Here is a 56,481-nt window from a genome sequence, read left to right on the forward strand (position 1 = left end):
TTGGGCGGAGCGAAGCGGAGGGATTGGGCGGAGCGAAGCGGAGGGATTGGGCGGAGCGAAGCGGAGGGATTGGGCATCAGGAAGAAAGAAGACTTTAATTTGGGGCAGTCTAAAGTTTAAAATTTCAGATCTAAAATCTAAAATCTAAAATCTAAAATGGTTTTTGTTTGTGCCGAAAATTAGCGTTTGCATTCCTACTTGCAATCGAGTGCATTTGCTGGCTAGTGCGATCGCCAGCGTGTTAGATCAAACTTATACAGATTTTGAATTAATTGTCTGCGATGACGGCTCGACTGACAGCACTCCGCTGTTAATGTCAGAATTTGTAGGGCCAGGAATTCGCTACATTCGTCACCCGCAGAATATCGGTAAAAGTAATAATATGCGATCGGGCTTTGCGGCGGCAAGGGGCGAATATTTTATCAAATTTGACGATGACGATCGCCTGAGAGCGCAATTTCTAGAGCGGACATCTGCTATTTTAGATAAAGACCCCAGCATTGATTTTGTCAGTACCGATCACTGGGCGATCGACATTCACAACAATATTGACGAAGCCGAGACTAAACTGAATTCGCAGCGGTGGGGCCGCACCGATTTGTCGGCTGGAATTATTGAAGATTTGCTCTCGACAGTTTTTCTGAGACAGAGTTTGCAAATAGGGGCGACTTTGTTTCGCCGCCCCGCGCTGCAAGAAGTAGGATTTCTGCGGCCGAATTTGCAAAATTGCGAAGATAACGATTTGTTTGTGAGACTTGCAATTGCGAACAAAAAATGCTATTACTTGCCAGAGTTATTGATGGAGTATCGATTTCATGCAGAACAACAAGGAGTCGATCGGGCAATTCCGTATTTAAGCGATAAATTGCGCTATTTGACCGGCTACGAATTTGAGTCAGAGCAGCTCGAAACAGTCAGGCTCAAAAGGCTCGCGGGAACTCAATTAGCGCTTGGTTTGCGGCTGATTGAGGTGGGTGAAACTGCAAAAGGGCGACAAATGGTGCGAGCTGGAAAGTCAGTTTCTGAGGCGAAAATGTGGGCGGGTTTGGGATTATCGCTGCTACCCGTGGAGTGGCGGGGGAGGGCGTTTGAGTTTGTGCGGGAGTTGATAAAATAACCATCAATCAGAGTTATAAAACTCCTGACTCTAATAGCTCTAAATATACAAACTCAGGAGCTTTAACTCCCGCTTCTTCTCTAATTTTCACCAGTCTCGGAGACTCAAAAAATGCCCTGGCATCTGCTATTGATGTCCAGCCACTGAAATGAACAATTTTGTTTGGTTCATTTTCATACTTTAAAACTTGATACGATCGCTCGCCAGCTTCTTTTCGCAGGTTCTCAGCATTGTGAAATACTTTTTGCCAAGCTTGATAATTTTCTACTTCATGAATAATTAATACATACTCCACAGTCATAAAATCTATTTTCCTATTGATTTTGTTATGCTGTAAATTATAATAGACGACTGTAAAGTAGTAAACCGTGTCCGATCGAAGTTATTCCTAAATTATCGTGTCTATATTTTCTGAAATTCCCACTGTGTGGTTGCAAATTTCCCTCGTGGGAGCCTGGTTGGGTGTGATTTTATTGGTAGCTGAGGGGTTAAACCGCTTTACTGCTGTCGGTGCAGAGGTATCGCGGAAGGTGGTTCACATCGGTACTGGGAACGTGATTTTGCTGGCTTGGTGGCTGCAAATACCGGGCTGGGTGGGAATTTCGGCGGGGGTTTTAGCAGGTGCGATCGCCCTAATTTCCTACCAACTGCCGATTTTGCCCAGTCTTAACAGTATCAACCGCAAGAGTTTCGGGACTTTTTTCTATGCTGTGAGTATTAGCGTTCTCGTCGCTTGGTTTTGGCCGCTGCAACATCAGGAATACGCTGCTTTGGGCATTTTAGTCATGACTTGGGGCGACGGATTGGCTGCTGTCATCGGCCAGAAATACGGCAAACATATTTATCGAGTTTGGGGAATCCAGAAAAGTTGGGAAGGTTCTGCAACTATGTATTTAGTGAGTTTTGCTGTTAGCAGTTTGATTTTGCTAACTGCAGGCGGCAATATTTGGCAAACTTTGGTTGTGTCCGCTATTGTGGCTTTGGTTGCTGCTACTTTGGAGTCGGTTTCTAAGTTGGGAATTGACAATTTGACTGTGCCGATCGGCAGTGCGGCGATCGCCTTTTTCCTGAATCAGTTTTGGGTAATTGGTAATTGATAGGTTGGGTAGAACGAAGTGAAACCCAACCTACAATTAGTATTAACAGTCAACAGTCAACAGTTAACAATTAACTGTTGACTGTTGACTGTTGACTGTTAAACAGAATGCCTTTCCCTGCATCGCTAGAAACTCCCCGATCGGCTGCTCATTTTTCCCATTTAGAACCTTTGGGTGGCGTACCTTCAAAAGGCTGAACGCCAGTGTTGGGATAATCGTCATCGCTGCGTCTAAATATCCGCGAGGCTGCTTCCGAAACGTAACGCATTGCGTTTACAACAGATTTATAAAGATTCATAAAATCCGCCTCTCTTGTGTGGCTTGGGATACTTTTAGATTACTCTTATTTTTTGCATTTGGATCGCTTTAGCAATATTTGTTCTAATTACTTATTAGTCTGCAACTATCGAAGCAAGCTGAAGATGATGAAACTAGCTATTTTGGATTAAATGAGGAACGGCTAAACAAACATAATTTCCATACCCCCACAGCACTTTTAGCAGCCTGGGATCTAACACTCACCCAGAACGCGGGCGGGGCCTTCAACCCGGTTTCTGCGTCAATATCTCTCGATTAGATGCAGGATTTTTCTCAGAAGCCGGGTTTTTTGGGTTAGTCCTAACTGAGTTATTTTTATTAATTCTACCATAATACTCCGCGCCCCCTACACATAAACAAGCATTTTAGCGTCCAAAAACCGAAATGTTTATACTGCGCCATGCCAGGTTTATCAAAAATTTACAAAAATATATGGTGTTAGTCACTATAATTAAATAAAGAAGCTTGTCCGGGGTTTGACCATGAAAACTGCCACTGAGAGCCTGTACCTCAAAAATTTTGAGGAAATCCAAGAAGACCAAGAATTGACTGTTTCCTCAGCAGATTACAGCCTGTTGACCGATCTCTACCAGCTAACGATGACGGCTTGTTACGTCGGGGAAGCGATCGACGATCGCCCTGCGAGTTTTGAATTATTCGCCCGCCGGCTACCAGAGAATTTTGGCTACGCGATCGCGATGGGTTTGGCTCAAGTTATCGACTATCTGGAGAAATTTCGGTTTTCCCAGTCGCAAATTCAAGCTTTGCACTCCACCGGAATTTTTGCTGGCGCACCGGAGCGATTTTGGACTCTACTTGCCACAGCCCGCTTTACTGGGGATGTTTGGGCGGTTGCGGAGGGGACGGCGGTGTTTGCTAACGAGCCTCTGCTGCGAATTGAGGCTCCTCTGTGGCAAGCTCAGTTGGTAGAAACTTATTTGTTGAATGCGATCAATTATCAAACTTTAATCGCGACGCGGGCTGCGCGGCTGCGGGATGTGGCGGGCCCGGATGCTAAGTTGCTGGAATTCGGGACGCGCAGGGCTTTTGGGCCGCAAGCTGCTGTGTGGGCGGCGAGGGCGGCTCTGGCTGCTGGGTTCGACGGCACTTCTAATGTTTTGGCTGCTTTGAAGTTGGGCCGCAAACCTGTCGGTACTATGGCTCACGCTTTGGTGATGGCTGTGGCGACTCTCGAAGGCAGCGAGAATCAGGCGTTTGCAGCTTTTCACCGCTGTTTTCCCGGTGCACCGCTATTAATCGATACTTACGATACTGTGGCGGCGGCGCGGATGTTGGCCGATCGAGTCAACAGCGGTGAAATGCAGTTGGAAGGCGTGCGGCTGGATTCGGGTGATTTGGTGGCGCTTTCTCGGGAAGTGCGATCGATCCTTCCGGGCGTTCCAATTTTTGCTAGCGGCGATTTGGACGATCGAGAAATTGCTAAATTAAAAAGTGCGGGCGCTTGCATTGACGGTTACGGTTTGGGAACCAAGTTGGTGAGCGGTTCGCCTGTGAACGGTGTTTATAAGTTAGTGGAAATTGACGGAATTCCGGTGATGAAAGAGGCAAGCGGCAAGGTAACATATCCAGGAAGAAAGCAAATTTTTAGACATATTGAAAATGGGCAAATTCTCGGAGATTGTTTGGGATTGTCCGGCGAAACTATTAACAATTGCGATTATTATGTACCATTAATGGAGTTGGTTGTCAAGGATGGGAAACGAGTGCAGAACCAGGAAAGTTTGGAGGAGATCGCCAAACGAACTGCTGCTTCTGTCGCCAGTCTTCGAGCCGAAACTCGGCAAATTGACAACCCGATTTCGCCGACGGTGGAAATTTCTACAGATTTGCAGAGTCTCACTCAAAAAACGAAAAAGATTCAGTAGTCAGTAGTCAGTAGTCATTAGTCATTAGTCATTAGTCATTAGTCATTAGTCAGTAGTCAACATTTAACAGTCAACATTTAACAGTCAACAGTCAACAGTCAACAGTCAACACTCAACACTCAACAATTCCCCATTCCCAATTACCAATTACCAATTACCGATTCCCTATGCAGAAGATTGCTCTTTTTGGAACCAGTGCCGATCCGCCTACAGCGGGACACAAAACTATCCTAAATTGGCTTTCCCAGCATTTTGATTGGGTAGCAGTTTGGGCGTCGGACAATCCTTTTAAGTCGCACTCCACATCCCTAGAACACCGATCGGCAATGCTGCTGTTAATCATTCAAGAAATTAATTCGCCCAGACACAATCTTTGTCTGCATCCAGATCTCAGCAGTTCGAGAACGCTAGAAACTGTGGAACAAGCAAAATTGCAGTGGCCGGATGCAGAGTTGACTCTGGTAATAGGTTCGGATTTGGTGGGACAACTGCCTCGCTGGTACAAATTTGAAGAATTGTTAACACAAGTGGAGTTGCTGATCGTACCGCGGCCTGGTTATCCGTCAGAACAGTTAGATTTGTGGCAGTTGAGGCGCAGCGGTGCAGAAGTGGCGATCGCATCTTTGAATGCTCCCAATGTTTCTTCTACCTCCTATCGCGAAACAGGAGACACCGAAGCCCTAACTCCGACCATTGAAGATTACATCAATCGGGAGCATTTGTACGCATGGCACGAGGCACAAAAAAGAGAGAAAGTTGCTCATTAGCTGACTTTAAAGTAGGAGTAGATAATGTGATTTTCTCCGTCGATACCGTGCAGAACCGCTTGTTGGTGCTGTTGGTAATGCGGCAAGACGAACCCTTTATCGACTGTTGGAGTCTTCCCGGTACTTTGGTGCGACACGGAGAGTCTCTCGAACAAGCAGCTTACCGAATTTTGTCTGAAAAAATCCGGGTCAAAAATTTGTATTTAGAGCAACTGTATACTTTTGGAGAAGCGGGGCGCGATCCTCGAGAATTTACCAGGGGCGATCGCTATCTTTCGGTGAGTTATTTTGCTTTGGTTCGGTTTGAAGAAGCTGAATTAATTGCTGGAAGTGTAGTTGCCGGTGTCAGCCACCGCGTCGGCGGAATTGCTTGGTATCCCGTCCAACAAGTTCCTAAGCTAGCTTTCGATCACAATCAAATTCTCGAATACGGATACCGGCGACTGCGTAACAAACTTGAATACAGTCCCGTAGCTTTTGAAGTTTTGCCGGAGCTTTTTACCTTGAGCGATTTGTATCAACTCTATACTACTATTTTAGGAGAAAATTTTTCGGATTATTCTAATTTTAGAGCTAGATTGTTGAAATTGGGTTTTTTGTGCGACACCAAAGTTAAAGTTTCGCGGGGGGCAGGCCGCCCTGCTAGTTTGTACCGCTTTGATGCGGCAGCTTTTGCTCCTTTCAAAAATAAGCCACTGGTGTTTATCTAAATGTTTCTTGGATGACAAAGCCCAAAAACGACAGCCCCCGACTTATAGCCTTTTTCAAAAAGGTGAGAAGTATTTCTATGGTGTGTCCCTATCCAAAATTATGCCGTTCGTAGTGCGGGCGACCGTCCGCACTACGAACCTTTACGAACCTTGCTGATTGCGGTCAATCGAACGGACAGGATATTACTTATCGGGAAGAATAAACGAGCCTAAAAATTGTTTTGTTCCACGATTTTTGAAAAATGACATGAAGTAGTGGAAAGCCCAATTTTCACTTCTTGTTCAATGTCCCAGATTCATCTATGGAATCAATCTAAAATTCTTTAATCTAAAATCTAAAATAGACTGACATTCGGGGATCGATTTAGTAAGATAAGAATAGAAGCTATTAAGGAGTGACGGTGATGAAAGACCCTGATGAATGCGCCAATATTCACGAAGTGCGGGAGGAAATCGATATCATCGATAGAGAAGTGATCGACGCTTTGAGCAAGAGATTTAAATACGTCATCGCAGCAGCAAGGTTCAAAACGAGTGAAGCTAACGTTAGAGCCGCCGATCGCTTTCATGATATGTTACAGCAGCGACGCGAGTGGGCTAAAGAATCGGGTTTGAACCCTGATGTGGTAGAAAATATTTACCGCGATTTGGTAAATTATTATATTGAAGAAGAGTTGAAACATTACAAGTCTGAGTAATGCTTCCCTAAATTCACATCTAGAACTATTAGGAAATTGAGTCCGCGCGTGCGGACTGTTAGCAATATTTATGAGGTGAATTGGTAATATGAAAATTGCGATCGCACAACTCAACCCTACTATTGGTGATATCTTGGGCAACTCCAATCTAATTCTGGAGTGTGCGAAAAAAGCCAGGGTGGAAGGTGCAAATTTATTGCTAACACCGGAACTTTCCCTGATTGGTTATCCGCCGCGCGATTTATTGATCGAACCGAGTTTTATTGCAGCCGCGGCCGCACAGTTGCAGCAACTGGCGCGGAATTTGCCGCCGGATTTGACGGTTGTAGTCGGTACTGTCGTACCTAATGCTCATGCTGTTCAATTAGGCGGAAAAGCATTGTTTAACAGCGCTGTTTTGTTGCAAGATGGTGCTATTAAACAAGTTTTTCATAAACGCTTGTTGCCTACTTATGATGTATTTGATGAAGATAGATATTTTGAACCGGGAGAAAGTAGCAATTACTTTACTGTTGGCGAGTTGAAAATTGGCGTGACAATTTGTGAAGATTTGTGGAACGATCGGGAGTTTTGGGGTCAACGCAGTTACGCGGGCGATCCGATTGCTGATTTGGCAAAAATGGAGGTGGATTTGGTGGTGAATTTGTCGGCATCGCCATATTCTGTCGGGAAGCGGAAAGTGCGATCGGCGATGTTGCAGCATAGTGTCATTCGCTGGGGAATACCGATTGTTTACGCTAATCAGGTAGGGGGAAATGATGATATTATTTTTGATGGCAGCAGTTTGGCGGTGAATCGAAAGGGTGATTTGATTCAGGTGTTGAATTCTTTTGAAACGGATTTTGCCGTGCTGGAATATGACGAAAAAAAACAAGATTTAATTAGCGGCGAAAAGGGGCAAAATTCCGGTTTTGCAACTGATTTAAGTTTCGATCCGCCCTTGGGAGATGCAGAAATTTGGGCTGCTTTGGTTTTGGGAGTGCGAGATTATGTTCGCAAGTGCGGTTTTTCTAAGGTTGTACTCGGTTTGAGCGGCGGGATAGATTCGGCTTTGGTGGCGGCGATCGCCAGTTGCGCGATCGGGCCGGAAAATGTGCTGGGGGTGTTGATGCCTTCTCCTTACAGTTCGGATCATTCGGTTAATGATGCTTTGGAATTAGCCCGAAATCTGGGTATGGCGATCGAACTGTTGCCGATCGGCGATTTGATGAAATCCTACGATCGCACTCTCGCCGATTTGTTTGTCAATACAACTTTCGGGATTGCTGAGGAAAATATTCAATCCCGGATTCGAGGCAATCTGTTGATGGCAATTTCTAATAAGTTCGGACATTTGCTGCTTTCCACTGGTAATAAATCAGAAATGTCGGTTGGTTACTGCACTCTCTACGGCGATATGAATGGCGGATTGGCGGTGATTTCTGACGTACTCAAAAGTCAAGTTTATTCGCTTTGTCGGTGGCTGAATGCTGGCGGATATGCAGGGAAAGTGCCTCCGTCTCCTTCCCCTAGCAAGGAGATAATTCCGGTTAATATTATTAGTAAAGCTCCTAGTGCTGAACTGAAACCGGGACAAGTTGACCAAGATTCTTTGCCGGATTATGATATTTTGGATGATATCTTGCAGCGATCGATCGAATATCACCAATCTGTCCCAGAAATTGTGGCGGCGGGACACGATGCAGCGGTGGTTAAATTTGTAGTAAAATTAGTCAGGCAATCGGAGTTTAAACGGCGACAAGCAGCCCCTGGTTTGAAAATTAGCGATCGAGCTTTTGGTACCGGTTGGCGAATGCCGATCGCCAAAGCTTCCTTTTATTAAAGCCATCATTAAAAACTAAATGGTTAACATCGGCGGTACTTTCGGCTTCGATTTTCTCCTAGGAACCCCCAGCAGCGATACGATTAGAGGATTTGCAGGTAATGATACGATTCAAGGTTTGGCGGGAAATGACCTGATTTTTGGCGATCGCGACAATGACTTACTCGCGGGAAATGAAGGTGCTGATACCCTGTTTGGAGGCCTCTCAAACGATACAATCTATGGAGGACAAGATTCGGATTGGATTAATGGCGATCGGGGTAGCGATTTGCTAATCGGCGGCGAAGGTAAGGATATCTTGACAGGAGGCGCGGGCGATGATTTATTTGTGATTGACACAACTTCCGCCGCACCTACTATTAATGAAGCTGATGTAATTACAGATTTTGGCAGCGGCAATGATAAAATTGTCTTGACCGATCACATAAAGTTTAGCGATTTGAACATTTTTGTTTCTGACAACCAAACTGTCATGCAAAATAAAAATTCTGGCAACTATTTAGGAGTTGTTTTGGGAAAACCTAACCTGACAGAAACCAACTTTATATCGCTGTTTGGCGGGATGGATATGGGTCAACTTTTGCCAATTTCTGTGAATACTATTGTGGGCGATCGCCCCCTGGGACTAGAAGTGGCGAAAACTCCCGAAGAACAAGCAATTGGCTTAATGTTTCGCACAGAATTGCCCGAAGACAGGGGAATGCTTTTCCCGATCGCCCCCGCGCGAAACGTGCGTTTCTGGATGAAAAACGTGTCAGTCGAACTCGATATGGTTTTTCTGCGCGAAGGCGTAGTGCAAGCGATAATTCCCAACGTACCGCCGTGTTTGAGCGACACCTGCCCCAACTACGGCCCGGATGTCCCCGTGGACGGAGTTATTGAACTCAAAGGCGGAAGGGCGGCTCAATTGGGATTGAAAGTGGGCGATCTGATTCCCAATTTACCCTAAAAAGCATATTATTTTACAACAGCATTCAACATTTGTGTATCCAATGAATCCTATTGAATTAAAAATCATCCCCAATCAAACTCAAGACGGTTTAGCTTACCAACATTTGCGCTTGCGAATTGCCACTCAAGATGGTATTATCACACCCGATGATTTACAAGGTTTGAAAATTCCCGAAGGCGTTCAATTCAGCCAAGGAATTGTCATTGAAGGTAGAGGAGCTATTTGGCTGTACGGGTATTTAGTGCACGAATGCCATCCTGCAGCTTGGGTTGGATGTTACGATCCGCGATTGGAAGGTGCGGTGGTGGTAGCAACTCACAAGCACGAAGTATCAGTCGGACAGGTATTGAAATTGAGTTTGCCAAATTAATAAATTAGATAATGTTGGGTAAATTACCTGTAGTATTTATAGGGGCGGGTTTTACCAACAATCTTTCAATCACATCCACAATATTTATCAACCCGCCCCCTCTCCCCCACCTCATGTTAATTATTTGTAATAACTCACATCTTGCACCATTCTCCATAAGCTCTTAAAAACCGGGTTTCTGAACGAGAGATATAGGTTGTGATGCTAAATTTGCGGTCAGAAACCCGGTTTTTGCCACAGGTGCAACATCTCAGTAATAGCCTACTTACTAAACTGCTGTAATTAAAATTTATCCTTTCACCGGCAAAACGATCGCAAATTCAGTCCCAATTCCGTGTTCCGCGCTCACCTCAATGCTGCCACCATGTTTTTCTACCGCAATCTGATGGGCAATGGTCAACCCTAATCCAGTGCCTTTTCCGACACATTTCGTCGTAAACAAATGGTCGAATATATACTTTTTGATTTCCTCTTGCATCCCGGTGCCGTTATCAGCAATTTTAATTTGAATCTGCCCTTCCCCCAGTACCTCAGTGCAAATAGTGATGCGGTTGGGATTAATGGCAATTTCGTTAAAACTGCGTCCTAAGTTTGACTCTTCTAAGGCATCAATCGCATTGGCCAGCAGGTTCATAAAAACTTGATTTAATTGACCTGGAAAACATTGAATTTTAGGGAGATTGCCGTATTTAGTTATTACTTCGATCTGCGGGCGGCATTCGTTGGCTTTGAGGCGGTGTTTCAAAATTAAAATAGCGCTATTAATGCCATCATGAATATTAAAAGGAACTTTGTAGTCTTTGTCTCCTCGGGAAAAGGTGCGGAGGCTGGTACTGATGCTAGAAATGCGATCGCACCCGACTTGCATTGAATCAATCATCTTCGGTAAATCTTCCAAAAGATAATCGAGGTCTACCTCTTCGGCATGATTAGCCTTCTCCGATTTTGGTGCATCGGAGCGATACAATTCTAAATGTTCTATAACATCTGCCAAGCTTCTTTTAGCTTCGCTTAAATTGCCAGAAATAAATCCAATTGGATTGTTGATTTCGTGGGCGACTCCGGCGACTAAATTGCCCAAAGCCGACATTTTCTCGCTTTGTACTATTTGCAGTTGCGCTTGCTGCAAATCTTTTAAAGTTTGTTCTAGTTGTTGATTTTGCTTTTGCAAAAGTTCATCTGCTTGCTTGCGATCCGTGGCATCAACACCCAAACCAATAATCCCAACCGTCTCGCCTTGGGAATTTTTTAACTGCACTTTCGTGACTTCTATATAGTGTTGTTTGCCGTCAACTAATGTGAGAGTTTCGCTGGAGTAATGCGGCGAATCTTGGGCAAGACACGCGGCATCTGAAACCAAACAGTTTGCTGCATTTTCCCCCAGTATATCTTTGTAATGCTCGGCAGCTAAAAAAGCGCTTAGAGGCGCGCCCACATCCTTGCAAAAGGTATTGTTGAAAAAATGTACTTTACCCTTTGGATTCACCATCCAAATCCAAATTGGAGCGACATCAAGTATCGCTTGCAACATTTGTTTCTGCTCGGCAAGCTGATTTTCTGTGCGGCTAAATTTTGTTAGCAATCGCTCTAATTGTTGACCGTAATCTTGAGATTTTTTATGAAGTATAGCGTTTGATAAACTGATTGCTGCTTGGGAACACAGGAGATTGAGAAATTGCAAGCGATCGCGCGTAAAAACTCCTGCAGTTAACCGATTTTCTAGATACAAGATGCCGACTAAGTTGTCTCGATCGAGAATCGGCCAACATAACAGGCTCTGCGGTTGGTATTTCTGGATGTAGGAGTCGGAATCGCGATCGCAATTTTCAGCAATGTTCCGCACAATCACAGGTTTCAACAAGTTTTTAACGCAGTCAACAATTTTCAGGGGCAGGATATCGCTGTTTTTATCGAGTGCTGCTGATGGTAAGCCGATCGCCCTTTCGACGCCCAAACTGTCGATCGCCCTTGCTGCAGCCACTTCCCATTTACTGCCGTTTGGTAACAGCAGCGCTACTTTGTCAGCTTCTATATTTGCGATCGCCAGTTGCATCAGTTTGGCAATCAGTCGATCGAGTTCAATTTCACTAGAAAGCGCTTGACAAGCTTTTAGCAGAGTTGAAAAAACTCCGAAATCCGACAGTTGACGCGACACAGATGAATGAATAAATGGATGCACCGAGTGATGTTGATTAGGAGGTATGACGGCAGTTGCTAATGGATTTGCAGCGACTGTTGCTGGCGGCAAAATCGGCGATAACAATTGAGGATAGCGTTTTTTTAAGTCTTCAATTTTGACTGCATCTCCGCAGCGAGCATAGCAATCGCAGGCATCTATCATGTAGACTAGGGCAATTTTTTCTCTACCGTGGGAGAGGTAAAATTTAGCAGCGAGTTCGCAGGCGAGAGCTTCTTCATTAACATATTCGTTAGCTTTAGCTCCAGTAATAGCTCGATCGTACAATTCCATTGCTTCTGCTTTCTGCCCCAAAAGGCCCCGCAATTCTGCCTCAACCAGATCGAACTTGTGCTGGTAATCGATCGGGGTAAGATGCGCGGATTCTTTGAGTTTTTTCTGACTCGTCTCAACGCGCTTCAGGATTTGTTGGCGCTCCGTCGGTGCGGCATCTGTATAGGTTGCCAAATGTGCCAGCGCATCGTAAAAGTCGTGCATCATTGTTACTAGCATCACAACAAAATTTTCCAAATAAAGTTTGTCTGCATCCCCCTATCGATCTGCTTCGGATTGCGGCGACAATATATCGCGCATCTTTCGCATTTTTTAAACCGATTTTATACCGCTCTATCTGGCTGACAACAGTCAAAATTGATTCAAATATTGGGAGGTTTCATATATTAGTAAATAACTCTGATATTTTCTGGTTCGTCGAGAATTTCTGTTCGCTTAAGGACTATTTTGATCGATGCAATTAACAACTGCGATGCAACTCAGTTTTGCATTTATAGTCCGAACACCTCAAGAATTCGCGTATTTTACAGCTTGCCAGAGCCCGAGGACACTGTAAAAAAATGCTTCTTGCAAAACACAGATGCTCCCGTTTGCTGCTAGTCGGTTGCGAGTGTTTTTCGGGTGCCGCCGAGACAGCAGCCGATCGACAATCGGCGTATAATTGCGCGATCGGGCAATCTCCGGGCATTACTGTCAAATTTACTACCTCTACTGTTGCAGCCATTTTGGCCTATCCCAGTCCAGAGTCTAACTTGACAATAGTTAATGTATCTATCTTAGGGTATAAACAGCATAATTTTCTAGTGGCCGATCGCAAATTATAGTTATCTACCAAACAACATTTTATACTTAGGCGATCGAATTTAGAGTCTTTTACTTACGTGTAAATTGCTGCGTTTCATCTCAAATGCAGTTAAATTAATGCCAAATCCAAGTAGTAACACGGGAAAATAATGTCTTAAAGAATACTTTATATAAGTAGAAAGGCGTAAATATTTGTAGTTGGGATGAGGCAGGAGTCAGGAGACAGAATGCAGGAGGGATTGGGGTTTTAGCCTCATTTATCTTTCTTAACACAGTTGTGTTTTTCCCCACCGACTTACTTAATTAAGTAATTTAATATAGCTCGATCGTGAAATCAGTAAAATGGCTCCTGCAAAAAGATACAGCGCATCCCAGGTTTATATGAAGTACACCTCATAAATCTGGAACACGCTGTATATTGCTGGTTCTGTGCGAGCAACGAAGCAATCTCCAAAAGATTAATATTGCTTCGTTTCTCAACGTTATTTGAAATTAGTCGATCGCATCTGCCGCTCTTTCTGCTGCTCGTTGAGTTCTGTCAATATCTCGATTCACTTTCGAGCGAAAATTGTCCGAGGCATCTTCAGCGTTCTATTTTGCATTTCGCGCTGCATCTGTGACATTTTATTTGCCGCCGCTGGTATTATATCTCAGAGACTCAGTACCCTCTGCTGCTCTTTCTTTCGCTCCGTCGGTAGCTTCTTTAACAATCTCTTTTGCTCCCTTCAAGCCGTCGCGAGTGTTTTCTTTAAGGTTAGCAAAGCCTTCCTTGGTTTTGTCGCCAAAGTTATCAGCTTTGCGCTGAACCGTGCGAGAATTCTCATTCACCTTGTCGCCAATTTCGTCAAGTTTGTCGGACGCATCTTCTTTTACCCGCCGCACATTTTCGCCCACATCGCTGCTAGATTTGGTGTCGATGCGGCGCTGGGCTTCATCTTTGAGAAGCTGAGCTTTTGCTTCTGCTGCTGTAACAGTTGTGTTTCTGGGATCGTCATCGCTGTATTGATTCTGGCCGCCTTTATATACCGAAGTTACAGCCTCAGAAGGCACTTCTTCTCTAATTTGGTCGGAGGTTTTTGCCGCCATCACATCAGTTTTTGTTGCGCTCCCATCAGTTTTTGTTGCGCTCACATCAGGGCTACTGCAGGCCGTACTCACTAATACTAAAATGCCAGCCAGAAACACTGTTAAAATTTGTACAGCTCGATTTTTTTTCAGAAAAGCAGTTAGTCTGTTCATAAAAATGATCCTTTCTATTTCTATTGTGATATGCTCTAATTCCTGGTAGTTTTGTAGATGGCTAGCATTACAAACTAGAGGAACTTAAACACTTTTTACAATATATAAATAATAACAGGAGCTTTTCATCTACCTCAAGTTAGATTCCTCAAGTTGTAGTCATTAGTCATTAGTCATTAGTCATTAGTCATTAGTCATTAGTCATCAGTCATCAGTCATTAGTCATCAGTCATTAGTCATTAGTCATCAGTCATCAGTCATGTTTTGCTGTCGCCTCCGAGCTTTCCGTACAACGTCATCAGTTCGATTGAAGATGGAAGAAGAAAGATGGAAGACTTGACAGGAAACAGGAAACAGTTGACAGCTTGCCCGAAAAGTCCGTTGTTGGGTTGATATTTGACTGATGCAAGATGGAACAAAAAACGGACAATCCTCCATCTCATACCAATTATTAAAAATCGTAGTTGTGTGCGCCGGATACGGCAATGCCTTTTCCCTGCTTGGCTGAGCGTTTGGCGGGAAGTGCGCGCTGGGTTGAAAGGTTTTGTGTTGTGGGAGTAAAAAAAACCTTCTGGTCAAGAACCAGAAGGAAGGAGGTGTATGATCTCAAGTACAACAAGGTCTTTAATCCCAATTGTGGCGACACGGGGCGATCGCCCGCATCTGTCTAATGGCTGAAAGTATCTGCACAGTTGCTATCATTGAATCGCTGTTTTTAAGCTCTTGCAGAATTCGCCTACCGCTGCTAAACCCTCTTCTGGAGTGCCTTGGGCCAAGCGTTTAACAAAAGCACTGCCAACAATCACAGCATCTGCACCCCATTCTTTGACTTGTTGAGCGTGTTCCGGTGTCGAGATACCAAAACCGACACCGATGGGTTTGTCGGTGATGCTACGAATTTCTTGCAGCAACTCTTTTGCTCGCGTTTCTAAGCCTTCGCGCACTCCCGTAACCCCGGTTACGCTGACTAAGTAAATAAATCCTTGAGACTGGCGGGCGATCGCTTCTATGCGATTTTTGGGACTTGTCGGAGCAACTAATAATGTTAGTTCAATCCCTAATTTGTTGGCTGGTTGGATGAGATTGTCGGCTTCTTCTAAGGGCAAATCGGGTACAACCAATCCCTGAACTCCAGCACTTTTGATTTGCTGCAAGAAGGTTTCTATACCTCGGTACAAAATCGGGTTGTAGTAGGTAAACAGAATAATGGGCGATCGCAAATTCGGACTAACTTTGGCTACCATTTCCAGCACCGGATCTAACCGCGTTCCCCGCTGCAGGGCCCTAGTAGCAGCAGCTTGAATCACCGGCCCGTCAGCTAGCGGGTCAGAATAGGGAACGCCAAGCTCGATCGCATCAGCACCGTTATCATCCAAAACTTGCAGTGCTTTAGCCGTTGTCTCCAAATCTGGGTCGCCAGCAGTAATAAAAGGAATTAATGCACATTTGTTGCTCTTTCGCAACGTTTCAAAACAATTAGAAATAGTCATTAGTTATTAGTCATTGGTCATTGGTCATTAGTCATTAGTCATCAGTCAATAGTCAATAGTCCTTGGTCAATAGTCATTAGTTATCAGTGCCGTCATCGCTTTCGAACCTTGTCATTAGTGCGAGATTAAGAACTCGCTTTCCATCCTCAATCATTAGTCATCAGTCGTCAGTTGCCCGAAGCGAGCGACATCCTCGCACGCCTAAAAAACACTAATAACTAATAACTGAGGACTAATGACTAATGACCAAGGACTAATGACTATTGACTAATTATCTTTTTCCTGCTCAATTTCGGCTTGAAGTTTGGCTAACTCTTCAGGAGTGAGTGCATCTAGCTGCTTCTGCAAGACAGCATCTTTGTACTCTTTCAGTTGCTCGCTGTAGGTCATACTTTGAGTCAGGGCTCGAAATAAATAAGTCACCAGCCAGCCAATCAAGCCAGCAACCAAAAATAACTGACTCCAAATCCCTGCATTCATGCTGTCGAGTCCGGCGAATTGCAGTAGCAAGTAGACTATGCCACCTGCTACAAAAAAGCCGAGACTGATTCCAATTACGTCAATACGTCGCATTTAGGCTTCAATCTGCCGCCGTTTGGGGCGAAAGTTCAAAAAGGGAGCTAGGAGAAACATACCGGGGAAGAAGAAGAACATCAAGAAGTACATGAAGCCGCGCTCAAAAGACGTGGCCACGTACCAGCGGCTGTTCAGGTAAGCGTAGGTGGCGGCCGGTACTACCAGGAGGTAGGCTCCTGCTAACACGGCGTAAAGCAGCAAGGTAATATACATAGATTTGCTTTAGGGGAATAATAACAACGGTAAGGGGGCACAGACGCTCCGCTAGCTGGTTAACTATTGTACCGCTTGGGGAGATGCAGCGCGAGTTTTGAGAATTTTTAGATTAGGGGTTGCGTAAATTGGGGTTTTGGTTGTAGAATAAAAGGCTGTTGCTGTCAGTGAATCAAATCCACAGCAATTTGACTAAAGGGGGGTGTGGCGGAATGGTAGACGCTACGGACTTAAAATCCGTTGACCCGAAACGGTCGTGTGGGTTCAAGTCCCTCCACCCCCATCAAATTTAGGTTGAAAGTGCGATACACGCCGATTCTCGACTTCTGAAAAAAATCGTGAATTTGTGTGTATCGTGTTTTAGGCAGCCACAAGCAAAGCAATCACAAATTCCGTACCCAGTCCGATTTGGGGATGGATCTCAATTTTGTCTTGATGCTGGGCAAGAATTGCAGAGGAAATGGATAAAAAATTTTACCTGGCAATTAGTATTTTCGCTTAATTCGGGGCTGTGGGCCCAACTATGGGCTGACCTTGTTTTTCGGTTTCTGCCAGTTCTAGGTTCAATTCCAGCAGTTTTGCTAAAATATCGTCGCTGTCAGTAAATCCGTAAGCTGCATTACATTCGCGATCGAGCGCTTCATGAAGTTTATAAAGCTGACTTGTTGGTTCTTCAAAAAAATTATTGTAAAGTTGAGTAATTCCCCACTGTTTTGCTGACATTTGTTGAGTGCGGTAAAATGAAGCGCCATAGCCTTTCTCATTCCTAAACATTTTCCGTTTTAATACTGTAACAACAGGTTTTAATCATGGTAAAGTCTCAGTATGAGGGATATTCCGCCGACGAGCAACACACAGTCGCACGCGGAGAGAACTTTGGAACTGCCAAAGTGTATGCACAAAATGCACAGTCATTGCTCAACAAAGCGACTGGATTTATCAGCGCTTACGATTTCACGCTGAATCCTTATCGCGGCTGTCAGTACGGATGCAGTTATTGTTATGCTGCTGCTTTTAGCCCTAATTCACAGATGCGCCAGGATTGGGGGAATTGGGTAATTATAAAGCAAAATGCAGCGGAAATTTTAAAGAAAGATTTGCATATTTGGTACAAGAAAAACCCCGAACGACCACCTAGCATTTACATGAGTAGTGTCACAGATCCGTATCAGCCCATTGAATCTAAAAAACTATTAACTAGGTACTTGTTACCAGTGATGCTTCCCTATCAGCCGACGCTGGTTATCCAAACTCGAAGTCCTATGATAATTAGAGATATCGATATTTTACAGCAATTTCAGCGGTTGCGAATTAACATGAGCATTCCCACTGGTAGCGAAAAAGTGAGGAAAGATTTTGAACCAAAATCGCCGAGTATTCCTGCAAGACTCAAAGCTATGGCAAAACTAAGAGAGAGCTTTCCTTACCGAGAAAATTGCGAAGTCAGATTTTCTATAACTGTGACGCCACTACTCCCTACCTTACCGGAAGATGAAGCTAATTTTATTAGCAAGCTGGCAGTTGTAGATCGGGTGGTGATTCAGGATTTTCATGCCAGCAACGGGCGATCGCTAATTGCGTCAACTCGCGAGGAAGCATTAGCTCTTAAACAAAAGTACGCTTGGTGGTACAATAGCGAACAAGAGAGTTATCGCAAGTTTAAAAATAAATTAACTGTGATGCTCCCGGATGTTGAAATTATGGAAGGTAAAGAGGGATTTGGCTATGAGTAATCCGCTAGTAAATTGGTGGCGTTCCCATCAGTTTAACGAAGCCGTTAAGAGTCAAAATAATCGACTTGCCAAACAACTGTTAAAACAAATAGAAAATTCCGGGGTACAACTCTCATGGCAGCAGAAGCTATTTAAAGAGCGTCTACAGCTTGAGAAGTTATTGCAGAAAAAAAATGACCGCATCAAAGAAGGCGATCGGCATTTAGCAGAATTAGAAATACAACTAAGCTTCGGGCAACTTGACGATTCTCTGGCGCAGATTGATGAATCTACCTTGTTTCCCGACACAAAGTTGATTGAATATATTTCAAAAGCTTTCAAATTGATAGAATGCGATGCAAGTATGATTCAATGCACTGGCATTTATGAGAAAGTTTTTAACAATTTTGAACAACATTTGGCGGGATTTATCAAGAATGAGCTTAATAAGTATAACCGCGAAAAAAGCAATGTTGATTATTTACTTAAACAAGCTATTGACGACATACAAAAACTGAAAGAAGGACAAGATCCTCAATACAGTTTTGAACTAAGTCCTCACATCTATTTAATGAGATATTTCCTAGATAACGTCTACTGTACATATCTAGCTTGGTTCCTGGTTTACAAAGCAGGGTTGTTGCCAACTAAACTTAATATCCTCGATATTGCGGCGGGGCCGGGTACTGTTGCTTGCGGACTTGGTTTGTTGCTACAAAGCACTAGCGACTTTTTTTCAATGCCACCAATGCACATATCCTACTACTCTTTGGAACAGCAAAAAGCTTTTCAATATCGCGGACTCCAGTTTTGGCGGCAGTACATGGAACCCCAGGCGATGAATGCTTACTTTCGTTTTGACACTTCTAGTATCTTTGATGGGGAAAATCAATCTAAAAGACTGCCGAAAAAATTCTTTGATTTTATAGTGATTTCTCACTGTTTTTTTAACGATGAGGAGAGAAGAGAAAAATCCCTTCATATTTACAAGGATATATTTACAAGCAGCCTGAATGAGTCGGGTTACGTTTTGCTAATTATTCAAGAAAAAAAGTTGCTGATACCATACAATGTTCGTCGAGTTGATAATTGCCAACAGGAGTTAAGTGTAGTACAACAATTTGTTGATGAGCTGGGCTTAAACTTAGTTTGGTATAAATATTTAAATTCAATCGGTAGCAGGACATCCCATCCAAATTTTGGAAAATTTGCTAGAGAAAATTTACCTGTCCAGAAATTTATCAGTCCACTTTTCCGCCAGCACCTTAAATTACCTTACGATCCGCATTATGGGCTTGATGATTATGTGATACTAGCAAAAAAATGATAAAGATACATCTAATAAATCTTAAAAAAAAGTGTAGATTTTAACATTTAATTATAAAAAATTGTGATTCAAAACTCGACTGAACAACCTACAAATAACATTCAAACTGGATGGCACGGCCGCCTCAATTTAGTCTACGCCAACCGCAGCGGCGCAACTCAAATCATCCACAATCAAATGCAAGCGCCCCTCAAGGTACAGCGCCCGTTTTATCCTGAAGGGAAAGAGGTTTGTCACAGCGTCATTTTGCACACGGCTGGGGGAGTTGTCGGGGGCGATCGCCTTTCCAGCAATTTTCATCTCCAACCCAACACCAAAGCCTTGATTACCAGCGCCGCTGCTAGTAAAATCTATCGTAGCAGCGGACTAAAATCACAACAAAATATCGATATTAAACTAGAATCTGGTGCTAATTTAGAATGGCTACCGCAGGAAACAATCGTTTTTGACGGCGCAATTTATCAGCAAAATCTGCGGGTAGAATTAGCACCGACAGCGAGGATTTTGCTGTGGGAAATTACCCGGTTCGGACGCAGTGCTAAAGGCGAAAAGTTCTTGTCGGGAGAATGGATCTCGCACACCGAAATCTGGCAACAAAACAGCCCTCTATGGATTGACAGACAATTGCTCAAAGGTGGATCGCAAATGCTCGAAAGTCCTCACGGTTTAGCAGGAAAACCCGTAGTTGCTACCCTCGCTTGGATCGGCGAACCTGTTACAGCAGAACTCGTGGAAAAATTGCGAGCTTTGCCATCTGAGGCAACAATTTATCCGGGTAATTCAACCGTCGGCGTGACTCGTATTCCTAACGGTTTGCTGTGCAGATATCGCGGTTCATCCACCACCGCAGCGAGAGACTGGTTTGTCAGCATTTGGCACTTGTTGCGCTTATCTTTTTCAGAACGCCCTTGCTGTTTGCCCAGAGTTTGGATAAAATAGGGTTTTCTGAATTCAAAAATTGTATCATTGACAGCTACTTCGATATCAAATTTGATGTATAATTGATAGCCGAACTTAAGCAAATAATGCGATCGCCCTTACCAGGATAAAAATGCAACTCACCCCCCAAGAAAAAGACAAACTGCTGATTTTCACCGCCGCCCTCGTAGCAGAGCGCCGGAAACAAAGAGGCTTAAAATTAAACTATCCAGAAGCACTAGCCTACATTTCCGCCGCGATTTTAGAAGGAGCTAGAGACGGCCTCACCGTCGCAGATTTAATGAGCTACGGGACAACTCTCCTGACGCGGGAAGATGTCATGGAAGGGATACCGGAAATGGTGCACGAAGTACAGGTTGAGGCGACTTTTCCCGACGGCACTAAGTTGGTGACAGTCCACGATCCGATTCGTTAAATATTCTACCGCAACAACTCGCAGGAGATAGATATGATTCCGGGAGAAATGATTGTTTTAGCAGGCGAAATTGAATTAAATGCAGGGCGTGAAACAGTGCGCTTGCTTGTAGGAAATACGGGAGATAGACCGATTCAAATCGGTTCCCACTATCACTTTTATGAAGCGAACGAAGCCTTGGCATTTAATCGAGAACAAGCAAAAGGAATGCGGCTGGATATCCCGGCGGGAACGGCAGTCCGATTTGAACCCGGAGATGAAAGGGAAGTGCAATTAGTACCGTTTGTCGGCAGTCGTGAAGTCTACGGCTTTAACGGGAAAGTGAACGGTAAGTTAGATGGGTGAGACTTGTTTGCCGAGTTCAAAAAGAATAATTAGTAGGATTATAATTCGATATGTCAGATCAAATTAGATTGTGGGAAATATCAAAGGATCAATTGAATGAAATTACCGTATCTAAGTTAGACTTAGAATCGCGTTTGGAAATCTGGTTAGATAATGATATTTCAATCCTAGCAGACGATCTCTTGGTCATTGGTCGGCAAGTGATTACTGATTATGGTGGAAAGCTTGACCTTTTATGTATAGATAGGAACGGAGATTTAGTCATTGTTGAGTTAAAGAAGGACAAAACATCAAGAGAAGTAACAGCACAAGCCTTGGATGATGCCTCATGGGTTAAGGATTTGTCAAAGGAGAGAGTTACAGAAATTGCCAATGCTTATTTACTAACTAAAAATGGCAGTAACTTAGAAGATGCTTTTTGTGATAAATTTAGCTCAGAATTCCCTGATATCTTGAATTATCAGCACAACATTATAATTGTAGCTGCACAGATAGATAGTAATTCTGAAAGGATTATTAAATACTTGTCAGAAACTTATGGTGTGAGAATCAATGTCGCAACATTCCAGTATTTCCGTGACTCAAGCGGTAGAGAGTTACTAGCAAGAAAATTGTTGATTGAGGCTGAAATAAAACCTGTAAATACATCCAAAAAAAATCTCAACTTGACCCTAGAACAATTATCTGAAATGGCAGATAGCAATGAAGTTGGAAAATTGTATAGACTACTTTATGACGAAGTTGTACCACATATATTTTGGATAAATACAACAACAAAAGGTCTGGCATTGAGAGAAAGATGTCGAAATGGCAAACTTATCTTAAATCTTTTGTTAACTGAAAGTACGCCTAGGAATGGTCTAAAAGTTAAAGTATACATAGATAGAATTTCAAACTATTTAAACATTGATGCAGAAGAATTTGCTAATTTGTTACCTAACTATCAAGAAATAGAACAAGATGATTCCTTTGGTTTAATTGCTGAAGGATTCTTTAAAACAGAAGAACAGGTTAACCAGTTTGTGGCAAAATTAAATCAAGTAAGGAGTGGATTAATATGAGTTACAGAATGGATCGTCGCGCCTACGCGGAAACTTTTGGGCCGACAACGGGCGATCGCGTCCGGTTAGCCGATACAGAATTATTCATAGAAGTTGAACAAGACTTCACAACCTACGGGGATGAAGTTAAATTTGGTGGCGGTAAAGTTATTCGCGATGGTATGGGACAGTCGCCTATTTCTAATGCGGACGGTGCTGTTGACACGGTAATTACTAATGCTTTAATATTGGATTGGTGGGGAATTGTTAAAGCAGATATCGGTATTAAAGACGGGAAAATTTACAAAATTGGTAAAGCCGGAAATCCTTACATTCAAGATAGAGTAGATATTATTATCGGGCCGGGTACAGAAGTTATTGCTGGTGAAGGAATGATTCTCACGGCTGGGGGAATTGACTCTCACATTCACTTTATTTGCCCGCAACAAATAGAAGTGGCGATCGCCTCTGGAATCACTACAATGATCGGCGGCGGCACTGGCCCCGCAACGGGTACAAACGCCACCACTTGCACTCCCGGCCCTTGGCATATGTACAGAATGCTGCAAGCAGCCGACGCTTTCCCGGTGAATTTGGGATTTTTAGGTAAAGGAAATAGCAGCCAACCTCAAGGATTGGTCGAACAAATATTCGCCGGTGCAATGGGTTTGAAACTCCACGAAGATTGGGGAACTACGCCATCGACGATCGACAATTGTTTGAGTGTGGCTGACGAGTACGACGTGCAAGTTGCAATTCACACCGATACTCTCAATGAAGCGGGATTTGTGGAAGCGACAATTGCGGCTTTTAAAAATCGGGCAATCCACACTTACCACACCGAAGGTGCTGGCGGCGGACACGCACCGGATATTATTAAAGTCTGCGGCCAAGCTAATGTTTTGCCTTCGTCTACTAACCCGACTCGCCCTTATACTGTCAATACTTTGGAAGAACATTTAGATATGTTGATGGTTTGTCACCATTTGGATCGGGGGATTCCTGAAGATGTGGCTTTTGCTGAGTCGAGAATTAGAAGGGAAACTATTGCTGCTGAAGATATTTTGCACGATTTGGGCGCGTTTAGTATGATTTCTTCTGACTCGCAGGCGATGGGAAGGGTTGGGGAAGTGATTATTCGGACTTGGCAAACGGCTCATAAAATGAAGGTTCAAAGGGGGAATTTACCCCCCCTAACCCCCCCTTATCAAGGGGGGGAAATAGAGGGAGAAAATGACAATTTTCGGGCGAAGCGGTACATTGCAAAATATACAATTAATCCGGCGATTACTCACGGAATTAGTCAGTATGTGGGTTCGGTGGAAGAGGGGAAATTGGCGGATTTGTGTTTGTGGCGGCCGGCGTTTTTTGGGGTTAAACCGGAACTGGTAATTAAGGGAGGGGCGATCGCCTACGGGCAGATGGGAGATGCTAACGCTAGCATTCCGACGCCGCAGCCGGTGCATATGCGGCCGATGTTTGGCAGCTTTGGGGGGGCGATTGGGGCGACTTGTTTGACGTTTGTTTCTCAGGCGGCGCGCGATCGAGATATTGCCGCACAGCTCGGTTTGCAAAAGCCCACTGTAGCAGTTTCGGGCACGCGGCAAATTAGTAAAAGAGATATGAAACTCAACGATTATTTGCCACAGATGGAAGTCGATCCAGAAACCTATGAAGTGAGGGCGGATGGGGAATTATTGACTTGCGAACCGGCAACTGTTTTGCCAATGGCGCAGAGATATTTTCTGTTTTGATTGGGATACCAAATCCGGCTTTGTTATTCCTTATTCGCGGACTAAAATATCGAGTAGGAACAGGCCGGAAAGCCTGTTCCACAAACAATAAATTTAATTGTGGAGTGTCCCGCCGGCCCCGAAAGCCCCATTGAGCGATCGCACTATCAAACCCTGACACACAAACCAAAAATAAAGTGCAATATTAATCCCGCTCAACAACTTCGGAATTCCCTCCAACAAGCTCGAAAAAATCTCGTTTTTCAAAGGCAGCGCTTCTGCACAAAAGGCAACAAATAACAACCCAACGCCGCTCAACAGTAAAGGATAGGGAGTTAATTTAATTTGCCTCCTAAAAACCAATCCGTATGCAATTGCCAGCACCGCATAAAATATGACAATTGTCACTTTAGGAAAACCCGCACGCCCCAGATGAACGTGGGTGCGAAAAACTTCATTGAACAGAAAGCAACCTGCAAACAGTGCCGAATATAAAATAAATCTATTTTCTGGGCGATTTGGTTGAATAATTCTCAGCAATCCAAAGGTAAAAACGCATACCATTACTGATAAATAAAATAACATTTGAAACGCCAAGAAAAAGAAACCAGCACCCGGATACGTGGTAGAGCAAGGCGGCAAAAATAACCCTTTTACCGAAGAACCGAATAAACTCAAGCACACAGTTACTAGCCCAACTAACAGTAAGGTTAGGCTGTTGAACAAAAAAACTGTTTTATAATTTCCCATGACTCATGAGTAAAAACTACTGTCGCGCTCAGCTACTTTGGATTTAAATTGCACCTTGCAGGATGCGTCAGCTAGCTGTTTGACAGCATCGAGAAACTAATAGCTGAGCCACCCTAAAAATTACCAATTCCCCATCCCTCCGCTTCGCGCTCGCCCAATTCCCAATCACCCGTGCAATTCTCCACTTGGCATAATTGTACCGCGCCACTGAGCTCCCGCTAAATTAGCAGTGCTCAAATCGGCTCTCATCAAATTTGTGCGGTGCAAAATTGCCTCCCGCAAATCTGTTCTAGCCAGGTAAGCATCAGTCATATCGGTTTCAGTCAAATTTGCTTGATTCAAATTAGCTCGACTTAAATCAGCCCTCACCAAATTAGCTCGACTCAAATCAGCCATAACTAAATTAGCATTGCTCAATTTAACATCAGGAAGAAATGCACCTCGCAAATTAGCACCAGCCAATTCAGCATCAATTAATATAGCTCTTTCTAACTTAGCATTTGTCATAACAGCCCAAGAAAAATTTGTTTCTACCAAAGTTGCTTCAGTCAAAAATGTGCCATTTAAAATAGCTTCGCTCAAATTCGCCTGAGTCAAATTTGCTTCCCGTAGAGATGCTTCAGTCAAATTCGCTTGACTGAGATTAGCTTTAGTCAAATCTGCACCTAGCAAATTGACGCCCCGCAAATCTGCACCTTGCAAATTTGCACTCCGCAAATTTGCACCCTCAAAAATTCGCGGCTCCTTACGCAAATTTGCACCGCGCAAGCAAGCGCCTCGCAAGTCTGTAGCTTGCAAATTGACTCCTCGCATATCTGCATCGCTCAAATTTGCATCGATAAAAATTGCTAAAGAGATGTTGGCTTTGCGACAGTCTGCACCTTGCAAAGTCGCTCCGTGGAAGTCTGCATCGGACAGATTTGCTCCGCTCAAGTTGGCCTGATTTAAGTTAGCACCGCACAACTTGGCATTAGTTAAATTTGCGCTCTGAAGGTTAATTCTGCTCAGGTATGACATCGTTAAGTTTGCACCCCAGAGGTCAGCACTGCTTAAATTTACACCAATTAAATCCGCGCCGCTGAGGTATACGCCTCTGAGGTTCATACCTTGAAAATCTAGTTCTCCTGATGTATATCGCCTTAAAATTTCGCTGGCATTCATATTTGTTTTGAATCTGGGTAAAATATGCTATTACTTAAATTTTTGAATTTCAGTCTTTGTCTTGCAAACTTAGTTTTTGTAGCCGCAAACTTCTGTCGGGAGCATCTCAGTTTGGCCTTTTATAGTGCGAGGGTCCCCGATCGCGAACACAATACGCGATCGGGGACGCTCGCAGGCTAAATAAAAAAAAGCTTTTTGCTAAACACCAGATGCTGCCATTCTGTCGGGGATGTAATGAGTTTAATTCACAAATTCTTGAGTCCAAGCGACTGTTTTGTTGCCTACCTGTCGCCCGTGAATTTTCACGCGAGTCAGATATTTTGATTTTAAAGTACACAGTTTTTTGTGAATGTATGTAGCTGTAGTCTCTTGGTTTGGTAATTCGGCAGACTCTAAAATAACGTGGAGCCAACCGTCTTTAAATCCGGCTATAGCGGTAATTCCTTTAGGCTGTAGCAATTGATTGATCAATAGGGCGATCGCCTTTGGCTTGCCTTGTTGTGCCATTTCCACAAGCTGATACTGATTTGGTTTCTCTGGGGAATTAGGCGGCTCTGTTGCTGAACTGTTTTCGGCAATATTTTCGGAGGTTTCAGAAGGAGAGTACCCGCTTTCTTTTGACTCTACTTCCTTCAGAATTTCAATTAATTTGTCGGTAAATCCCTGAACTTGTTCTACATAATCTCTGAGATTTTTATATTTCAAATACAAACGTTCCTCTGGACTTTCCGTAGAAAATTTTCCGTTCAAAGCAGCTTCTAACTCGCTGAATATCTTTTCTATTTGATCCGTTGCTGAGTTAGCACTTTGACTGACCAATCCTGTCATTTCTTCTTCCAATCCCAACTTACGCTTGATGGAATCGCTAATATTGATAGTAACTGGAACGGTCGGCTCGTAAATTTCGATAACTGTCGGGGTTTCTGAAACTGGTAAGGTTTCTACCAAGTCTTTTCCGAAATTTGCCGTAGAATTATTGCTGCTGGTTTCGGGTTGTTTAAACTTGGTATTTTCTGCCGTGTCCGGCACTAAGCAAGTCTGCTCTGGGTCATAATAATAGTGAGTGGGAGCAGCTTGAATGATGTGAGTAATATCGCCCGACTCAAAATAATCGTTGTCCCTGTCAACCGGCTCGTTTTCTTGATAAAAGCTGTTGTTTAAATGGGTTCGATCGTAATCTTCGGTAGCGGAATCTTCGGCTCGATCGTGTTCTTTCTGTGGAAATTTTGCGTAACAATAATTCATCGCTTTGATAATCACGCTAGCCACTTGGTCGGATTCGTCTGTGTTGTCGAGACTGTCGGCAGTTCTGTACAACTGAGATTCGAGTTCGGGCAGACTGCTGCAGACTTTAAACAGTTGTCGCAGCAGATTGTCAAGTTCTTGACTTTTTAGCAGCATCCAGTCGCGCTCGCTAAAAGTGAACTGGTGATAAAGAGTAGAAAAAATGAGGATTTTCGCCCTCAGCGGATTTGTTTGCTGTAAAATTTTTTGTCGGACATCAAATAGATCTCCGGGGTCTCTTTCATTCAACTCCTCTGGTGGCAGTTCCGAACTGAAGTGTTCGTCAAATGCAGGTGCTTCATAACCGCCAAAATTAGATATGTTTGTTTCTAATTTTGTGAAGTCTTGGTATTCGTAAAGCCTGCTCAGTTGGCAGACGATTTGATCTGCCATTAAAGCGTACTCGGTTTTTTTATTTACCTTAGCAACTAGACTGCTTAAAACTGCTTCAATATCTTCTAACTTGTTGTATTTAGCGCAGAGTTCTTGGATTAAACTCTTTACATCGGCGCTGGCGAGTTTGGTCGAATCGTTTTCCCAACACTCTTTACAAGCAAAAAATATAATTTTTTTTATGCGCGAGAGATTGATGTCTTGTTCTAATTCGCGAACAACTTCATCTAAAATAGATAAAGCTTGCATAGTTTTCCTCTCCAAAAAATACCCTGTCAGTCGATTTGAGATTTGAGATTTGAGATTTACTTGCATTGCCAGTGATTCACCGGCACCCCAACTTGAGTCTAAAATTTTAGGACATCCACGACTGTCCTGCGGGGGCTTCCGTTTTTGGCGGGGTCAAGATGCAGTGGATTTTCCATTTTAGATTTTTCGACTTTGCGAGCGAACAAGTTTGAGATTTTCGATTGACTTGCAGCTTTGCGAATCACCGGATTTCAGCAAGGGTCTAAAATTTTGCGATAATTCACTACTTATAGCAGTTATCACTCTCGATGAGGTATCGATAGAGCCCTCAATCTAAAATCTCAAATCTAAGCCTGTTGCTCACCTTTTTGAAATAGGCTATAGGTCTGGGCTTGTACTTGTTTCTGGCGGGTCAGCAATAAATAATACAATTATACCACATTTGATAAATGCAAGACTTTGATGCGATCGTAATTGGTAGCGGTATTGGCGGCTTAGTCGCAGGCTCGATGCTTTCTCGCTACGGGAAGCGGGTACTCGTCTGCGAGAGCCACACCATAGCGGGCGGGGCGGCTCACAGCTTTTGGCGCGGGGGATTTCACTTTGATTCTGGGCCTTCTTTTTATTGCGGTTTGAGCGATTCGCAGTCGCTCAATCCTTTGTCGCAAGTCTTGAATGTGTTGGAGGAATCGATCGCAGTAATTGCCTACGATCCGCTGGGCCATTACCATTTCCCTGAAGGAAGTTTGCCAGTTTATGCTAATGCGAGAAATTACTTAGATGCTGTAGCTAAATTCACACCGCAAGGCGCTATAGAATTGCAGCAATTTCAACAAAATCTATTAGTTGTGTATGACGCTTTGCGTGGAATTCCGGCTTTGGCGCTGAGATCGGACTGGCAATTGATACCTATGTTGCTGTCTCGGTACTCGCCTGCTTTGCTGAAGCTGTTACCGTCATTGGGGGCGATCGCCAGTTCGGCTGGTACATTAATGGATAGAGACGTGCGCGATCCTTGGGTGCGGCGTTTGATCGATTTGGAGTGTTTTTTGCTGTCGGGCTTGAAAGCCCACGAAACTGTCGCGCCAGAAATTGCTTTTATGATTGGCGAACGATCGCGAGTGGCGATCGAATATCCTGTAGGAGGCAGCGGTGCGATCGTCGATGCCTTAGTTCGAGGCTTGCAGCGGTGGGGAGGAAAATTGCGATTGGGAACACCAGTCGAGCAAATATTAGTTGAATCCGGCAAAACCACGGGCATTCGCTTGCAAAACGGCGAAATTATCCGCGCCCCAATTGTCATTTCAAATGCCACCGTTTGGGATACTTATACAAAGTTACTGCGGCCTGAAGATTTGCCAGCAAGCTACCGAAAAACTGCCTTGTCGGTGCCAGCAATCAACAGTTTCATGCACCTGCATTTAGGCATTAAAGCCGACAAACTCGAAGGATTGACCGGCCACCACGTCGTCGTTCACGACAGCACAATCGACATTACAGTACCCGGAAATACCTGCATGATTTCAATTCCGACAGTGTGGGATCAAACTCTAGCGCCGCCCGGACATCATGCCATTCACGCTTATACATTGGAACCTTACGCAGGTTGGGAATACGGCGGCGGTTATCAGGAAAAGAAACAAGGGCGATCGCAATCTTTGTTCAAAGCTTTAGAAAAAATTATACCGGATTTGCGATCGCGAATAGTCTTAGAGTCGATCGGCACACCGCTAACCCACGCCCGATATTTGCGCCGATATCAAGGAACCTACGGGCCTGCAATCGCCGCCGGAAAAGGCACATTTCCCGGGCCGCAAACCCCAGTCAAAGGCTTGTATCGAGTGGGAGACAGCACCATGCCGGGAATTGGCGTTCCCGCCGTCGCAGCATCGGGTATTTTGTGCGCCAACACCCTGGTAAATTCCGATGTGACTGCACAATTTTTGTAAACTAGCAGCAACAGGTTGGTAGTGAAGACTTTAGTCCTCTTGAAAATTATCAGAGGACTAAAATCCGCAGGATCGAACACTTTATCCACCAGCGGCAAAACTGCCCATAATTGCGATCGACAAAGCCAAACCTGGCAACAGCAGCACTACTAACATCAAAGCATCGTGCGAACTCATAACTTTCTCCTGATACCAACGTTCGACATCCTATCACAAGCCCCCAGATTTCGCCACGTCCTTAACAATTAAAACCGACATATAGATTCAGGATTGACAGGACAAATCTTATTCACAATCGGATTTCCGCGCAAGTCAAGCGCCGTCAACCTTTGCAAATATTGCAGCCAACCGATTTCAGAAATTTGATTATTGTACAAATCGAGCAAAAATAAGTTATTCAAAGCTTGTAGCGCCCCACCCTCCGAAATCCGATTGTTGAACAGATAAAGTTGAGTCAAATTAGTTAAGGATTTCAGCGTACTGATGTCTGATATTTGATTGTTACCTAGGTTTAGTTCAACTAAAGCAGTTAAATCTGCCAAAGGACTAATATCGGATATTTGATTTTGGAATAAAACCAGTCTTTTTAAGTTATTTAAAGCTTTTAGCGGAGTTAAATTAGATACTTTATTCTCGAATAAAAACAGGGTGTGTAGATTGTTCAAAGAAGCCAGCGGGCTGATGTCTGATATTTTATTTTTGTAAAGATAGAGAACTTTGAGTTCAGTTAAATTTGCTAAAGGAGCGAGATTGTGAATTTGATTTGTGTAGAGAATCAGCGCTTTTAACTTAGTTAAATTTTCCAAGGAACTGATATCGGATATTTGATTGTCAAACAAGACAAGTTCCGTAAGATTAGTTAAAGCAGCTAGGGGAGTAATGTCTGATATTTGATTGGTATCTAGAACGAGTCTAGTCAGATTAGTAAGAGATGAAAGCGGGCTGATATCTGATATTTGATTGACATCCATTACCAGAGTTTTCAGTTTAGTTAAAAATTGCAGGGGAGTGATGTCAGATATTTGATTGCTGTCGAGGATCAAACTCGTAAGTTGAGTGAAAGATGAAAGGGGACTGATATCGGTAATTTGAAGTTGTTTGAGATTGAGTTCTGTTATACTAGAAAGCAGTTCATCGGCTCGATCGCATTCGGCAGTATCTGATATTTGCAACAGTATATCTACGGTATGTTTCGCACCGGGAGAAAGATTTTCTTTATGCTTGCACCAATCAGGAAAATTACTATAAGTTGTTGTCATGGAATTTGATATAGCCTTTCTTAGAAAGATGAGGTACTATCAGGCATAGGGGATAGGGCATGGGGCATGGCGCATAGGGCATGGGGCATAGGGCATATCTCACCACGCTTGAGAACCGCTATATTTCGGATTTTAGATGTCATTCCTAAACGCATCAGCACCTTCCAAATATAGTTTTCTCAGGTTCGTAGTGCGATTAATCGATCGCCCATGACACAAGTCTTAGATTTGGGATCAGTATAGCAACTCTTTTTAATTTGTGAATTAAATTTTTGGCATATTTTGATAATTTTTAGCAAAAATTGTGTAAAGTAATCTTAACAGTCTTGATTCTATCGCATTTTGCAGGAGCAAACACCAAATTATGACACCAGAACTAATTTTCAATGCGGGTAATCTGTTTGTTTTACCTTTCTGGGCAATTATGATTTTATTGCCAAACTGGGGAATTACCAGAAAAGTAATGAATTCCTTTATTCCGTTTGTGGTGCTCGCCCTCTTGTACATATATTTATTTGGTAGCAGTCTGACGGCGGAAAATGCGGCGGCTTTGTCCAATCCAAAACTAGCAGATATTGCTAAATTTTTGGGGGAGGAAACGGCGGCGGCTACGGGATGGATTCATTTTTTAGTCATGGATTTGTTTGTCGGGCGATGGATTTATTTGGAAGGACAGCGGACAAGAGTTTGGACGGTTCATTCTTTGGCTTTGTGTTTGTTTGCAGGGCCAATGGGATTGCTTTCCCATATTGTAACTGCTTGGATTACTGCCAAGTTTTTTCCGAATTCTGAGGCGGCGGCAAGTGTTATATCAAATCCGTTAGCATCGGAATAGTAAATTCAGGCGTTGACTGTTGACTGTTGACTGTTAACAGTCAACATCATGAGGATTGCAACCGGAATTGATATCACTTCACAGGACATTATCTGCGTTTATCGGTGTTGCATCTACCTGACATCTGCGGTTGCTGTATCAATTCAGTGATTCATGCAATTGTTCGTTTATTCAACAGTAGACACAAGGCGCGCCCTAGGAAGTCAACAGAATTTTAAGAAGTGGCTAGGGGCAGGACTAAGCGGGCGACAATTGCATTATTTTCTAACCTTTCTAAGGAAAATTCTCCCCCCATTAAGCGTACCACTCGCTGACAAATTAAAAGATTTTGGACGATCGACCTATGTGACGAAACGGCCAGTATATCGTGGTGGGAACCGCCGTTGAAAGCAGCAATTAACTGTCGATCGCACTTTCGACCGCTATCGAGCACAGACACCTCTAACAAATCTTCCCCCAACAGTACAGAGCGAATCTCAATCTTGTCACCAACTCCAGAGCGCCTGCAAGCCAACGCCAGCAATTCGCACAGGATCAAATCCAGCTTGATGCTGTCAGCGCGAACGCTCAAAGTCTTGCCCGCAGACACCGACACAGCAGCCTCCGTGTTGACTTCCAGCAAGACTTGCGACTGTTTGATACCGGCGGCCGCGCGATCGAGCGATCGCCTCAACCAAGCGCTCACAGACACCGCATCTCGTGCAAATTGCAGCCGCCACTGTTCGTGTTTCAACATCAAATGAGTTGACCCCAAAGCATTGCCCATTTGTCGCAAAACCTGTTGGTAGCGCAAAGTTTTCAGAGCATCCTTTTGTTCCTTCGCCGACTGCAAAATCGACTGGCTCAACTCCCCCAACTCCTTCATCCCCGCTCCCACAGTGCGGTAAAAATCCTCAAAACGGCGCAGCTTGTACCAGTTGAGCATTTCCAGATCCAATCGCTGCGACTCAGTGGCAGATTGCACCGCCAAATACCTGTGCCACCAAGCCAACTGAGACACCATCGAACTCAGTAAATTCACCGACAACTCAGACCACTGGCGGCCCTGAGCGTCGGCAACCACCACAATGCCCGTCGGAGCGTGTTCTGGGGCTGTCTGCAGTGCCACCGCCATAATTTCGCCAATTCCCGGACTGCGGAGCCACCGCTTCGTCGCCAGCGGGACTTGGCTCAAGTTCAGTTGCAGCAAGCCTCCTCGCGCCAGGGTTTGCTGGATCAAAGCATCTGTTTGCACGGGAATCTCGGCATCGGGATTGAGGGCAAATACGGGATTGGCCGCTACCGATGCAGAGATTGAACCCAACTCCTGGCCCGGATGCCAAGTAATGATGGCTACTAAAGGACAGGAAATTATCTGGGAAATTTGTTGAGCAAAGTTACGATCGAGCTTTTGCAGTGGCAACTCTGGGAAAATTACAGGCGAAGCAGATTTCTGTTGCCCGAATTGCACCTCGCCAGAATGCTGCAAAACCGCTAACCCAGATTTGAGCGATCGCGAGAATTGCTGATATTTATCGATTTCCGAACTTTGCTGCCAAGAGTGCAAGATTAATCCTAGCTGTTGGCTGACTATTTCAACTAATTCTCGCTCCGCGCGCTTCCAAGTACGAGTGGCGCTGTGCCCAACAACCAGCAAACCCTCGATCGATTTTTGATTTTCGACCGGCGATTTGGGATTGCTGTTTTCGGACTTTGCCGTTTTCCCCCTAGTGTTCGATGCCAAAAGCGATCGCACCCCCGACTCCGCCAGCACTTCCCGCCAAGCTCCCAACCGCCCGTCTTCCTCCCAATTTTCAATCCCCAGAGGTTCCCCGCACTCTTGCAGCAGCAGCCTGTCAGCCGCATCGAGAGCTTTGAGCGGCGAAGGCACTGGCCTGCGGTTGCGGGGCAGATTTTGGGAGACAATTTCAAAGCAATTTTGTTCTTCACCGTACAGCAACAGCAAAAAATATTCGCATTTGAGCCGAGAGCACAACTTTTCGGCAGTATTTTTCAAAGTCGCCTCCCAGTCAGCATCGCTGTAGATGGCGCGAGCAATGCCGGCAGTTAAATCTCGATCGAGCTGTGTTTGCTCAATTTTCTCCTCCATCTCCGACAGAGGAGCAGTCAAAGCCACCAACTCCGCCACTCCCCGCAAGTAATGTTTTTCATTGTCTTGCCAAATCCGCGCCTCCGTCGCTTCCACTGCCAGAAATCCCAACAATTCGCCTTCGGAAACAATCGGCGCAGCCAACAGAGAGCGAGCGCGGATTTGCTGCATCAACCGCCCAGTCAGCTCAGTTTTCAGAGAACTGTGAGATTCACCGATCCAAACCATTTGTTCTGCAGTCAAAGCCTGATAAAACTCGCCCAAGTCTTGCACCGTGATGCCCGAAGCCGGTCGCCCTGGGCCCAAACCCGGAGACACTTGGCGGTTGCTGACTCTACGCCAAAAATAGCGCCGCTCTGCCTCGAACCAATAAACATTAGTCCGCGCCGGCTCGATAAATTCATGGGCCTGTTCTACTACCGCTTGCAAGTATTGATCGAGCGATCGCAATTCCCGCAACTGCGAAATCAGCGCTAATAGAGACTCATCCGGGTGTTTGACTTGTTCTCGCTGCCAATCTTTTTCTATTTGATAAAGAGCAGTTGCCAGCGCTCCAAATACGATCGCCAACTGCGTTTTTTCCTCCGACTTTGGCGACGCTCCCCACTGATCCGTCCCCAGCAAAATCACGCCGTAGCAGCGGTCTTTGTAGCGCAGCGGAAACAGAGTCGTGCCTTGAACGTTGAAAGTTTGAGCTGCCTTGCGCCATTCTCCCGCTCTATTTTCCGATCGCAAATCCGGGACTCCCACCGGGCGCAGTTGAATCACCACTTGTTCGAGCAAATCCCCTGGATTCAGGGCAAACCGCTGTTTGAGAAAAGACAAGTCGCCGTTAGGAGTCATGCCGCCTTTCCCGAACAATCGGTGAGCTTGTCGATCGTACAACCCGATCCAAATCAACCGCCAATCAAATTCCGCTTGCAAGTAACCCAGAGTGGTTTCCAGCAACACTTCCACATTCTCCTCTTCTCGCAGAGTTTGGAGAACGCGCTCCAGGCCCGCCATTTGTTCGTCTAAATCCTTCGATCTTTGCTCATGCCCCATTTTCCAACTTCCCCACACCTTTGTCCAATTTCAAATTACCAACTTAAAAAAATTAAAAATTAAAATTAAAAACAATCAACCTATAATATAATCGTCTCAATTATGATTCAATCTCAAACATTAGATAAAGTCGATGGAAGTTGAAGTAAAAATCTTCGCTTCATTGTCGTCGGCTTTTGAATATTTTTATTTCCCTTCTAATTTCTCATTTGTCAAGTGCCCCAGGACAAGTCATTGGATATATATCAATCTAGCGTGCGCCCGCTGTTGTTTTCCGTATTGAAAACCGACGCCGAGTGGCTGCACAACCGCACTCTCCAAATTCTCGAACTCGCAGCCAGAACCCAGTCAAACCCAGCAACCAGCCAAATGCTCTGGCGATTGCAAAAATCTTTGGGAGTGCAAGATTCTCGCCTCGAACAATCGAAGTGGGGAATAAGCTTCAAAAACCCTGTCGGCTTGGCCGCCGGATTTGATAAAAACGGCCAAGCAGCAGACATTTGGGCAAATTTTGGCTTTGGCTTTGCCGAAATGGGTACAGTCACCAGCCAAGCGCAGCCGGGAAACCCCCAACCTCGCTTGTTTCGCTTAGAGGCTGACAGCGCAGCCCTCAACCGCATGGGCTTTAACAATCAAGGAGCCGCAGCAATGGCCGCCCGGTTTGAGGCTTCCCAGAAACAGTCAAAATCCGAGGCCTCGCGTTCCATGCCTCAGTCCCCTTACCCCATCGGCATCAATCTCGGTAAATCTAAGGTAACACCGTTAGAGCAGGCAGCCGCCGATTATTTGGAGAGTTTTAAGCTGCTCAAAGATTGGGGGGATTATTTTGTAGTCAACGTTTCATCTCCAAATACGCCTGGATTGCGATCGCTCCAAGATGCTGCGGGACTCAGCACAATTTTGGAAATTTTGCAACAAGAAAACCGGGGAATCAAGCCAATTTTAGTCAAAATTGCGCCGGATTTGGAGATGGAGGATATCGCATCAATCCTCGACATCGCCAAAACCTACCAACTAGCAGGAATTATCGCCACAAACACCACCATCCGGCGCGACGGATTGAAAACCCAAATATTGCCAGAAACCGGCAAACCAATCGCCGAAGAAGCCGGCGGAATTAGTGGAATACCAGTGCGGGGGCGATCGACAGAAATCATCCGATTTATCTGGCAATATACAAAAGGCGAACTACCCATAATAGGAGTTGGCGGCATTTTCACCGCCCACGATGCTTGGGAAAAAATCGCCGCCGGCGCGAGTTTAATTCAAGTCTACACAGGTTGGGTGTACGAAGGCCCTTGGATGGTGCGCCGAATTTTGGAAGGTTTGCTGCAAAAATTAGATGAAAAAGGATTTAATTCAATTTCCGAAGCCGTTGGTTGCGAAAATATTAAATAATTCCTCGTTACCAGGAAGAACCTGGTAATGCACCAGAGGCGAGGCTATGCCTCTATTTACCGGATACAATATCAATTTTCTGCATCTTATTAAAATCAGGAAAAGAATTATGAACACACAAGAAACAGGAGTTCCTAGAAACACCATGTCAGGCAGCTTGTTGCTGGCTAAAAACTTAGGTTTTGAACCCCAAACAGTGATAGATGTCGGTGCCGCATTGGGAACTTTTAACCTCTACGAAACCTTTCCGAATTCGCGACACTTACTAATTGAACCCATCGCCGAAAATGAACCTTATCTCGCCAAAATTTGCCGGAAACTCCCAAGTGCAGAATATATTATTGCTGCAGCCACCAAAAAATCGGGAGTTTTCACCCTCAATGTCAGTCCCGATATGCTGCACTCTTCAATTTCAGAAAATCGCGTTACCGACAGCAGCAATCCTTATTTGAGAAACATACCTGCAATTACGCTGGACGGAATATGCAGAGAAAGAAATTTACCAGGCCCGTATTTAATTAAAGTGGATGTAGACGGACAGGAATTAGATGTTTTAGCGGGAGCAACGGAAATTTTGCAGCAGACTGAATATGTAATTATTGAAGTTACTTTATTTGGTCAAATGTATGATGTCATGAGTTTTATGAAGTCCCAAGGATTCGCAGCTTACGATATTGTTGATTTGGGATATCGTCCGATTGATGCAGCATTGTGGCAAGTAGACATGGCTTTTGTCAAAGAATCTGGGCGCTTTAGAAGAGATAGTCATTACGCGACAGGAGAGCAGGATATCGAACAAGTTAACTCGTATCTCAAAGCTTATCGGGAAAGTTTCATCAAGCATATTGAAACTAATTACAGCGATGCTGTAGAGCCGGAACCGCAGGTGAGTCAAGCTGTTTTGAGCGATGAATATGTAATCATTTAACTCAAGTTTCTCGGAATGGGGAATTAATATCATTTCCGGTTAAATCGGCATTATTCAAACAGCCAACAGTCAACAGTCAACAGTCAACAGCTTACAAACTTAAAAAAGGTATATTGACTACTTCTCCGGCAATTTCTCCTAGCTGCACTTTTAGCCCCGGGCCGCCCGCTTTTGTGCGGATGTAAGCAAGACCAAAAAAACCGGATTCGGTTTGCACAAAACTGGTGAGTTTGCCGACTTTTTCTTCTGCGATTGTGATGATTGTTCCGGGTGCAACTGCGCCGCTCAATTCCACGCCCCAAAGTTCCTGTTTTACTCCTTTGTAGGTGTTCAATCTGGCAATTGTTTCTTGACCGATGTAGCAACCTTTGTCGTAGGAAATGGTGTTTGACAAACGTGCTTCTAGGGGGTTGTAATCGTCGGTGAGTTCAAAATCGGGGGCGGGGCGGCCTTGTTCGATTCGCAGTTGTTCCCACACGCGATCGCCCATCGGTACGGCCCCAGCTTTGACTAATGCTTTCCACAAGTGGGCTGCATCGCTGGCTGGCGCAATTAATGTGTATCCGGGAGTGGCTAAACCGCTACCAACAGCAACTCGAACGCCTCCTCTTTCTCCCTCTTGGTAAGGGGGAGAAAGAGGGGAATTTTCGATCGTTTTGTGAGTAGCGTAGGGTTGATTTTCCAGTTCGCTAACTCCGAGTTTTTCTAATAGTTGAGTGCTTTCCGGGCCGAGGAGACTGAAAGCGATTGTTGTATCGGTTAAATCTGTTAATTCTACGCGATCCATTGGGAAAATGTAGCGATCGAGCAATTCGAGGAGTTGGCGGCGGCGGTTGGCTGAAACTAGCAGCAGTACAGCATCTTCTGTAGCATAGGCGGTGGCGAGGTCGATCGTCCGGGCGGTGGATGTGAGGAAAACGGTGTCGCAACCTTGACCGGGTTTGAGTATGTTAAAGTTATTGGTGCTTTGATTGTGCAGGAACCGCAGGCGATCGCTATCGGAGATTTGAATGCGTCCCCAGTGAGTGCGATCGTACAAAGCCGCACCTTGTTTCGTTGCTGCGATGGCGGCTGCGTCGTTACCAAAACTGACTGGGACTGTTTCTGCGGTTGTTAATTCTGCAAATGTAGCGCCGGCTGCGGCTTGAATGTCGTGCAATTCTTGAATCATAAGATTTTGTTAATTGTTGACTGTTGACTGTTAACTGTTGGCTGTTGGCTGTTGGCTGTTAACTGTTAACTGTTAACTGTTAACTGTTAACTGTTGACTACTGACTAATGACTACTGACTAATGACTAATGACTACTGACTACTGACTACTGACTACTGACTAATGACTAATGACTACTGACTACTGACTCAAATTAGCGAAGATTTCTTGTATTAATTGGCTGGCTTTGGTATCAAGACGATTCCAATCTACATCGCCTGTGTCTTCTTCAATCAAGCTAGTATCAATTACAACTTCTTGGCTTTGCATGGGAGTGTGGGCTGGCGGGTAGTTGACAAAGCAGATTTGATAGCAAAGTTCCCAAATATCGACGGATTTTTGCTCGCCTTGATGCTCTAAAATTAGTTGATAGCCGGGAATTGGAACCTCCACGTTTTGATAAGTTCCCGTCCAAGGGGACTCCTCTAATTGTTTGCGGATGTTGTCGAGGACTCGGATCATGGCGGGCTGCATGAGAAGTTCAGCTTGCTTCCAGGCGATCGGGCTAGTTATCTTAGGCTTCATATACATCGTTCTAAAAAAATTTATAAATTAATTTTCCTGCATTGCGTACTAAATTCTGGGACATCTGCCACAAAATGTTAAATTCACTTTAATACAAAAGACAGGGCTGTTGAAACTGCGTTTATAACAACAAAACCCACCTGCTGTGGGTTGAATGCGATCGCCCTTAAAAATTACATTACTCTCTTTACACCGAAACTCAATGTTCGGCGAGCCGTCGATTCGCGAACCAAAGTTTCTGTAAACCGGGTTTCAACCGCCGTTTTATCTTCTTTTCAATTGGGTATGGGCGATGTAGGATTTGAACCTACGGCATCCTGCGTGTAAAGCAGGCGCTCTACCACTGAGCTAATCGCCCAATTGCGCTTACAGGGATTTATCATATCACAGTATCCCAGAAAGATCAACTAAAAAAATCATAAACTTTCAATGCCCTCTGGCCGCACGCACGATCGAATCACTCTATGGAGTTTGCCCTTGGTGGCAGCCCTCACCTTTGGCCAGACTCAGAGCAGCAACCTGACTTTGCTCGTTTCCGGCAGCTTTTTATTCGGCGGGCTGATGTTTGGCCCCGACTTGGATATCTACTCCTGCCAGTATCAGCGCTGGGGATGGTTCAAGCCGATTTGGCTCCCCTACCAAAAAAGCTTGCGCCACCGCTCTTTTTTGTCCCACGGGCCCCTAATCGGCACTGCTTTGCGAATCTTGTATCTCGCGATTTGGATCGCGGTTTTCGGAGTGTTGGGATTGGTAATTGCGGAAAAAATTGGAAATTTAGCCGGGAATTGGCAGTCAGCGGTTTTGGGTTACGGGCGATCGATCTCGGAACACTACATCGAAATTTTAGCAGTTTACATCGGTCTCGAATTGGGCGCGATGAGCCACTATTTGAGCGATTGGGGCGGCTCGGCTTACAAAAGATTCAAAAAGAAAGGATTGAGCGGGCTGCGCTCTCCCAAGACAATTAAGAGGCGAAAAATCAAAGCTCCCCGTCGCACATCTAGCAAATCTAACAGGTGAACAAGTAAATCCACTTATAGATTAAACGTAAAATATGGCTAGCGCTCAAGCTTGCTGTCTTCCGTCTTCCATCTTCCATCTTCCGTCTTCTTTCTTCCATCTTCCATCTTCCGTCTTCCGACGGACTTACATCCGTGACATCCGTGACATCCGTGACATCCCGTACATTGCTCGTTGCCGAACTTCCGTCTTCCGTCTTCCGACGGACTTACATCCGTTACATCCGTTACATACCGTACATTGCTCGTTGCCGAACTTCCTTCTACTTAAGGTAAATTTTAATGTCTAATTCCCACAGCCGATCGCTCGCTGCACTCGAAAACTTGATAGAAGTTGTGGCCGCGTTGCGATCGCCCGACGGCGGATGTCCTTGGGATTTAGCCCAAACTCCCGAAACCCTAATTCCTCACATCATCGAAGAAGCCTATGAAACCGCCGACGCGATTCGCAAAGGAGAGAAAGAGGCGATCGTCGAAGAATTGGGCGACTTGCTGTTGCAGGTAATTCTGCAAGCTCAAATTGCCAGCGAATCCCATCAATTTACCTTCGCCGAAATCGCTGGGGGAATTACCGAAAAACTGATTCGGCGACATCCCCACGTTTTCGGGGATGTAGAAGTTAACAGCGTGGATGAAGTTAACGAAAACTGGGAAAAAATCAAAGCGGCAGAAAAAGGCACAAATTCGGAAAAGCCACCAACCTTAGCCTCGAAAATGAGCCGTTATGCTAGCACTTTGCCTCCCATCGCCGCTGCGGCAAAAATCTCTCAAAAAGCTGCGGAAGTGAGTTTTGATTGGGACAATGTAGACGGTGTTTGGGATAAGTTTCATGAGGAAATGGCAGAATTTGAACACGCTCTAAAACACGAGGATCGGGCGGCGCAGGAGTCGGAATTGGGAGATATTATGTTTGTGTTGATTCAATTGGCTCGCTGGTACAATTTAGATGCGTCGGCTGCTTTGCACGGAACGAGCGATCGCTTCGTGCAGCGGTTTGCTAAAGTTGAGGCTGCGTGCGATCGACCTTTGTCGGATTATCCGCCCGAAGAGTTAGATGCTTTGTGGCAGCAAGCTAAGGCAATGCTGGCGAAACAAAAGGGCGAGAGGTAATTTAGTCGTAAAGCTTCGCATCGTTGTACGGCGGATGTTCGCACGCAATGTAAAGCGCGTTTGTGAGTTCTAGCGCTTCCGCTGTCACCGGATCGATCGGCTTGAGGACAAAGCATAGCAGAGAGAGCGATCGCCAATCCAAACTTTCTAACTTCCCGCGTTCGTAGCGACTAACAGTAGCATTACTAATACCGACATCTTTTGGTACAGGATCTCCTGCTGTCCGAAACAGAGCGGCCTCATATTCTTTTGTGACCATTTCTGTTTCAATAATTGACCAGCCCCGAATCTCTCTAGCTGCTTTCAGAAGTTTGCCCAATCTACCGCGTCCTGTATCCGTAAATCGCACAGGGCGCAGTTTTTCCCGATCGACGACAGCCTTAAAGTCAAGAAATCCCGGCATTTTACAGATCCAATTTAACTATTATGTCAATCCTACGCCTCGACGTTTGGGTCCCAAAATTCAGTTCCGACCAAAAGTAAGTCTTCTAGAGTAAGCAACCGCTTTTCAACCGGGTGAACTGGTTCGAGAACATCGAGGAACAGCCACAAAAGATCGGGTGCAGGCTTGTTGTAATAGCCATTTTCGATTCTCGAAATGCCTGCAATGCTGACCCCCAAAACTTTCGGCAAAGGCTCTCCCCCTAGATTATAAAATTGAGCCTCATGCTGCTTGGTCTTTTCGCTCAGTTCGTGAACGCTCCACCCCCTAGCTTCCCGCCACGATCGCAGGAATTTACCCAACCGCCGCAGGCCGGTATCAGTAAATCTCCGTCTCAAGTATTCTTTTTCTCGCTTAGCTTCTGCTACAACCATCAGTCATCACCTATCTGCATAAAGCTAAGCTATCACGCCTGACTTTCTAGTTTCATTTTTTAAGTTTGCAAATCGAGCATATTGTGTTACAATGTTGGAATAAAGATAAATAGACAGCCATGACAGCACTGTTTCGCCGCATCCAACCCTCGAAAAAGCTCCGCATCACCGTCAGGTCGATCGCCCAATTCCTCAAAATCAACCAAAATCTGATTAAGCGAGTCGAATCCTGGGCTTTCGTGGTGTTTGTGCATCGGCGAGACAAAGGCGGACTATTTATCTCGTACCGCAGGCTGGAAGAGTGGCAAAATGCGATCGCCCACCAAATCCAAACTTGCCCCACCCTTTCGCAACTTTCACAGCTCAAAACTTCGATTCAGTACGACACCCGGAAATTCAAAAAACAATACCTTCAAAAAACCCTTGACTTTTTAAATCAAATGTGTATTGAAAAACAAGAGGTTCTCGAAATGTGGGAAAGCTCAAACAGCATTGCTTCGTAGCAGAAATCAGGCAGATTTCCTAACAATAGCAACCGCGCCCAACGGTGAAGACGCTGTTAATTGCTCATCAAACCATTGCGTTCGATTCTTTCTTCCATCTTCCTTCTTCCTGATGACGTTGGACGGAAAGCTCGGAGGCGATAGCACTAATGACTAATGACTAATGACTAATGACTAATGACTAATGACTAATGACTAATGACTAATGACTAATGACTAATGACTTCTGCAAAAACAAAAGCGAAACATTTGCGAGCAATTGCGAGATAAAATCACCCCAAAAATCACCCGCAAACGATCCGCTACATCGATCGCGATTTCGATCGCCAAAGCAATTAAGACATCGCTTGAGCGATATAATCAAAATAAGGAGCAGCTTCCTTAGCATCATCTTGATTTAGCAAAGCCAAAGCAGCTTCCTTCAAACAGCGGATAGCTTCCACCATGCCAGGAACAGGAACGCCCAGAGAATTGTACATTTCCCGAACGCCAATTAAACCAATACTTTCGATCGGCTCTTTGTCACCGGCCAAGATACCGTAGGTAATCAGGCGCAAGTACCAGCCGTAGTCGCGCAGACACAAAGCCCGTTCGCGCTGGCCGTAAGCATTACCACCGGGAGAGATAAAATCAGGGCGTTTTTTCCAGAGTTTTTTGCTAGCTTCTTCAACAATTTTTTTCTCACTGTCAGACAGCGCAGTAGCAATACGCACCCGCTGTTCTCCCGTCTTAAAAAAATCATTGATGCTTTTGAGTTCGCCGGTACTGGGATAACGAAGTTCGTCATCGGCTTGGAGAATTAATTGGCTAACTACGCTCATTGTTATTCAAATTTGAGGATATTTGAGAAAAACATTCATTGACATTCCCATCTTTTTAAGATGAGATTCCTACTGAGGATACTTACCTTGCTGCTAACATTTATCAATCTTAGAAGTAGGCGGTAAATCTCAGTAAGCGTTATGCTTAGTGACTAAGCCAGTTTCCTTGTGTCCCAAGGTACTGTGGGAAAAATTCAAAAACTGCGATTGAGAGTTTGAATGCCGGCAGACATTTAGACTGTTTGACGAGTTTTGTCTGCTTGGCCCTAATAGCATATCGCACAGGTTCGATCGAGGGCAATCTACCGGCGTTACAGCAGCCGGGGCTCGGAAGCAGGAATACACTCTGCAATTGAGCTTGAGTGCGATGGCTTACTTCAATCTGAGACAGCGATCGTGCGTTACTATCTGAAATTTTACCACGACTGCTTCTAACGGCTTCCAAAACTACTCAGGTATTTGTTAATGACCAAATCTAAATTTTCCACGCGCAACTCGACGAAAGTGGCCAACCCTTGTCAGCAAGGTCAACTGGTTGAGATAGAAATTACCGACTTGACAGACACCGGCGACGGCGTTGGCCGCTTTGGCGAACTCGTGGTGTTTGTTCCCGATACCGTGACGGGCGATCGCATCCTAGCGCGCCTCGTGCAAGTCAAATCCACCTATGCTACAGGTAAGCTGGACACACTTCTGGAAGCATCCGAACACCGCATCCGAGCCAATTGCATTGTCGCAGATAAGTGCGGCGGCTGTCAGTGGCAGCACGTAGACTATGAATACCAGCTTGCAGCCAAGCAGAATCAAATTATTCAAGCCTTAGAACGGATTGGCGGATTTAGCAATCTGCAAGTCGATGAAATATTAACGGGAAAAATCGAAGGATTTCCCCAATTTTTGGGATACCGCAACAAAGCAACTTATCCGGTAGCAATTTCTGCCACAGGTCAAGTGCAAGCAGGTTACTATCAAAAAAGCACGCACAAATTAGTCAATCTCAATCAGTGTCCGGTGCAAGACCCGCGCCTCAATCCGTTATTAAAAGAAGTCAAAGAAGACATACACTGGAGAGATTGGCCGGTCTACGATGAAAAGAAACATACAGGAGAATTGCGTCATTTGTCTCTGCGAATCGGACGGCGCACCGGGGAAATGCTGCTAACTTTAATAGTTCGCACGGGAGACTTGCCGGGAATTGAAGCACAAGCGGCTGAGTGGCTGAAACACTATCCTCAACTTGTAGGTGTTTGTTTGAATGTGAATTCAGCTCAAACTAATGTAATTTTTGGTGCGGAAACTCGCTGCATTGCCGGTCAGTCCGATCTGCGAGAAAAATTTGCTGGCTTGAACTTTCAACTAAGGGCAGATACTTTTTTCCAGGTAAATACTGAGGCGGCCGAAGGACTGTTGCAGGTGATTGTCGGGGAATTAAATTTGCAGGGAAATGAGGTTTTGGTTGACGCTTACTGCGGCATTGGGACTTTTACTTTACCGCTGGCCAAACAAGTCAAAATAGCGATCGGTTTAGAAGTGCAACCTGCGGCGATCGAGCAAGCTAAGCTAAATGCTGAATTAAATGATGTGAAAAATGTCGATTTTCAGGTGGGAACTGTAGAGAGTTTACTGCCTGCTTTGGGATTGATACCGGATATTGTGTTGTTAGATCCGCCGCGTAAAGGGTGCGATCGCGCGGTGTTGGAAACAATTAAGGAAATCAAGCCAAATCGGATTGTGTATGTTAGCTGCAAGCCTGCGACTTTGGCTCGCGACCTGAAGATTTTGTGCGAAAATGGGGATTATAAGTTAGCGCGGGTGCAGCCGGCGGATTTCTTTCCTCAGACTTCTCATGTGGAGTGTGCGGCGTTTTTGGTGAGGTGAATGAAAGGGCGATCGGTTTTGGGAATGAAAGGGCGATCGCCCTAAGCTACCTTGGGGCAAATTTCGACTTTGACAGTCATGCCTACTTGGTTGAGCATTATAATCAGGGTGTCAACGGAGAACTGCCCAATTTTACCTTGAGTCAAAGCTTTGATTTCGTCGCTTGACTGTTTGAGATGTTGAGCCGTTTGGTCGATTGTCCAACCGCGATGTTTAATCTGATTTTGCAGGGCTAGCATCAGTTGCGATCGGATTAGTAAGTTATCAGCTTCTTGGGCTGAAAATCCGAGGTCGAGAAAGATATTATCAGCCGCTTGGGTAATGGTATTTTTGCTCATTGTTCAGACTCTCTTAAATTCAAACGATTTTGTAAAAGTTGTTGGTAGCGTTTCTGTCCAACTTCGAGATTTTTCTGGGCTGTCTTCTGGGTTTTTTTCTGGAACGCATGGAGAACGTAAATAGCTTCTTCAAATCTAGCAATATAGAATACCCGATAGGCATCTTCTGTCCGAATCCGAATTTCTTCAACGCCTTTGCCTACTATCGACATGGGTTTAAAATCTGATGGTGGTATGCCCTGCTGGATAGTCCAAAGTGCAAAACCAGCATCTTTTCGGGCTTCTTCAGGAAGAGATTGGATTTCTTCCCGGGCAGCACCAACCCACCGAATCGGTTTGATGGTCATCGGGTTTGTTGAGAATCAAATACTGTAATAACTGTAACATAGGGGATGAAGATTAGGTATTTGTGGTTTGGGTTAGGGCCGATCGCCCTTCAGTTAGATTGGTTTGTTGAGGTGCGATCGCTTTGTTTAATTCTTGTGAATTTTGCTGACTGTTATAATACTATTTGTGCTAATGTCCTGTAGAGATAGATCCAAAAAGCAATGACATCAGCTTTAATTTATCCTCATATCAAGAAAGTAGCGGGTCAACCCGCACGGTTGCACCGGATACCCCGCGTGCGGGTTGCTCAGATTGTCATGGATTATCTAGCTTACGGTTGGTCAGTGGAAGAGATGTGCCGCCAGCATCCTTATTTGATGCAGTCGGAGGCTCATGCAGCAATGGCTTATTACTTCGACTTTCAAGCTGAAATTGAGCAGGAGATTCGGACGGAATGGGAGCAGGTACAACAGGAAAAATCTCTGCTTTCGCCTTCACCATTTTTCGTGAGAATGCGTGCTAAGGGGTTGTTGTAAGTGGCGATCGCTCTGTACATGGACGTTCACATTCCGCAAGCAATTACTGAACAGTTGCGCCGTCGTGGCGTGGATGTTTTGACTGCGATCGAAGATGGTGCGACAGAATTGCCGGATGACGAACTTTTGGAACGTGCCACTCGGTTAGGGAGAGTATTGTTTACTCAAGATATCCTTTTTAAGGCAATGGCTCAAGATTGGCAGCATCAGGAAAGACTGTTTGCTGGTTTGATATTTGGACATCAGCTAGGCGGTACGATAGGACAATTTGTTAAGGATTTGGAACTGATTGCTTTAGCTTCGGAATCTGATGAATGGATGAATGCTGTTGAGTATATTCCTTTTTAGTCAGTTGTACTCTCGATCTGGCGATCGGCTTTCAAGGTGTCACCCTTAAGTTTTTCTATCCTCTTGAGTGTCTATCCATATTTAGCCTCCATTTTCTACTAGATTTACTTGTTAACAGTCTGATTGGCGAACTTCTGAAGAATTCGCTGACTGGGGTGAGCCGAAAGACTAACCAGTTTGTTGACAAGAGCTACAGGGAAAAGAGCTGAATCATACATATCGCAGTGTAGAGCTTCGACGTTTTTCAATATTATCTGCAAGTTGGGTAAATCAGCAGCGCTGGGTGTTTTCTTCAGTTCCCGCACAGGCATCGAAACAACATACATTTGTCCTCCTCTTGTCTTAAAAATGACTTTATGTCCGTAGTTGCTTGTAGAAGCATAAGCTCGGCTAGGATCTCCTGTACCTGGCAAAATGTATCGATAGATGTAATCGTCAGTTAGAATAAGTGCTTGTCCCGGCTCTAACTTGTTCTGAATTTCTTGGGCATGATCGACAAAAGCACCACTTTTTTCTAAGCCAGCTAATAAAATATTGTGCTTATCGAAAAGCCAATTAACCAAATCATTCATTGGGTCATGTAGTAGAGCGGTTTGACCAAAAAATCCTGTCGGTCCATCTTTGATAAAAAGGACTTTCTTTAGCATCTCTGGTTGAATATTCAGCAATTGACGAATCAGATGAATGATAATTATATGTTCGATAACATTCAATAAATAACCTAAAATTCCAGCAGCTCCTGTTTCCTCTTCAATCACTTCATGAAGCCTAAAGATATCAGTTAAATGAATTATTCCTCCTGTTTCTGGACAGGAAAATGTATAACTTCTGTCCATATCTATCTCTGACAAGACAACTTGATTTCCGTCTTGACTTAACGGGTTAGTTGCCAAATTCCATCTCTTATCTTTTTCGGTTCTCTGTCCTTGCTTATAGCGACGGAATATAAACCATGCTAGAGTATCTATTAAGCTATGCTTTTCTCCTAGATTATTTTTGCTAAAAAACTCAAAGATAGCTTTAAGAACACTACCTTCGAGAGTATTTTCATCCTTAAAGCGAAGATTTCTGGTTGGCAGAGCTAGTTTTAATCGTTCAATATTTCTGAGCTTTGCCATATCTTCTGGTGCAATAAAGGCTGCTGCATCAATTTTGGCAAGCTCGTCCAGCTTAAAAAAGAGAGCACCGAACTGTAGAAAGTGTATGGTATTTGAAGGAAATCCCTTGTCGAGAATAACCTCACTGTAACCGCCATCTACAGCAATAATTGCCTCTACAGGATTATCTTGAGAATGGTCAAAATCTACAGTAAAATCTGTTAGCAGAAGATCATCATCTTTTTCAGGCTTATAAAGGCGATCCATTACAGCTTGTACTTCTGCATCGTTAATGATATGATGATGCGAAGCCTTGCTTGCCCCTTCAAAGGGTCGTCGGTTGTTTTTACTTGGATATCCCATAATTTTGAGAGATTAGTATTAGGTAAGTTAATTTTCAGGGGGGAAGCGATCGATCTGGACTGGAATAACAAAAGAGTTACTGTAGGTTTTCATGCGGACAAAACCCTTATCTGTATCTTGGCTAAAGCGGATTAAACTCTCGGTAAAGTCACTAAAATCATAGTATTTGCGTAGTTCCTTAATTTCATCTTCATTGTTCAAATGAGAGATAAACCAGTTTTGAGTAGCTTTGAGAATGTTACTACTGATAGAGCTTACCTCCTGAGTTGCATAGATGAGACCGAGGTTGAGTTTGGCTCCTTCCTTTGCTAGCCTGTTATAGATTTGTGACAAATCTTTATCATCTTTTTTGGGGAAGAGATTGTGAGCTTCTTCAAAGTAAAATTGAATGAAGTTATTGGGCTTAGTATTCGTAAAACGGCTAATAGCATCAGTGAAAATACGCTGACAGATTCGCTCACTGAACATTGCCTGAATTTGAGGATTGCCAATAGAAAGATCAACAATGATAATCTTTCCTCGTCGCAGTTTATTGAGAATGTCTTGATCAAACGGGTCTTGAGAAGTGCTGGTATGCTGGTCGCGAATAGGATTGAGAATACGAAATCCTGCACAGTTAGCGTTTCTACCAGAGTTGCTTTTCCGAGTAAGCATTACTAATAAGGCTTTGAGGTCTTCATCAGCCCATTCATGTCCTTTATCCTGTCTGTATTTGTTAAAAACACCAGTCGAATCTTGATCATAAATATCCCAAAGATTTTCCCACCAGTTAGCCGCATTTTCAATAGTTATTCCTTTGCTTGGGTCAACAGATTCCTGAACAGCATTACGAACATCTTGACTAGCAGTGAAACGTACTAGAGGAAAGTTGGCGGGAAGAGCAAAACCTGCTCGGTGTAGGCAACAGAGATAGACTGCCACTTGGCGATCGTAACGTGCTTTAGCGGAGTGGTTAGTATTATAGTCTTCAGGTTTTATCAGCTCTACTGATTTAAAATTTGTCACAAAACGAGATGTATCATCTGCAATAGTTGGGTAGGCTTTTATCAGCTCGAATCCGTTTTCAATTTCCCGGTAAAAGTTCACCTTCATTTCTAAGAAGCCAGGCTTGGGTACAGTGGAGTATCGAATCGTGTGGTCTTCGTATAAATCAAAAATTGCAGTTCCCCGATCCTGTAGATTCGGGTTAGCATACTCACCATTTATATCAAAGATGAGCTGTCCAATTGGATACTTGGGGCTGTTACCATCAGTCAGAGGTTTAAGAACTTCCTCTGGAGTTTCCCGGCTTTGGTCTAGTACCAGTGGTGCATTATTGCTCATCTCAACACAGGCTTGAATAATTTTTTTAACTGTGTTTGATTTACCTGTTCGAGTCATACCAAAAAGGGCGGTTCTCTTTCCAGCAAAGTCTGGAGCTTGAACATAGACAGGGATTTCTTCTTCAGTTTGCTGAAATCGGCGGCTGGAACTATAGCGCACTTTTCCAATCTTAATATCTCCCGATCCTCCCGGAGTTCCATTTTCTCGATAGTTGACAATTGCTTTTAAGATATCCGATGAGGGTTTAATCACCGAGTAATTATGGGCACTGTAGAAATTCTCTAAGTCAGCACCAAAACGAGTTTTACCATTTTCGTCAGCGTAAAAAGAGCCTAGAACAGAACATTCTAATCCACTAAAAGAGAATTCATAACGAGTGAATGTATCTAGCTGAGAGCGTTTAGTCGTACCTGTCTTAATATCATCTTTGTAATATTCCACCATACTGCTAATAACGTCCTGATCGGTTGGCAGTTTAGCTGGCTGAATGACTCGGAGTAAAACAGCTTCAGTATTATTTTTGTCATCCAGTTCGTTATCATAGTAAGCAAGAAGAAAGCAGCCTTGAGGAATACCTTTAGCGTTTTGCTTCCAAGCGTCAGCTAATAAAATTTCTGCTTTATTATAGCTAAGTCGAAAAGGGCGACCAACAAAGATTCCGGTATCCCAATTTCCGTCTGTCTTACGTTGAAAAAAGTTGGATTGTGTCAGTTTTGTGATGATACTCATAGTGTTATTCAGGTTTGTTTTTAAGGGCAGGATCTTCAAAACGAATTTTTGACTGTTCTACATATTTTTCCTCTGCGTCTATGGCTAGCCACTTACGATCGAGTCTAGCGGCCATATATCCGGTGGTATTGCTTCCAGCAAAAGGATCTAGAACTAAATCTCCTGGTTCTGTCAGAAATTCAATGAAAAAAGCAGCTAGACCCATTGGCATTCGAGCTGGATGAGGAGTGATTCCTCTTTCCTTACAAGTTTGTGAAAGGAAATCACTAGAAGTGCTGTTGGAAAAGGAGAAAGCATTTTTGGGCAAGCGAACTTCCCGTTCAGAATCCATCGGCTCTAATTCAAATAAGTTGTGAGCGATCGAACCTCCGCAGTCCTTGAGAAAGCTTTTTTCGCCAATCTTGTGCTGAGACGGTCTTTTCCCCGCGTTATATCGACCAGTAGAAAGTAGATATTTCATGCGCTCGCTGTAAGGACGCAAAACTTTAGAATTGTCTGCTTTTGGTGAATCGCTCTTGGCCATCCACCAGAGGCGAGTATAGCTATCTACGGTTCTAATTCGCTTCACTGTGACCCAGTGTGCTGGTGAGGGAAGTCGAGATGGGTTGTAACAGACAAACTCTTGAATTAAGCGAAGTTCTGTTTCCTTATGAGATACGAAGCCTAATAGAGATTGCAAAGGTAGTAGGGATTGGACAGGACGTGATGGCTCCCAGCTATTGCCTAGTTCAATAACTATAGAACCATCATCGGCTAACATTTCCGCAAAGATTGGAGCTAAACTAGAAAACCACTGGAGGTATTCATCACCCATCATGTTGCCGTAGCTCTTTTTGCTGTTGAGTGGAAAAGGTGGGGATGTCATGATAAGCTGTACCTTGCCACAGTGCTGGCTGAGGGCAGGACTTCTCAGAATCTTTTCGCTTTTGCCGACATAGTATTGACCAGACTCAGTATTTTGAACTAATGACATCAAGTTATATAGCGATTGCTCATCATTAGATTATAAGCTAAATAGTGCATCAAAGATAAATTGAGCTGCACTCACTCCCTTATTCCCCAAATAACCCAAAGAGCCCTCGCCCTTTTTTCTCAAAGAGCGATCGCCCGTCTCCGATCCCAAATCCCTGTTTAGCTGATACTTTCAGTGAGGAAAACTTATGAAAATTCGAGAATCTCAAGGTAAGAGCCTATGCAACTATCTTGCGTAAGTCAGGCAAGTCGGCATCGATGAGGACTGATTAAAGCTCGATCGCGATCTAGAAGCTTTGATTGCAGCCGGCATCCCGCGTCATTTATTTAAAATACTGACTTCCAACGATGATATCGATTTGAAGCCTGTAACACAATACCTTAAAGCCGTTTCATAATGCTTTGAGTGTAGTGTAATTGTTTCTTTTTCCCAAAGTGCGATCGCCCTTATTTTCCCAAAGTCCGATCGCCCTCTCTTATCAAAAGAGTCAATAAAAACTTCTGGGTTTGTTTAACTACAACTCTAAACATGGCAGTAATAGCAACTATTCCATCAGCACTGTAAATAGCTTCAATCCGTCTAAAAGTAGAATGAGTCCACCAGACTTTCATACGATTTCCCTGAGCCGTACCCGTACCCATTTTACCGTAACCTGCTTTCAATAGAAGTAACTCAAATTCTGTGGATGGCAAAGTTTTTACCGTAATTTGAGAGATACCGTCAATATCCAATGCTTATCAAGAGTCATAGCTACCTTGATAAGTGCTGTAGATGCGGTAGCCAGGGAATACTAAAGCAATACCTATTGCGCTATGAATTGTCCCCGGATAACTTTTTTCGGGCTCGCTACCCCAATCCAAATTTAGATCGCACCCAGCCAAATGTATAGCCCTGGAATTAAAGTATCTAAACTTTAGGCGATGGATCGCATTTGAATTTCGGAGGAATTAATCAGTTTTAAATATTGTGGCTTTTCAGGTTTGGAAATGGACATGGCACTGATTCCTGTGCGGTATGGTTAAGTAATTTTAATTCTCAAGATTATTTAGGCAACTGCGAGTTCATAATGCAGAACTAAAATTTTATCTTCTTTCAAAATAGCCCTAACTTATTCACGAGATTGGTTATTAGGAAATTCTACTAAATACTGGCATTTTCTTCCGTATTATACACTTCTTGGTAATCTTGAATCTCTTTAAGATTAGCACAAATAGTCACAGTTAAATCAACTTATAGGGTGCGTCAGAAATTGAGTATTTCGATTTCAACAGGTTTTTAGCCTCCGGGGCACCCTACGAACAGTATTTCGATCGCCCTAACCACCAACTAACCACCAACTAGATACAAACGAGCTCCAGTCCGGGCTGAATCACGGGGAGTCTAGAAGTATAGAATAGAGGTTGCGAAACCGGCACACCGCCCGATCGCTCGCCGCCAGCAATTTGTTACCCTAAAAATAGAATCAAACCTCCCTCAACTCCCTGTCATGAACAACGCCTCTCCCCTAATTCAAACCGTCACACCCGAACGCTGGGCCGGGTTTAGTATGGACTTTATCGGGGCGGGTTACACGGGGCTGTTGGTCAAAAACGGCCGCGCCGTGCGTACCCTGAAATCCGGGCGGCATTTCAGCTTCGCCCTTCCCCTGCTGGAACAGTGTCAAATTGTCATCGTAGACACCAAACTCCGCAATTTAGATGTACAGTCGCACGGAGATTTTTTGTCTAAGGATAGATTTTTAATTGATGCGACTCTGACTGTTATTTATCAAGTTATAGATCCGAAACGAGTAGCTTTAGAATTGTCCGATCCTCTAGCTGTTTTAGCAAGTGCAGTTAAGGATTGTATGGGATTAGCGATCGGGCAAATACCCCTACAACAGCTTATCACCCAAGGCCGGCTGTTGCTGCGCCAAAATTTGCTCGATCGCGTCCAAGATTTTTATACCCTAGGCTTTAACTTAGAAGACGTGCGAATTGGCGATGTCAGCTTTCCCGAAACCAACGGAGTTATTCGCCAAGTTGAGGGAATGAGTGCTCGACAAGAAGCAGAAAATACCGCCGCCCTGCAAATGAGAATTGCCGAAGCGGGCCGCCCGATCGCGCCTCAAGCGCCAGTACAGCAGTTAAACTTAATTTCAGGTCATTCTCCCGCGAGTCTTCCAGCTTCTGACACAGCAGCAGCATTCGATCGCGATTTGCAACAACTGACAGAACAACTCGCCCAAAACAGTCTCCCACCTGCGAGGAATTCACCTTCACTTGCACCGACGGTACTCGCCAGCAGCGATCGCAAAAACACCGCATATTTAATCTACAAGTTTTCGGGACAGGCGATCGGTTTAACGGCAAATCCTTTTACAATTGGACGCGAACCAACTAACACTTTAGTATTGCAAGATCCGCAAAGTTCGCGCTACCACGCCCAGATTCGCCGGGCCACTGACGAAGTTGGCAAACAGCGATATCAACTTGTCGATAGCGGCAGTTCCAACGGCACTTTTGTGGGCGGACAGAGGCTGGCTGCTAACGACCCTTTTTGGTTAGCGAACGGTTGCGAAATTGCGATCGGCGACCAAAAATGGGTGTTTCAAGATTCGTGATTGAAAGATATGAAGATTTGTTTAAACAGCAGATAAACACAGATAAATCTCATCAGCGTTCATCTGTGTTTATCTGTTGAAATCTGCTGTTTAAAAATCCCAATCTAAGTAACTTGCTTTAATCACGATATACAACTAATAGATGAAGATTTGTTTGAACAGCAGATCAACGCACATAAACACAGATTCATGCCATCGCCTTTCATCTGTCAGGTTTCTGTAGGGGGGTTGTCAAGAGTCCCCGCCTTTCCGACACAGATTCACAAATTGTCCCTCCCCAATTCCCTATACTCCCAGGTAGAAGTCTCTTCCCAATCTTAGGGGGGATATCTCCACAAGCGTTTCGAGCGATAATTTGTCAAGATTGAAAATATAACGAGAGGACAACCACATGAACTTTTCTATACAATCTGTTTACAACTGGTATCGCGACACGCTCCGCAACCCCAAGTACCGCTGGTGGATTATTCTGGGAACGTTGGCATATCTAGTCAGCCCGATCGACATTGCGCCCGATTTTCTCCCCGTAATCGGACAAATTGACGACTTGGCGATCGCAGTATTGCTGATTTCGGAACTATCCCAAATGGCTACCGACTACTTTAAATCCCGCCAAACAGAGACAGCCTCAGCATCCCAAGCCACCGGCAGCCCCTCGGACACTACAGCGAGCACCGTTGATGTAGATGCAGTTTCCGTTCAATAGTTGACAAAAATAACTCAATGGCGTGCAGCTTTTTGAGACTTAGTGGGAGCAAGAGACGATCGGCTCCCTTTTCCGTTGGCGCGGATAAACTAGAGCAGCTATTGCATAAATCTTGGATCGATGCGTAATATCGTTTCCGCTTGCATCGTCAGGTGATTTAACCTTATTAGTACACAGAGTACACAGAGTCCGAGAATATATATCTGAATCATTCCGATGCTACCGGATTTGATATAAACCGCAGATGAAAGGCAGATGCAGCACAGATCGACGCAGATGTATTTAAAGATAGTTGGCCGCTGAGCGCCATTGCTCGTCTACTTCAAAAAGGCGATCGAACCAGGTTCGATCGTTCGGAGTTCAGTCCTTCCCAGGTTCGCAGCGAAGACTTCACTCCGCATCCGGGTTCGATGGTTCGGACTTCAGTCCGCATAATTTTAGACAATCAAGACTTAAGACTTGCATATCCGATCGCAAACAATCGAACATGATATGATTTTCACCTTGAGGAATTAGGTGTTAACAGCAAATTTTGATTTATGAAGTTTAGCGAAATAGTAGAGAAACTTAATTTAGCCAACAACCACAGCCTCAAATTCTCCAGCGCGGACGATCGAGAAATTACAGGCCCCGCCCCAGTCGATGAAGCCGAATCCGGTACGATCGGTTACATAGAAGGAGCTAAATTTGCCCGTCATACAGCCACTACAAACGCTTCCGCCTTAATTTTACCCTTAGACGAAAACCTGCAAGCTCAATGCAGCGATCGCAACATCGCTTGGATAGCCGCAGCAGATCCCCGATTGTTATTTGCTCAAACCATCGCCCTTTTCTATCAACCGTTTCGCCCAGCATCCGAAATACATCCCTCAGCCGTCGTTCACCCCTCCGCAGAAATTGGTGAAAATGTTTATATCGGGCCCCACAGCGTAATTCAAGCCAAAGTCAAAATTGGCAGCAACGCTTGCATTCACCCAAATGTCGTAATTTACCCAGATGCGGAAATAGGCGAAAACACTGTTTTACACGCTAACTGCGTGATTCACGAACGTACTCGCATCGGGGCAAATTGCGTGATTCACAGCGGTGCGGCGATCGGGAGCGAAGGTTTTGGGTTCGTGCCGACAGCCTCCGGGTGGGTCAAAATGGAGCAGTCTGGCTGCACGGTATTAGAAGAGGGCGTTGAAGTTGGCTGCAACAGCACGATCGACCGGCCCGCTGTCGGAGAAACCCGCATCGGTGAGAATACAAAAATCGACAATTTAGTACATATAGGTCACGGCTGTCAAATTGGTAAAAACTGCGCCTTTGCAGCCCACGTCGGCTTAGCTGGCGGGGTGAAAATTGGCAACAATGTAATTTTGGCAGGTCAAGTGGGAATTGCCAATCAAGCTAAAATCGGAGATGGGGCGATCGCCACTGCTAAAGCCGGAATTCACAACGACGTACCCGCAGGCGCGATCGTCACCGGCACTCCAGCAATTCCCCACAAACTATTTCTCAAAGCCGCAGCTATTTACAACCGCCTTCCAGAAATGTACCAGTCTCTGAGGCAAATTCAGCGCAAGATCGATCGGTAGTCAGTTGGCAGTTGGCAGTTGGCAGTAGTCATTAGTCAGTAGTCAGTAGTCAGTAGTCAGTAGTCAGTAGTCATTAGTCATTAGTCAGTAGTTGTTGGGAATTTGTCAGTAGTTGTTATTTGTTAGTTGTTATTGGTTATTGGTTATTGGTTATTGGTTATTGGTTATTGGTTATTGGTTACTTGCTACGAATTTCCAATTGCCAATTCTCAATTCCCAATAACAACTAACAACTAACAACTAACAACTAACAACTAACAACTAACAACTAACAACTAACAACTAACAACTAACAAC

At 44.5% G+C, this 56,481-nt stretch carries 55 protein-coding genes and 2 tRNA genes; 32 read left to right on the top strand and 25 right to left on the bottom strand.

Going from position 1 to position 56,481, the window contains the following annotated elements; genetic code table 11:
* Nucleotides 1–169 precede the first annotated feature (169 nt).
* Nucleotides 170–1,117: a glycosyltransferase family 2 protein gene (locus QUA97_RS18210; protein WP_194066134.1), complete on the top strand. Its 948-nt coding sequence runs from the start codon at nt 170–172 to the stop codon at nt 1,115–1,117.
* Nucleotides 1,118–1,130: 13 nt separating this feature from the next.
* Here the strand turns inward: QUA97_RS18210 and QUA97_RS18215 are convergent, their stop codons facing one another.
* The gene (locus QUA97_RS18215) at nt 1,131–1,418 is read right to left on the bottom strand and encodes a putative quinol monooxygenase (RefSeq protein WP_228042730.1); all 288 of its coding nucleotides are present in this window, start codon (nt 1,416–1,418) and stop codon (nt 1,131–1,133) included.
* 97 nt (nt 1,419–1,515) lie between these two features.
* Between QUA97_RS18215 and QUA97_RS18220 the strand changes: the two genes are divergently transcribed.
* Nucleotides 1,516–2,214, top strand: a complete 699-nt coding sequence (locus QUA97_RS18220) for a diacylglycerol/polyprenol kinase family protein (RefSeq protein WP_194066135.1) — start codon at nt 1,516–1,518, stop codon at nt 2,212–2,214.
* Nucleotides 2,215–2,362: 148 nt separating this feature from the next.
* On the opposite strand, the gene QUA97_RS18225 is transcribed toward QUA97_RS18220, so the two are convergent.
* Complete coding sequence (locus tag QUA97_RS18225; RefSeq protein ID WP_194066136.1) at nt 2,363–2,512, bottom strand: isochorismate synthase; 150 nt, start codon at nt 2,510–2,512, stop codon at nt 2,363–2,365.
* Between the two features lie 502 nt (nt 2,513–3,014).
* Between QUA97_RS18225 and QUA97_RS18230 the strand changes: the two genes are divergently transcribed.
* The 7 genes from QUA97_RS18230 to crn3 all read left to right on the top strand — a co-directional run bounded on the left by QUA97_RS18230 (nt 3,015) and on the right by crn3 (nt 9,737).
* Nucleotides 3,015–4,418, top strand: coding sequence for a nicotinate phosphoribosyltransferase (locus QUA97_RS18230; protein ID WP_194066137.1), 1,404 nt, complete (start codon nt 3,015–3,017; stop codon nt 4,416–4,418).
* Nucleotides 4,419–4,585: 167 nt separating this feature from the next.
* On the top strand, nt 4,586–5,185 hold the full coding sequence (locus QUA97_RS18235; RefSeq protein ID WP_333195467.1) for a nicotinate-nucleotide adenylyltransferase: 600 nt from the start codon (nt 4,586–4,588) through the stop codon (nt 5,183–5,185).
* Nucleotides 5,146–5,895 (top strand): NUDIX hydrolase, encoded by a 750-nt coding sequence (locus QUA97_RS18240; RefSeq protein WP_194013067.1) that lies wholly within the window; start codon nt 5,146–5,148, stop codon nt 5,893–5,895. The genes QUA97_RS18235 and QUA97_RS18240 overlap by 40 nt, the downstream gene beginning before the upstream one ends.
* Before the next feature lie 404 nt (nt 5,896–6,299).
* Nucleotides 6,300–6,593 (top strand): isochorismate lyase, encoded by a 294-nt coding sequence (locus tag QUA97_RS18245; RefSeq protein WP_194066139.1) that lies wholly within the window; start codon nt 6,300–6,302, stop codon nt 6,591–6,593.
* Between the two features lie 88 nt (nt 6,594–6,681).
* Nucleotides 6,682–8,415, top strand: coding sequence for an NAD+ synthase (locus QUA97_RS18250; RefSeq protein WP_194066140.1), 1,734 nt, complete (start codon nt 6,682–6,684; stop codon nt 8,413–8,415).
* Nucleotides 8,416–8,434: 19 nt separating this feature from the next.
* Complete coding sequence (locus QUA97_RS18255; protein ID WP_194066141.1) at nt 8,435–9,364, top strand: DUF192 domain-containing protein; 930 nt, start codon at nt 8,435–8,437, stop codon at nt 9,362–9,364.
* A gap of 43 nt (nt 9,365–9,407) precedes the next feature.
* Nucleotides 9,408–9,737: a CRISPR-associated ring nuclease Crn3/Csx3 gene (crn3, locus tag QUA97_RS18260; protein WP_194012148.1), complete on the top strand. Its 330-nt coding sequence runs from the start codon at nt 9,408–9,410 to the stop codon at nt 9,735–9,737.
* A 289-nt stretch (nt 9,738–10,026) separates the two neighbouring features.
* Here the strand turns inward: crn3 and QUA97_RS18265 are convergent, their stop codons facing one another.
* Entirely contained in the window at nt 10,027–12,426 is a 2,400-nt protein-coding gene (locus QUA97_RS18265; protein WP_194066211.1) for an ATP-binding protein, read from the bottom strand.
* A 341-nt stretch (nt 12,427–12,767) separates the two neighbouring features.
* Here QUA97_RS18265 and QUA97_RS18270 point away from each other — a divergent pair, with 341 nt between their 5' ends.
* Complete coding sequence (locus QUA97_RS18270; protein WP_194066142.1) at nt 12,768–13,031, top strand: hypothetical protein; 264 nt, start codon at nt 12,768–12,770, stop codon at nt 13,029–13,031.
* A 604-nt stretch (nt 13,032–13,635) separates the two neighbouring features.
* On the opposite strand, the gene QUA97_RS18275 is transcribed toward QUA97_RS18270, so the two are convergent.
* A complete protein-coding gene (locus QUA97_RS18275) occupies nt 13,636–14,250 on the bottom strand; it encodes a DUF6658 family protein (RefSeq protein ID WP_333195469.1) in 615 nt (204 codons plus the stop codon).
* Nucleotides 14,251–14,735: 485 nt separating this feature from the next.
* Here QUA97_RS18275 and QUA97_RS18280 point away from each other — a divergent pair, with 485 nt between their 5' ends.
* The gene (locus QUA97_RS18280) at nt 14,736–14,921 is read left to right on the top strand and encodes a hypothetical protein (RefSeq protein ID WP_194066144.1); all 186 of its coding nucleotides are present in this window, start codon (nt 14,736–14,738) and stop codon (nt 14,919–14,921) included.
* 27 nt (nt 14,922–14,948) lie between these two features.
* Here QUA97_RS18280 and trpA read toward each other — a convergent pair whose 3' ends face one another.
* The 3 genes from trpA to ndhL all read right to left on the bottom strand — a co-directional run bounded on the left by trpA (nt 14,949) and on the right by ndhL (nt 16,529).
* The gene (trpA, locus tag QUA97_RS18285; protein WP_194066145.1) at nt 14,949–15,740 is read right to left on the bottom strand and encodes a tryptophan synthase subunit alpha; all 792 of its coding nucleotides are present in this window, start codon (nt 15,738–15,740) and stop codon (nt 14,949–14,951) included.
* 267 nt (nt 15,741–16,007) lie between these two features.
* Nucleotides 16,008–16,313 (bottom strand): DUF3007 family protein, encoded by a 306-nt coding sequence (locus QUA97_RS18290; protein ID WP_194012153.1) that lies wholly within the window; start codon nt 16,311–16,313, stop codon nt 16,008–16,010.
* Nucleotides 16,314–16,529 carry an NAD(P)H-quinone oxidoreductase subunit L gene (gene ndhL / locus QUA97_RS18295; RefSeq protein WP_193972727.1) on the bottom strand — a complete coding sequence of 72 codons (216 nt, stop codon included), beginning with the start codon at nt 16,527–16,529 and terminating at the stop codon, nt 16,314–16,316.
* 198 nt (nt 16,530–16,727) lie between these two features.
* On the opposite strand from ndhL, the gene QUA97_RS18300 reads away from it, so the two are divergent.
* Nucleotides 16,728–16,812 (top strand) — tRNA-Leu (locus QUA97_RS18300).
* A gap of 215 nt (nt 16,813–17,027) precedes the next feature.
* Here the strand turns inward: QUA97_RS18300 and QUA97_RS18305 are convergent.
* Nucleotides 17,028–17,303 (bottom strand): hypothetical protein, encoded by a 276-nt coding sequence (locus QUA97_RS18305; RefSeq protein WP_333195473.1) that lies wholly within the window; start codon nt 17,301–17,303, stop codon nt 17,028–17,030.
* 35 nt (nt 17,304–17,338) lie between these two features.
* Between QUA97_RS18305 and QUA97_RS18310 the strand changes: the two genes are divergently transcribed.
* The 7 genes from QUA97_RS18310 to ureC all read left to right on the top strand — a co-directional run bounded on the left by QUA97_RS18310 (nt 17,339) and on the right by ureC (nt 24,061).
* The gene (locus QUA97_RS18310) at nt 17,339–18,262 is read left to right on the top strand and encodes an SPL family radical SAM protein (protein WP_333195475.1); all 924 of its coding nucleotides are present in this window, start codon (nt 17,339–17,341) and stop codon (nt 18,260–18,262) included.
* Nucleotides 18,255–19,568 carry a photosystem II assembly protein gene (locus tag QUA97_RS18315; protein WP_333195477.1) on the top strand — a complete coding sequence of 438 codons (1,314 nt, stop codon included), beginning with the start codon at nt 18,255–18,257 and terminating at the stop codon, nt 19,566–19,568. Before QUA97_RS18310 ends, QUA97_RS18315 begins: the two co-directional genes overlap by 8 nt.
* Nucleotides 19,569–19,631: 63 nt before the next feature.
* Nucleotides 19,632–20,507 carry an urease accessory protein UreD gene (locus tag QUA97_RS18320; protein WP_333195479.1) on the top strand — a complete coding sequence of 292 codons (876 nt, stop codon included), beginning with the start codon at nt 19,632–19,634 and terminating at the stop codon, nt 20,505–20,507.
* A gap of 112 nt (nt 20,508–20,619) precedes the next feature.
* Nucleotides 20,620–20,922 carry an urease subunit gamma gene (gene ureA, locus QUA97_RS18325; protein ID WP_015179363.1) on the top strand — a complete coding sequence of 101 codons (303 nt, stop codon included), beginning with the start codon at nt 20,620–20,622 and terminating at the stop codon, nt 20,920–20,922.
* Nucleotides 20,923–20,955: 33 nt separating this feature from the next.
* On the top strand, nt 20,956–21,267 hold the full coding sequence (locus QUA97_RS18330) for an urease subunit beta (protein ID WP_194066148.1): 312 nt from the start codon (nt 20,956–20,958) through the stop codon (nt 21,265–21,267).
* A 50-nt stretch (nt 21,268–21,317) separates the two neighbouring features.
* On the top strand, nt 21,318–22,328 hold the full coding sequence (locus QUA97_RS18335) for a DUF91 domain-containing protein (RefSeq protein WP_333195481.1): 1,011 nt from the start codon (nt 21,318–21,320) through the stop codon (nt 22,326–22,328).
* On the top strand, nt 22,325–24,061 hold the full coding sequence (gene ureC / locus QUA97_RS18340) for an urease subunit alpha (RefSeq protein WP_194066150.1): 1,737 nt from the start codon (nt 22,325–22,327) through the stop codon (nt 24,059–24,061). Before QUA97_RS18335 ends, ureC begins: the two co-directional genes overlap by 4 nt.
* A 93-nt stretch (nt 24,062–24,154) precedes the next feature.
* Here ureC and QUA97_RS18345 read toward each other — a convergent pair whose 3' ends face one another.
* The 3 genes from QUA97_RS18345 to QUA97_RS18355 form a co-directional block, all read right to left on the bottom strand.
* A complete protein-coding gene (locus QUA97_RS18345) occupies nt 24,155–24,790 on the bottom strand; it encodes a hypothetical protein (protein WP_333195482.1) in 636 nt (211 codons plus the stop codon).
* Nucleotides 24,791–24,955: 165 nt separating this feature from the next.
* A complete protein-coding gene (locus QUA97_RS18350) occupies nt 24,956–25,951 on the bottom strand; it encodes a pentapeptide repeat-containing protein (protein WP_194066152.1) in 996 nt (331 codons plus the stop codon).
* 240 nt (nt 25,952–26,191) lie between these two features.
* Complete coding sequence (locus tag QUA97_RS18355; protein WP_333195485.1) at nt 26,192–27,877, bottom strand: hypothetical protein; 1,686 nt, start codon at nt 27,875–27,877, stop codon at nt 26,192–26,194.
* 449 nt (nt 27,878–28,326) lie between these two features.
* Here QUA97_RS18355 and QUA97_RS18360 point away from each other — a divergent pair, with 449 nt between their 5' ends.
* Entirely contained in the window at nt 28,327–29,826 is a 1,500-nt protein-coding gene (locus QUA97_RS18360) for a phytoene desaturase family protein (protein ID WP_333195486.1), read from the top strand.
* Nucleotides 29,827–30,071: 245 nt separating this feature from the next.
* On the opposite strand, the gene QUA97_RS18365 is transcribed toward QUA97_RS18360, so the two are convergent.
* The gene (locus QUA97_RS18365) at nt 30,072–31,085 is read right to left on the bottom strand and encodes a leucine-rich repeat domain-containing protein (protein WP_333195488.1); all 1,014 of its coding nucleotides are present in this window, start codon (nt 31,083–31,085) and stop codon (nt 30,072–30,074) included.
* A 364-nt stretch (nt 31,086–31,449) separates the two neighbouring features.
* Here QUA97_RS18365 and QUA97_RS18370 point away from each other — a divergent pair, with 364 nt between their 5' ends.
* Nucleotides 31,450–31,920: an ABA4-like family protein gene (locus QUA97_RS18370; RefSeq protein ID WP_333195489.1), complete on the top strand. Its 471-nt coding sequence runs from the start codon at nt 31,450–31,452 to the stop codon at nt 31,918–31,920.
* A 214-nt stretch (nt 31,921–32,134) separates the two neighbouring features.
* Here the strand turns inward: QUA97_RS18370 and QUA97_RS18375 are convergent, their stop codons facing one another.
* Nucleotides 32,135–35,053 (bottom strand): sensor histidine kinase, encoded by a 2,919-nt coding sequence (locus tag QUA97_RS18375; RefSeq protein WP_333195491.1) that lies wholly within the window; start codon nt 35,051–35,053, stop codon nt 32,135–32,137.
* Between the two features lie 234 nt (nt 35,054–35,287).
* On the opposite strand from QUA97_RS18375, the gene QUA97_RS18380 reads away from it, so the two are divergent.
* A complete protein-coding gene (locus QUA97_RS18380; RefSeq protein WP_194066158.1) occupies nt 35,288–36,451 on the top strand; it encodes a quinone-dependent dihydroorotate dehydrogenase in 1,164 nt (387 codons plus the stop codon).
* Between the two features lie 109 nt (nt 36,452–36,560).
* Nucleotides 36,561–37,379 (top strand): FkbM family methyltransferase, encoded by an 819-nt coding sequence (locus QUA97_RS18385; protein ID WP_194066159.1) that lies wholly within the window; start codon nt 36,561–36,563, stop codon nt 37,377–37,379.
* A gap of 91 nt (nt 37,380–37,470) precedes the next feature.
* Here the strand turns inward: QUA97_RS18385 and ygfZ are convergent, their stop codons facing one another.
* The 3 genes from ygfZ to QUA97_RS18400 all read right to left on the bottom strand — a co-directional run bounded on the left by ygfZ (nt 37,471) and on the right by QUA97_RS18400 (nt 39,473).
* Nucleotides 37,471–38,550 carry a CAF17-like 4Fe-4S cluster assembly/insertion protein YgfZ gene (gene ygfZ / locus QUA97_RS18390; RefSeq protein ID WP_333195493.1) on the bottom strand — a complete coding sequence of 360 codons (1,080 nt, stop codon included), beginning with the start codon at nt 38,548–38,550 and terminating at the stop codon, nt 37,471–37,473.
* Nucleotides 38,551–38,731: 181 nt separating this feature from the next.
* Nucleotides 38,732–39,115 carry a hypothetical protein gene (locus QUA97_RS18395; protein ID WP_194066161.1) on the bottom strand — a complete coding sequence of 128 codons (384 nt, stop codon included), beginning with the start codon at nt 39,113–39,115 and terminating at the stop codon, nt 38,732–38,734.
* A 286-nt stretch (nt 39,116–39,401) separates the two neighbouring features.
* Nucleotides 39,402–39,473, bottom strand: a tRNA-Val gene (locus QUA97_RS18400).
* A gap of 71 nt (nt 39,474–39,544) precedes the next feature.
* Between QUA97_RS18400 and QUA97_RS18405 the strand changes: the two genes are divergently transcribed.
* The gene (locus QUA97_RS18405) at nt 39,545–40,135 is read left to right on the top strand and encodes a metal-binding protein (protein ID WP_333195494.1); all 591 of its coding nucleotides are present in this window, start codon (nt 39,545–39,547) and stop codon (nt 40,133–40,135) included.
* Between the two features lie 281 nt (nt 40,136–40,416).
* Nucleotides 40,417–41,244, top strand: a complete 828-nt coding sequence (mazG, locus tag QUA97_RS18410) for a nucleoside triphosphate pyrophosphohydrolase (RefSeq protein ID WP_194066163.1) — start codon at nt 40,417–40,419, stop codon at nt 41,242–41,244.
* 1 nt (nt 41,245) lies between these two features.
* Here the strand turns inward: mazG and QUA97_RS18415 are convergent, their stop codons facing one another.
* Together QUA97_RS18415 and QUA97_RS18420 are read right to left on the bottom strand one after the other, a co-directional pair.
* On the bottom strand, nt 41,246–41,647 hold the full coding sequence (locus QUA97_RS18415; protein WP_333195497.1) for a helix-turn-helix transcriptional regulator: 402 nt from the start codon (nt 41,645–41,647) through the stop codon (nt 41,246–41,248).
* Nucleotides 41,648–41,679: 32 nt separating this feature from the next.
* Nucleotides 41,680–42,060, bottom strand: a complete 381-nt coding sequence (locus tag QUA97_RS18420) for a helix-turn-helix domain-containing protein (RefSeq protein ID WP_194011258.1) — start codon at nt 42,058–42,060, stop codon at nt 41,680–41,682.
* A gap of 119 nt (nt 42,061–42,179) precedes the next feature.
* Here QUA97_RS18420 and QUA97_RS18425 point away from each other — a divergent pair, with 119 nt between their 5' ends.
* A complete protein-coding gene (locus QUA97_RS18425; protein ID WP_333195498.1) occupies nt 42,180–42,563 on the top strand; it encodes a hypothetical protein in 384 nt (127 codons plus the stop codon).
* A 335-nt stretch (nt 42,564–42,898) separates the two neighbouring features.
* Here the strand turns inward: QUA97_RS18425 and QUA97_RS18430 are convergent, their stop codons facing one another.
* Complete coding sequence (locus QUA97_RS18430; protein WP_333195499.1) at nt 42,899–43,384, bottom strand: allophycocyanin subunit alpha-B; 486 nt, start codon at nt 43,382–43,384, stop codon at nt 42,899–42,901.
* Between the two features lie 465 nt (nt 43,385–43,849).
* Between QUA97_RS18430 and rlmD the strand changes: the two genes are divergently transcribed.
* Nucleotides 43,850–45,262 carry a 23S rRNA (uracil(1939)-C(5))-methyltransferase RlmD gene (gene rlmD / locus QUA97_RS18435; protein ID WP_333195500.1) on the top strand — a complete coding sequence of 471 codons (1,413 nt, stop codon included), beginning with the start codon at nt 43,850–43,852 and terminating at the stop codon, nt 45,260–45,262.
* Nucleotides 45,263–45,303: 41 nt separating this feature from the next.
* Here rlmD and QUA97_RS18440 read toward each other — a convergent pair whose 3' ends face one another.
* Together QUA97_RS18440 and QUA97_RS18445 are read right to left on the bottom strand one after the other, a co-directional pair.
* Nucleotides 45,304–45,600: a helix-turn-helix domain-containing protein gene (locus tag QUA97_RS18440; protein WP_194066167.1), complete on the bottom strand. Its 297-nt coding sequence runs from the start codon at nt 45,598–45,600 to the stop codon at nt 45,304–45,306.
* A complete protein-coding gene (locus QUA97_RS18445) occupies nt 45,597–45,947 on the bottom strand; it encodes a type II toxin-antitoxin system RelE/ParE family toxin (protein ID WP_333195501.1) in 351 nt (116 codons plus the stop codon). The genes QUA97_RS18440 and QUA97_RS18445 overlap by 4 nt, the downstream gene beginning before the upstream one ends.
* Before the next feature lie 201 nt (nt 45,948–46,148).
* On the opposite strand from QUA97_RS18445, the gene QUA97_RS18450 reads away from it, so the two are divergent.
* Nucleotides 46,149–46,463, top strand: a complete 315-nt coding sequence (locus tag QUA97_RS18450; RefSeq protein ID WP_194066169.1) for a DUF433 domain-containing protein — start codon at nt 46,149–46,151, stop codon at nt 46,461–46,463.
* The gene (locus QUA97_RS18455; RefSeq protein ID WP_333195502.1) at nt 46,464–46,811 is read left to right on the top strand and encodes a DUF5615 family PIN-like protein; all 348 of its coding nucleotides are present in this window, start codon (nt 46,464–46,466) and stop codon (nt 46,809–46,811) included.
* 104 nt (nt 46,812–46,915) lie between these two features.
* Here QUA97_RS18455 and QUA97_RS18460 read toward each other — a convergent pair whose 3' ends face one another.
* The 4 genes from QUA97_RS18460 to QUA97_RS18475 form a co-directional block, all read right to left on the bottom strand.
* The gene (locus QUA97_RS18460; RefSeq protein WP_333195503.1) at nt 46,916–48,271 is read right to left on the bottom strand and encodes a hypothetical protein; all 1,356 of its coding nucleotides are present in this window, start codon (nt 48,269–48,271) and stop codon (nt 46,916–46,918) included.
* 27 nt (nt 48,272–48,298) lie between these two features.
* Entirely contained in the window at nt 48,299–50,323 is a 2,025-nt protein-coding gene (locus tag QUA97_RS18465) for an ATP-binding protein (protein ID WP_333195504.1), read from the bottom strand.
* A gap of 4 nt (nt 50,324–50,327) precedes the next feature.
* Nucleotides 50,328–51,296 carry a DNA-methyltransferase gene (locus tag QUA97_RS18470; RefSeq protein ID WP_333195505.1) on the bottom strand — a complete coding sequence of 323 codons (969 nt, stop codon included), beginning with the start codon at nt 51,294–51,296 and terminating at the stop codon, nt 50,328–50,330.
* 446 nt (nt 51,297–51,742) lie between these two features.
* Nucleotides 51,743–51,988, bottom strand: coding sequence for a hypothetical protein (locus QUA97_RS18475; RefSeq protein WP_333195506.1), 246 nt, complete (start codon nt 51,986–51,988; stop codon nt 51,743–51,745).
* Nucleotides 51,989–52,782: 794 nt separating this feature from the next.
* On the opposite strand from QUA97_RS18475, the gene QUA97_RS18480 reads away from it, so the two are divergent.
* From QUA97_RS18480 to lpxD, 3 genes are all read left to right on the top strand, one after another.
* On the top strand, nt 52,783–53,898 hold the full coding sequence (locus QUA97_RS18480; protein ID WP_333195507.1) for an SPFH domain-containing protein: 1,116 nt from the start codon (nt 52,783–52,785) through the stop codon (nt 53,896–53,898).
* Between the two features lie 391 nt (nt 53,899–54,289).
* Nucleotides 54,290–54,604: a YkvA family protein gene (locus QUA97_RS18485; RefSeq protein ID WP_333195508.1), complete on the top strand. Its 315-nt coding sequence runs from the start codon at nt 54,290–54,292 to the stop codon at nt 54,602–54,604.
* 539 nt (nt 54,605–55,143) lie between these two features.
* The gene (gene lpxD, locus QUA97_RS18490; protein ID WP_333195509.1) at nt 55,144–56,184 is read left to right on the top strand and encodes a UDP-3-O-(3-hydroxymyristoyl)glucosamine N-acyltransferase; all 1,041 of its coding nucleotides are present in this window, start codon (nt 55,144–55,146) and stop codon (nt 56,182–56,184) included.
* Nucleotides 56,185–56,481 lie beyond the last annotated feature (297 nt).

Origin of the sequence: Microcoleus sp. CZ3-B2 (genome assembly GCF_036705055.1) — a bacterium.
Taxonomy (GTDB): Bacteria; Cyanobacteriota; Cyanobacteriia; order Cyanobacteriales; family Microcoleaceae; genus Microcoleus.

Excerpts from the sequence above, each read along its gene's own strand:
- QUA97_RS18215 (WP_228042730.1), bottom strand. The coding sequence starts at position 1,418 with ATGACTGTGGAGTATGTATTAATTATTCATGAAGTAGAAAATTATCAA.
- QUA97_RS18225 (WP_194066136.1), bottom strand. The coding sequence starts at position 2,512 with ATGAATCTTTATAAATCTGTTGTAAACGCAATGCGTTACGTTTCGGAA.
- QUA97_RS18230 (WP_194066137.1), top strand. The coding sequence starts at position 3,015 with ATGAAAACTGCCACTGAGAGCCTGTACCTCAAAAATTTTGAGGAAATC.
- QUA97_RS18235 (WP_333195467.1), top strand. The coding sequence starts at position 4,586 with ATGCAGAAGATTGCTCTTTTTGGAACCAGTGCCGATCCGCCTACAGCG.
- QUA97_RS18240 (WP_194013067.1), top strand. The coding sequence starts at position 5,146 with ATGGCACGAGGCACAAAAAAGAGAGAAAGTTGCTCATTAGCTGACTTT.
- QUA97_RS18245 (WP_194066139.1), top strand. The coding sequence starts at position 6,300 with ATGAAAGACCCTGATGAATGCGCCAATATTCACGAAGTGCGGGAGGAA.
- QUA97_RS18250 (WP_194066140.1), top strand. The coding sequence starts at position 6,682 with ATGAAAATTGCGATCGCACAACTCAACCCTACTATTGGTGATATCTTG.
- QUA97_RS18255 (WP_194066141.1), top strand. The coding sequence starts at position 8,435 with ATGGTTAACATCGGCGGTACTTTCGGCTTCGATTTTCTCCTAGGAACC.
- crn3 (WP_194012148.1), top strand. The coding sequence starts at position 9,408 with ATGAATCCTATTGAATTAAAAATCATCCCCAATCAAACTCAAGACGGT.
- QUA97_RS18265 (WP_194066211.1), bottom strand. The coding sequence starts at position 12,426 with ATGCTAGTAACAATGATGCACGACTTTTACGATGCGCTGGCACATTTG.
- QUA97_RS18270 (WP_194066142.1), top strand. The coding sequence starts at position 12,768 with ATGCTTCTTGCAAAACACAGATGCTCCCGTTTGCTGCTAGTCGGTTGC.
- QUA97_RS18275 (WP_333195469.1), bottom strand. The coding sequence starts at position 14,250 with ATGAACAGACTAACTGCTTTTCTGAAAAAAAATCGAGCTGTACAAATT.
- QUA97_RS18280 (WP_194066144.1), top strand. The coding sequence starts at position 14,736 with ATGCCTTTTCCCTGCTTGGCTGAGCGTTTGGCGGGAAGTGCGCGCTGG.
- trpA (WP_194066145.1), bottom strand. The coding sequence starts at position 15,740 with ATGACTATTTCTAATTGTTTTGAAACGTTGCGAAAGAGCAACAAATGT.
- QUA97_RS18290 (WP_194012153.1), bottom strand. The coding sequence starts at position 16,313 with ATGCGACGTATTGACGTAATTGGAATCAGTCTCGGCTTTTTTGTAGCA.
- ndhL (WP_193972727.1), bottom strand. The coding sequence starts at position 16,529 with ATGTATATTACCTTGCTGCTTTACGCCGTGTTAGCAGGAGCCTACCTC.
- QUA97_RS18305 (WP_333195473.1), bottom strand. The coding sequence starts at position 17,303 with ATGTTTAGGAATGAGAAAGGCTATGGCGCTTCATTTTACCGCACTCAA.
- QUA97_RS18310 (WP_333195475.1), top strand. The coding sequence starts at position 17,339 with ATGGTAAAGTCTCAGTATGAGGGATATTCCGCCGACGAGCAACACACA.
- QUA97_RS18315 (WP_333195477.1), top strand. The coding sequence starts at position 18,255 with ATGAGTAATCCGCTAGTAAATTGGTGGCGTTCCCATCAGTTTAACGAA.
- ureA (WP_015179363.1), top strand. The coding sequence starts at position 20,620 with ATGCAACTCACCCCCCAAGAAAAAGACAAACTGCTGATTTTCACCGCC.
- QUA97_RS18330 (WP_194066148.1), top strand. The coding sequence starts at position 20,956 with ATGATTCCGGGAGAAATGATTGTTTTAGCAGGCGAAATTGAATTAAAT.
- QUA97_RS18335 (WP_333195481.1), top strand. The coding sequence starts at position 21,318 with ATGTCAGATCAAATTAGATTGTGGGAAATATCAAAGGATCAATTGAAT.
- ureC (WP_194066150.1), top strand. The coding sequence starts at position 22,325 with ATGAGTTACAGAATGGATCGTCGCGCCTACGCGGAAACTTTTGGGCCG.
- QUA97_RS18345 (WP_333195482.1), bottom strand. The coding sequence starts at position 24,790 with ATGGGAAATTATAAAACAGTTTTTTTGTTCAACAGCCTAACCTTACTG.
- QUA97_RS18350 (WP_194066152.1), bottom strand. The coding sequence starts at position 25,951 with ATGAATGCCAGCGAAATTTTAAGGCGATATACATCAGGAGAACTAGAT.
- QUA97_RS18355 (WP_333195485.1), bottom strand. The coding sequence starts at position 27,877 with ATGCAAGCTTTATCTATTTTAGATGAAGTTGTTCGCGAATTAGAACAA.
- QUA97_RS18360 (WP_333195486.1), top strand. The coding sequence starts at position 28,327 with ATGCAAGACTTTGATGCGATCGTAATTGGTAGCGGTATTGGCGGCTTA.
- QUA97_RS18365 (WP_333195488.1), bottom strand. The coding sequence starts at position 31,085 with ATGACAACAACTTATAGTAATTTTCCTGATTGGTGCAAGCATAAAGAA.
- QUA97_RS18370 (WP_333195489.1), top strand. The coding sequence starts at position 31,450 with ATGACACCAGAACTAATTTTCAATGCGGGTAATCTGTTTGTTTTACCT.
- QUA97_RS18375 (WP_333195491.1), bottom strand. The coding sequence starts at position 35,053 with ATGGGGCATGAGCAAAGATCGAAGGATTTAGACGAACAAATGGCGGGC.
- QUA97_RS18385 (WP_194066159.1), top strand. The coding sequence starts at position 36,561 with ATGAACACACAAGAAACAGGAGTTCCTAGAAACACCATGTCAGGCAGC.
- ygfZ (WP_333195493.1), bottom strand. The coding sequence starts at position 38,550 with ATGATTCAAGAATTGCACGACATTCAAGCCGCAGCCGGCGCTACATTT.
- QUA97_RS18395 (WP_194066161.1), bottom strand. The coding sequence starts at position 39,115 with ATGAAGCCTAAGATAACTAGCCCGATCGCCTGGAAGCAAGCTGAACTT.
- QUA97_RS18405 (WP_333195494.1), top strand. The coding sequence starts at position 39,545 with ATGCCCTCTGGCCGCACGCACGATCGAATCACTCTATGGAGTTTGCCC.
- mazG (WP_194066163.1), top strand. The coding sequence starts at position 40,417 with ATGTCTAATTCCCACAGCCGATCGCTCGCTGCACTCGAAAACTTGATA.
- QUA97_RS18415 (WP_333195497.1), bottom strand. The coding sequence starts at position 41,647 with ATGCCGGGATTTCTTGACTTTAAGGCTGTCGTCGATCGGGAAAAACTG.
- QUA97_RS18420 (WP_194011258.1), bottom strand. The coding sequence starts at position 42,060 with ATGGTTGTAGCAGAAGCTAAGCGAGAAAAAGAATACTTGAGACGGAGA.
- QUA97_RS18425 (WP_333195498.1), top strand. The coding sequence starts at position 42,180 with ATGACAGCACTGTTTCGCCGCATCCAACCCTCGAAAAAGCTCCGCATC.
- QUA97_RS18430 (WP_333195499.1), bottom strand. The coding sequence starts at position 43,384 with ATGAGCGTAGTTAGCCAATTAATTCTCCAAGCCGATGACGAACTTCGT.
- rlmD (WP_333195500.1), top strand. The coding sequence starts at position 43,850 with ATGACCAAATCTAAATTTTCCACGCGCAACTCGACGAAAGTGGCCAAC.
- QUA97_RS18440 (WP_194066167.1), bottom strand. The coding sequence starts at position 45,600 with ATGAGCAAAAATACCATTACCCAAGCGGCTGATAATATCTTTCTCGAC.
- QUA97_RS18445 (WP_333195501.1), bottom strand. The coding sequence starts at position 45,947 with ATGACCATCAAACCGATTCGGTGGGTTGGTGCTGCCCGGGAAGAAATC.
- QUA97_RS18450 (WP_194066169.1), top strand. The coding sequence starts at position 46,149 with ATGACATCAGCTTTAATTTATCCTCATATCAAGAAAGTAGCGGGTCAA.
- QUA97_RS18460 (WP_333195503.1), bottom strand. The coding sequence starts at position 48,271 with ATGGGATATCCAAGTAAAAACAACCGACGACCCTTTGAAGGGGCAAGC.
- QUA97_RS18465 (WP_333195504.1), bottom strand. The coding sequence starts at position 50,323 with ATGAGTATCATCACAAAACTGACACAATCCAACTTTTTTCAACGTAAG.
- QUA97_RS18470 (WP_333195505.1), bottom strand. The coding sequence starts at position 51,296 with ATGTCATTAGTTCAAAATACTGAGTCTGGTCAATACTATGTCGGCAAA.
- QUA97_RS18480 (WP_333195507.1), top strand. The coding sequence starts at position 52,783 with ATGAACAACGCCTCTCCCCTAATTCAAACCGTCACACCCGAACGCTGG.
- QUA97_RS18485 (WP_333195508.1), top strand. The coding sequence starts at position 54,290 with ATGAACTTTTCTATACAATCTGTTTACAACTGGTATCGCGACACGCTC.
- lpxD (WP_333195509.1), top strand. The coding sequence starts at position 55,144 with ATGAAGTTTAGCGAAATAGTAGAGAAACTTAATTTAGCCAACAACCAC.